Source organism: Ramlibacter algicola, from assembly GCF_016641735.1.
GTDB lineage: Bacteria > Pseudomonadota > Gammaproteobacteria > Burkholderiales > Burkholderiaceae_C > Ramlibacter > Ramlibacter algicola.
Genome location: NZ_JAEDAO010000001.1, coordinates 1,436,603 through 1,491,919, shown reverse-complemented (window position 1 = coordinate 1,491,919; position 55,317 = coordinate 1,436,603). Strand labels below are relative to the sequence as shown.

General features: G+C 70.5%; 54 protein-coding genes and 1 pseudogene (1 of these 55 running past the window's edge). 25 read left to right on the top strand and 30 right to left on the bottom strand.

All coding sequences use genetic code 11. The annotated features are described in order from the left end of the window. Together I8E28_RS07280 and I8E28_RS07275 are read right to left on the bottom strand one after the other, a co-directional pair. A protein-coding gene (locus I8E28_RS07280; RefSeq protein WP_200787327.1) for an NAD(P)H-dependent oxidoreductase subunit E crosses the window boundary here: on the bottom strand, positions 1-420 show its beginning. The gene continues 1,389 nt to the left of window position 1, outside the view; 420 of the gene's 1,809 nt are visible here — the first part of the coding sequence; its start codon is at positions 418-420; the stop codon falls past the left edge of the window. Between the two features lie 151 nt (positions 421-571). Next, positions 572-1,513, bottom strand: coding sequence for a LysR family transcriptional regulator (locus I8E28_RS07275; protein WP_200787326.1), 942 nt, complete (start codon positions 1,511-1,513; stop codon positions 572-574). Between the two features lie 177 nt (positions 1,514-1,690). Between I8E28_RS07275 and I8E28_RS07270 the strand changes: the two genes are divergently transcribed. Both I8E28_RS07270 and I8E28_RS07265 read left to right on the top strand, forming a co-directional pair. Continuing rightward, positions 1,691-2,077: a cupin domain-containing protein gene (locus I8E28_RS07270; RefSeq protein ID WP_200787325.1), complete on the top strand. Its 387-nt coding sequence runs from the start codon at positions 1,691-1,693 to the stop codon at positions 2,075-2,077. Positions 2,078-2,350: 273 nt separating this feature from the next. Continuing rightward, positions 2,351-3,469: a hypothetical protein gene (locus I8E28_RS07265; protein ID WP_200787324.1), complete on the top strand. Its 1,119-nt coding sequence runs from the start codon at positions 2,351-2,353 to the stop codon at positions 3,467-3,469. A 20-nt stretch (positions 3,470-3,489) separates the two neighbouring features. On the opposite strand, the gene acpA is transcribed toward I8E28_RS07265, so the two are convergent. The 5 genes from acpA to I8E28_RS07240 form a co-directional block, all read right to left on the bottom strand. Continuing rightward, on the bottom strand, positions 3,490-5,004 hold the full coding sequence (gene acpA / locus I8E28_RS07260; RefSeq protein WP_200787323.1) for an acid phosphatase: 1,515 nt from the start codon (positions 5,002-5,004) through the stop codon (positions 3,490-3,492). A 72-nt stretch (positions 5,005-5,076) separates the two neighbouring features. Beyond that, positions 5,077-6,120: an alpha/beta hydrolase gene (locus I8E28_RS07255; protein ID WP_200787322.1), complete on the bottom strand. Its 1,044-nt coding sequence runs from the start codon at positions 6,118-6,120 to the stop codon at positions 5,077-5,079. Positions 6,121-6,197: 77 nt separating this feature from the next. Next, entirely contained in the window at positions 6,198-6,476 is a 279-nt protein-coding gene (locus I8E28_RS07250) for a hypothetical protein (RefSeq protein ID WP_200787321.1), read from the bottom strand. An 11-nt stretch (positions 6,477-6,487) separates the two neighbouring features. Beyond that, the gene (locus I8E28_RS07245) at positions 6,488-8,002 is read right to left on the bottom strand and encodes a DUF4331 domain-containing protein (protein ID WP_200787320.1); all 1,515 of its coding nucleotides are present in this window, start codon (positions 8,000-8,002) and stop codon (positions 6,488-6,490) included. Between the two features lie 138 nt (positions 8,003-8,140). Then, on the bottom strand, positions 8,141-8,596 hold the full coding sequence (locus tag I8E28_RS07240; protein ID WP_200787319.1) for a GAF domain-containing protein: 456 nt from the start codon (positions 8,594-8,596) through the stop codon (positions 8,141-8,143). A 173-nt stretch (positions 8,597-8,769) separates the two neighbouring features. Between I8E28_RS07240 and I8E28_RS07235 the strand changes: the two genes are divergently transcribed. From I8E28_RS07235 to I8E28_RS07210, 6 genes are all read left to right on the top strand, one after another. Next, positions 8,770-9,582: a DUF4198 domain-containing protein gene (locus tag I8E28_RS07235; protein WP_200787318.1), complete on the top strand. Its 813-nt coding sequence runs from the start codon at positions 8,770-8,772 to the stop codon at positions 9,580-9,582. 175 nt (positions 9,583-9,757) lie between these two features. Next, positions 9,758-11,500, top strand: a complete 1,743-nt coding sequence (locus I8E28_RS07230) for an ABC transporter ATP-binding protein (RefSeq protein WP_200787317.1) — start codon at positions 9,758-9,760, stop codon at positions 11,498-11,500. Next, positions 11,490-13,328 (top strand): ABC transporter ATP-binding protein, encoded by a 1,839-nt coding sequence (locus I8E28_RS07225; protein WP_200787316.1) that lies wholly within the window; start codon positions 11,490-11,492, stop codon positions 13,326-13,328. Before I8E28_RS07230 ends, I8E28_RS07225 begins: the two co-directional genes overlap by 11 nt. 124 nt (positions 13,329-13,452) lie before the next feature. Further along, positions 13,453-14,214 (top strand): sensor histidine kinase, encoded by a 762-nt coding sequence (locus I8E28_RS07220; RefSeq protein ID WP_200787315.1) that lies wholly within the window; start codon positions 13,453-13,455, stop codon positions 14,212-14,214. Then, positions 14,211-15,632 (top strand): RAD55 family ATPase, encoded by a 1,422-nt coding sequence (locus I8E28_RS07215; RefSeq protein WP_200787314.1) that lies wholly within the window; start codon positions 14,211-14,213, stop codon positions 15,630-15,632. The genes I8E28_RS07220 and I8E28_RS07215 overlap by 4 nt, the downstream gene beginning before the upstream one ends. Beyond that, a complete protein-coding gene (locus I8E28_RS07210) occupies positions 15,629-16,051 on the top strand; it encodes a response regulator (protein ID WP_200787313.1) in 423 nt (140 codons plus the stop codon). Before I8E28_RS07215 ends, I8E28_RS07210 begins: the two co-directional genes overlap by 4 nt. Positions 16,052-16,057: 6 nt before the next feature. Here I8E28_RS07210 and I8E28_RS07205 read toward each other — a convergent pair whose 3' ends face one another. Beyond that, positions 16,058-17,284, bottom strand: coding sequence for an FAD-dependent oxidoreductase (locus I8E28_RS07205; RefSeq protein ID WP_200787312.1), 1,227 nt, complete (start codon positions 17,282-17,284; stop codon positions 16,058-16,060). A 113-nt stretch (positions 17,285-17,397) separates the two neighbouring features. On the opposite strand from I8E28_RS07205, the gene I8E28_RS07200 reads away from it, so the two are divergent. Together I8E28_RS07200 and I8E28_RS20840 are read left to right on the top strand one after the other, a co-directional pair. Continuing rightward, positions 17,398-18,234 (top strand): SDR family NAD(P)-dependent oxidoreductase, encoded by an 837-nt coding sequence (locus I8E28_RS07200; RefSeq protein WP_200787311.1) that lies wholly within the window; start codon positions 17,398-17,400, stop codon positions 18,232-18,234. A gap of 11 nt (positions 18,235-18,245) precedes the next feature. Next, positions 18,246-20,603: an alpha/beta hydrolase fold domain-containing protein gene (locus I8E28_RS20840; RefSeq protein ID WP_200787310.1), complete on the top strand. Its 2,358-nt coding sequence runs from the start codon at positions 18,246-18,248 to the stop codon at positions 20,601-20,603. On the opposite strand, the gene I8E28_RS07190 is transcribed toward I8E28_RS20840, so the two are convergent. Then, a complete protein-coding gene (locus tag I8E28_RS07190; protein WP_200787309.1) occupies positions 20,600-20,809 on the bottom strand; it encodes a hypothetical protein in 210 nt (69 codons plus the stop codon). The two genes, I8E28_RS20840 and I8E28_RS07190, sit on opposite strands and share 4 nt — an antisense overlap. Positions 20,810-20,933: 124 nt before the next feature. Here I8E28_RS07190 and I8E28_RS07185 point away from each other — a divergent pair, with 124 nt between their 5' ends. The 3 genes from I8E28_RS07185 (at position 20,934) to I8E28_RS07175 (ending at position 22,056) form a co-directional block, all read left to right on the top strand. Then, the gene (locus I8E28_RS07185) at positions 20,934-21,476 is read left to right on the top strand and encodes a hypothetical protein (RefSeq protein WP_200787308.1); all 543 of its coding nucleotides are present in this window, start codon (positions 20,934-20,936) and stop codon (positions 21,474-21,476) included. A 101-nt stretch (positions 21,477-21,577) separates the two neighbouring features. Beyond that, entirely contained in the window at positions 21,578-21,781 is a 204-nt protein-coding gene (locus tag I8E28_RS07180; RefSeq protein WP_200787307.1) for a hypothetical protein, read from the top strand. Beyond that, entirely contained in the window at positions 21,778-22,056 is a 279-nt protein-coding gene (locus I8E28_RS07175; RefSeq protein ID WP_200787306.1) for a hypothetical protein, read from the top strand. The genes I8E28_RS07180 and I8E28_RS07175 overlap by 4 nt, the downstream gene beginning before the upstream one ends. A gap of 398 nt (positions 22,057-22,454) precedes the next feature. Here the strand turns inward: I8E28_RS07175 and epsC are convergent, their stop codons facing one another. Beyond that, a complete protein-coding gene (gene epsC, locus I8E28_RS07170) occupies positions 22,455-23,354 on the bottom strand; it encodes a serine O-acetyltransferase EpsC (protein WP_200787305.1) in 900 nt (299 codons plus the stop codon). A gap of 134 nt (positions 23,355-23,488) precedes the next feature. On the opposite strand from epsC, the gene I8E28_RS07165 reads away from it, so the two are divergent. Next, a complete protein-coding gene (locus tag I8E28_RS07165; RefSeq protein ID WP_200787304.1) occupies positions 23,489-23,830 on the top strand; it encodes a hypothetical protein in 342 nt (113 codons plus the stop codon). Positions 23,831-23,983: 153 nt separating this feature from the next. Then, positions 23,984-24,427: a YtxH domain-containing protein gene (locus I8E28_RS07160; protein ID WP_200787303.1), complete on the top strand. Its 444-nt coding sequence runs from the start codon at positions 23,984-23,986 to the stop codon at positions 24,425-24,427. A 6-nt stretch (positions 24,428-24,433) separates the two neighbouring features. Here I8E28_RS07160 and I8E28_RS07155 read toward each other — a convergent pair whose 3' ends face one another. Then, positions 24,434-24,829, bottom strand: a complete 396-nt coding sequence (locus tag I8E28_RS07155; RefSeq protein WP_200787302.1) for a response regulator — start codon at positions 24,827-24,829, stop codon at positions 24,434-24,436. Further along, the gene (locus I8E28_RS07150; protein ID WP_200787301.1) at positions 24,826-27,150 is read right to left on the bottom strand and encodes a response regulator; all 2,325 of its coding nucleotides are present in this window, start codon (positions 27,148-27,150) and stop codon (positions 24,826-24,828) included. The genes I8E28_RS07155 and I8E28_RS07150 overlap by 4 nt, the downstream gene beginning before the upstream one ends. 147 nt (positions 27,151-27,297) lie before the next feature. Between I8E28_RS07150 and I8E28_RS07145 the strand changes: the two genes are divergently transcribed. From I8E28_RS07145 to I8E28_RS07135, 3 genes are read left to right on the top strand one after another with little or no spacing between them, the layout of a single operon-like run. Beyond that, positions 27,298-28,542, top strand: a complete 1,245-nt coding sequence (locus I8E28_RS07145) for an efflux RND transporter periplasmic adaptor subunit (protein ID WP_200787300.1) — start codon at positions 27,298-27,300, stop codon at positions 28,540-28,542. A gap of 15 nt (positions 28,543-28,557) precedes the next feature. Continuing rightward, positions 28,558-31,731: an efflux RND transporter permease subunit gene (locus I8E28_RS07140; protein WP_200787299.1), complete on the top strand. Its 3,174-nt coding sequence runs from the start codon at positions 28,558-28,560 to the stop codon at positions 31,729-31,731. Next, positions 31,728-33,143, top strand: a complete 1,416-nt coding sequence (locus I8E28_RS07135) for an efflux transporter outer membrane subunit (RefSeq protein WP_207794005.1) — start codon at positions 31,728-31,730, stop codon at positions 33,141-33,143. Before I8E28_RS07140 ends, I8E28_RS07135 begins: the two co-directional genes overlap by 4 nt. 309 nt (positions 33,144-33,452) lie before the next feature. On the opposite strand, the gene infA is transcribed toward I8E28_RS07135, so the two are convergent. From infA to I8E28_RS07075, 12 genes are all read right to left on the bottom strand, one after another. After that, positions 33,453-33,719: a translation initiation factor IF-1 gene (gene infA / locus I8E28_RS07130; protein ID WP_200787298.1), complete on the bottom strand. Its 267-nt coding sequence runs from the start codon at positions 33,717-33,719 to the stop codon at positions 33,453-33,455. A 64-nt stretch (positions 33,720-33,783) separates the two neighbouring features. Beyond that, complete coding sequence (locus I8E28_RS07125; RefSeq protein ID WP_200787297.1) at positions 33,784-34,740, bottom strand: aldo/keto reductase; 957 nt, start codon at positions 34,738-34,740, stop codon at positions 33,784-33,786. 20 nt (positions 34,741-34,760) lie between these two features. After that, positions 34,761-36,197, bottom strand: a complete 1,437-nt coding sequence (locus tag I8E28_RS07120) for a DUF3131 domain-containing protein (protein ID WP_200787296.1) — start codon at positions 36,195-36,197, stop codon at positions 34,761-34,763. Further along, complete coding sequence (locus I8E28_RS07115; protein ID WP_200787295.1) at positions 36,119-37,540, bottom strand: DUF3131 domain-containing protein; 1,422 nt, start codon at positions 37,538-37,540, stop codon at positions 36,119-36,121. The genes I8E28_RS07120 and I8E28_RS07115 overlap by 79 nt, the downstream gene beginning before the upstream one ends. A 5-nt stretch (positions 37,541-37,545) precedes the next feature. Next, complete coding sequence (locus I8E28_RS07110; protein ID WP_200787294.1) at positions 37,546-38,904, bottom strand: DUF3131 domain-containing protein; 1,359 nt, start codon at positions 38,902-38,904, stop codon at positions 37,546-37,548. Positions 38,905-38,921: 17 nt separating this feature from the next. Beyond that, on the bottom strand, positions 38,922-40,757 hold the full coding sequence (locus I8E28_RS07105; protein WP_200787293.1) for a glycosyltransferase: 1,836 nt from the start codon (positions 40,755-40,757) through the stop codon (positions 38,922-38,924). Between the two features lie 7 nt (positions 40,758-40,764). After that, positions 40,765-41,193, bottom strand: coding sequence for an ATP-binding protein (locus tag I8E28_RS07100; protein ID WP_200787292.1), 429 nt, complete (start codon positions 41,191-41,193; stop codon positions 40,765-40,767). 7 nt (positions 41,194-41,200) lie between these two features. Beyond that, positions 41,201-41,542 (bottom strand): STAS domain-containing protein, encoded by a 342-nt coding sequence (locus I8E28_RS07095; RefSeq protein ID WP_200787291.1) that lies wholly within the window; start codon positions 41,540-41,542, stop codon positions 41,201-41,203. A 57-nt stretch (positions 41,543-41,599) separates the two neighbouring features. Beyond that, a complete protein-coding gene (locus I8E28_RS07090) occupies positions 41,600-42,529 on the bottom strand; it encodes a hypothetical protein (RefSeq protein ID WP_200787290.1) in 930 nt (309 codons plus the stop codon). Further along, positions 42,529-43,416: a glycoside hydrolase family 16 protein gene (locus tag I8E28_RS07085; RefSeq protein WP_200787289.1), complete on the bottom strand. Its 888-nt coding sequence runs from the start codon at positions 43,414-43,416 to the stop codon at positions 42,529-42,531. The genes I8E28_RS07090 and I8E28_RS07085 overlap by 1 nt, the downstream gene beginning before the upstream one ends. Positions 43,417-43,419: 3 nt before the next feature. Then, complete coding sequence (locus I8E28_RS07080; protein WP_200787288.1) at positions 43,420-44,598, bottom strand: PP2C family protein-serine/threonine phosphatase; 1,179 nt, start codon at positions 44,596-44,598, stop codon at positions 43,420-43,422. Positions 44,599-44,601: 3 nt separating this feature from the next. Further along, positions 44,602-44,901 (bottom strand): Hpt domain-containing protein, encoded by a 300-nt coding sequence (locus I8E28_RS07075; RefSeq protein WP_200787287.1) that lies wholly within the window; start codon positions 44,899-44,901, stop codon positions 44,602-44,604. A gap of 140 nt (positions 44,902-45,041) precedes the next feature. Here I8E28_RS07075 and I8E28_RS07070 point away from each other — a divergent pair, with 140 nt between their 5' ends. Further along, positions 45,042-45,254: a DUF3606 domain-containing protein gene (locus tag I8E28_RS07070; protein ID WP_200787286.1), complete on the top strand. Its 213-nt coding sequence runs from the start codon at positions 45,042-45,044 to the stop codon at positions 45,252-45,254. Between the two features lie 99 nt (positions 45,255-45,353). On the opposite strand, the gene I8E28_RS07065 is transcribed toward I8E28_RS07070, so the two are convergent. Further along, the gene (locus I8E28_RS07065; protein WP_200787285.1) at positions 45,354-46,022 is read right to left on the bottom strand and encodes a response regulator; all 669 of its coding nucleotides are present in this window, start codon (positions 46,020-46,022) and stop codon (positions 45,354-45,356) included. Continuing rightward, positions 46,022-46,687, bottom strand: coding sequence for a sensor histidine kinase (locus tag I8E28_RS07060; RefSeq protein WP_200787284.1), 666 nt, complete (start codon positions 46,685-46,687; stop codon positions 46,022-46,024). The genes I8E28_RS07065 and I8E28_RS07060 overlap by 1 nt, the downstream gene beginning before the upstream one ends. Positions 46,688-46,896: 209 nt before the next feature. Between I8E28_RS07060 and I8E28_RS07055 the strand changes: the two genes are divergently transcribed. The 3 genes from I8E28_RS07055 (at position 46,897) to I8E28_RS07045 (ending at position 48,624) form a co-directional block, all read left to right on the top strand. After that, complete coding sequence (locus I8E28_RS07055; RefSeq protein ID WP_200787283.1) at positions 46,897-47,238, top strand: DUF4870 domain-containing protein; 342 nt, start codon at positions 46,897-46,899, stop codon at positions 47,236-47,238. Between the two features lie 76 nt (positions 47,239-47,314). Continuing rightward, positions 47,315-47,983 carry a DUF1345 domain-containing protein gene (locus I8E28_RS07050; protein WP_200787282.1) on the top strand — a complete coding sequence of 223 codons (669 nt, stop codon included), beginning with the start codon at positions 47,315-47,317 and terminating at the stop codon, positions 47,981-47,983. A gap of 32 nt (positions 47,984-48,015) precedes the next feature. Beyond that, a complete protein-coding gene (locus I8E28_RS07045) occupies positions 48,016-48,624 on the top strand; it encodes an HAD family hydrolase (RefSeq protein WP_200787281.1) in 609 nt (202 codons plus the stop codon). A gap of 9 nt (positions 48,625-48,633) precedes the next feature. On the opposite strand, the pseudogene I8E28_RS20645 reads toward I8E28_RS07045, so the two are convergent. After that, positions 48,634-48,861: pseudogene (locus I8E28_RS20645) on the bottom strand (YnfA family protein); the annotation flags it as partial. An 81-nt stretch (positions 48,862-48,942) separates the two neighbouring features. Here I8E28_RS20645 and I8E28_RS20640 point away from each other — a divergent pair. The 3 genes from I8E28_RS20640 to I8E28_RS07030 all read left to right on the top strand — a co-directional run bounded on the left by I8E28_RS20640 (position 48,943) and on the right by I8E28_RS07030 (position 52,314). Continuing rightward, positions 48,943-49,140 carry a hypothetical protein gene (locus tag I8E28_RS20640; RefSeq protein ID WP_239027198.1) on the top strand — a complete coding sequence of 66 codons (198 nt, stop codon included), beginning with the start codon at positions 48,943-48,945 and terminating at the stop codon, positions 49,138-49,140. 333 nt (positions 49,141-49,473) lie between these two features. After that, the gene (locus tag I8E28_RS07035) at positions 49,474-50,010 is read left to right on the top strand and encodes a MarR family winged helix-turn-helix transcriptional regulator (protein ID WP_200787279.1); all 537 of its coding nucleotides are present in this window, start codon (positions 49,474-49,476) and stop codon (positions 50,008-50,010) included. 153 nt (positions 50,011-50,163) lie between these two features. After that, positions 50,164-52,314 (top strand): prolyl oligopeptidase family serine peptidase, encoded by a 2,151-nt coding sequence (locus tag I8E28_RS07030; protein WP_200787278.1) that lies wholly within the window; start codon positions 50,164-50,166, stop codon positions 52,312-52,314. Positions 52,315-52,345: 31 nt separating this feature from the next. Here the strand turns inward: I8E28_RS07030 and I8E28_RS07025 are convergent, their stop codons facing one another. From I8E28_RS07025 to I8E28_RS07015, 3 genes are all read right to left on the bottom strand, one after another. Then, on the bottom strand, positions 52,346-52,789 hold the full coding sequence (locus I8E28_RS07025) for a YXWGXW repeat-containing protein (RefSeq protein ID WP_200787277.1): 444 nt from the start codon (positions 52,787-52,789) through the stop codon (positions 52,346-52,348). A gap of 94 nt (positions 52,790-52,883) precedes the next feature. After that, positions 52,884-53,126 carry a glutaredoxin family protein gene (locus I8E28_RS07020; RefSeq protein WP_200787276.1) on the bottom strand — a complete coding sequence of 81 codons (243 nt, stop codon included), beginning with the start codon at positions 53,124-53,126 and terminating at the stop codon, positions 52,884-52,886. 9 nt (positions 53,127-53,135) lie between these two features. Beyond that, positions 53,136-55,220: a prolyl oligopeptidase family serine peptidase gene (locus tag I8E28_RS07015; RefSeq protein WP_200787275.1), complete on the bottom strand. Its 2,085-nt coding sequence runs from the start codon at positions 55,218-55,220 to the stop codon at positions 53,136-53,138. Positions 55,221-55,317: the final 97 nt, after the last annotated feature.

Genomic DNA, 55,317 nt, shown 5'->3' with positions numbered 1-55,317 from the left:
GGCGGGCAGCTTCCGCAGCAGGTCCTGCGCGCCGGCCATCTCGCACGCCAGGCTGTCGCACACGCGCACGGTGAGCGCCGGCACGACGGCATCGCCGCGGACCACGTCGAAGTGGTGGTAGAAGGTCGCGACCTCGTACACCTCGGCCATCGGGATGTTCATCTCGCGCGCCAGCGCGACGAGGTGCGGTTCGCGCAGCGCGCCGAACCGGTCGTTGATCGCGTGCAGGTGCTCGATCAGCAGGTCGCGGCGGTGGCCGTCTGCGGGCTTGTCGCCGATGCAGGCGCGGACGTCGGCCAGCGCCTGCTCGTTGGGCTGGCGGCCCTTCAATTTGCTCTTGCGCCGGATGCGCTCGCGCAGCTGCTCGGCCGAGCCGAGCGCCACCTCCTGCACCTGCCGGCTGGGGACGGGATGGTTCATGGGCAGAGTGTTCGGTGCGCTCCTGACGCCGTCAAATCACATCGAGGCATCCCTTCATTCAACGATTGAATGACGCACCGCACCATCCGCGCCCCGATTGAATCGTTTCTTGACCGCGGTCAAGAAAAGCGGACTCCCAAACGAGTTCTTCCTAGCCGAGCAGCAGCCCCGAATTGGCCGCCACGACGCGCTGCCATTCGGGCGACTGGGCCAGCTCGAGCGCTGCCTCCAGCGCGCGCGACGGCCGCACGGACGCCTGGGCCATGAAGCCGATCGGGGTGCGGATGTCCGGCTCGACCAGCGGCACCGCTTCCAGCTCGCGGTAGCCGCGCACGGTGCCCACCAGCGCGCCGGGCATGACGGTGCAGACGTCGCCGGCGACGACGCTCAGCGCGAGCGCGATGATCGAGTTGGTCTCGATCGCCGGCTTCACCGGTGCACCCGCCGTCACGAACGCGCTGTCGATGATCGTGCGGTTGTGCATGTCCGGCGTGAGCATCGCCAGCGGCTCTAGCGCGGCGTCGCGCCACCGCATGGGCTCGCCGATGCGCAGCTCGCGCCCCGGCTTCTTCGCGCGGCGCAAGAGGAAGTAGTGCTCGGTGTATTGCGCCCAGGCCTTGAGTTGCGCGCCCTGCAGCTTCATGCGCTCGGTGTAGCCCAGCGCGAGGTCGAGCGACAGCCGCTCCAGCCCCGCCTCGAGTTCGCCCGAGCTCATGGACAGCACCGCCGGCACGATGCCCGCGTGGCGCGCCTGCAACTGGGCGGCAAAGCGCGCCAGCACCGGGATGGCCGTCGGCACCGCGCCGATGCGCAGCACGCCGCGCGGCTTGTCCGCCTCCGCCCCCAGTTCCTGCTGCAGCAGGCTGTGCTCGCGCAGCATCCGTTGCGCTGTCTGCAGCACGCGCTCGCCTTCCGGCGTGAGGCCCGCGTAGTTGCGCCCGCGCTTGACGATGACGACGCCGAACTCCTCCTCCAGCGCCTTCATCGCATTCGACAGCGCCGGCTGCGTGACGTGGCAGGCCTGCGCGGCGCGGCCGAAGTGGCCGTGCTCGCTCAGCGCGACGAGGTAGCGCAGGGACGCCAGCAGGTTCATGCGCCGATTATGGGCGGCAGCTCATCGAGCCCATGGCCCGGTTGCAAGGCTTCCGCGACGGGCCGCCATCAGGACCGGCCTACACGTGCCATGCTTGGGCAGTCCTAGGCTCCAGCCTTGGAAGCCCGCGCCGACGATCCCGCGGCGCGGCCTCGACCACCGAACCGGAGACCGCGAATGGCCCTGCCGCATGCCGACACCCTCGACATCATCAGCGTGCAGCCGCTGGGCGATGCCCTGCGCGAAGCGGTCAGCACCAGCCTGATCAAGACCGACCGGGTGCAGCTGCTGCATCTGGTGCTGCGTGCGCACCAGGAGCAGCCCGAGCACCACGTGTCCGACGAGTGCACGGTGCATTGCCTCGAGGGTGTTGTTGAACTCGTGATGCCGGGGGGCGTCCGCCAACTGAAGGCCGGCCAACTGGTGGTGCTGCCGGGCGGCGAGAAGCATTCGCTGCGCGCGCGCACCGACTGCGCCGTGCTGGTCACGCTGCTGCTCGACCGCGGGGATGCGGCGCATGGCGGTGGCACCGGGGCCCGCACGCTGCGGGACGGCAGCCGCTGAGCATGCCCCCGAAGCACAACAGCCCGTTGGGGCTAGCCGCCGAGCTTGGCGTCCTACAGGGAGGTGAACGCATCCGTTCCTAGCATGGCTCCACCATTCACTGGGACGGAGCCCATGAGCAACAGCAGTACCCGAGCCACCGGGGTCAACGTGGCACGCATCTTCACCCTCTCCGCCCTGTTGGCGGCCCTCACCGCCTGTGGCGGTGGCGGCGGCGGTGGTGGCGGATCCGCCGGTCCGGCGGCAACGGACCCCCTCCCGACGGGAACCACCGTGAGCGCCCAACCCCTTCCCACCACCACGTCGACGCAACCGCAGCGCGTGAATTCGGACAGCGCGGGCCAGCAGGTGCTGCGCGCGATCGGCCCGCTCGCGGGCGGCGGCACCACCGTCGCCTGGGTGTCGCAGGCGAATGGAACCAGCTCCGTGCAGGCGCAACGCTTCGCGGCCGATGGCAGCCGGATCGGCGCCGAGGCGCGGGTGCCGCTAGACGCGTCGGCCACGACCGTCGCCGTCGCCGTGCTGCCCGATGGCGGCTTCGCTACCGCCGTCGTGCGCACCGCGCCGTTGTCGGCCACCGAGCCGTGGATCACGCGCACCTCGGTGTCCGTGCAGCGTCACGACGCCTCCGGCGCAGCGCTCGGCCCGGCGCAGGAACTCGCGGCCGTGCAGCAGGACCGCACGGCGGGTGGCGCAATGCGCTACGTCGCGCAGCCGCAGGTCGTGGCATGGGCCGATGGCAGCTTCGTCGTCGGCTGGGCCGTCGTCACCGACGACACCACCGGCAAGATCCCCCAGTTCGCGGCGCAGCGCTTCGACGCGTCGGGCCAGCCCAGCGGGCCGGCACGCGACCTGGGTACCGGCGCGTCCGACACGACGCTGAAGCTCGCGACCTCGCCGGCTGGCGGCTGGTACGCCGGCACCGCGGGCCGCACGATGGGCCACACCTTCCTGCGCTACATGGGCTTCGACGGCGCCGTCGCGCCGCAGCTGCCCGCCGGCGCGACCGGCATCGCCGAAGGCAGCCTGCTGCTGCCGCTGGCCGACGGCGGCACCGCGCTGCTGTCGCCCACGCAGGTGTACGGCTCGATGCAGGTGTACGACCCCGCCGGCCAGCCGCGCGGCACCGCGGGCGGGCTGCGCACCATGCCGGTGGCGGGCGTCGCGCTGCGCGAAGGCGGCTTCGTGCTGCTGGAGTCGATCGCCGCCGGCACCGACCCGGTCGGCCAGCGGTACGACGGCACCGGCGCGCCCGTCGGCGCCACGTTCACCGTCGCCACGTCCGGACCCGCGCCGCAACTCGTCGCCCTCTCCGGCGGCGACCTGATGGCCGCCTGGACCCGCGAAGCGGGCGGCGACCAGGACGTCTACCTGCAGCTCGTGCAGCGCTGAACGCCAGTCCGTCTTCTTTCTCAGTCGACGAGCGCGTTCGAAAGATCGCCCATCTTGGCCCGCACGCCCGGCAGGGGCTCGAGACGGAATCGCTCGGTGACCATCTTCAGGATCGACGTCGTGTCGTACGGCGTCGAGTCGATGAAGCCCTTCTTCACCGTCGGGCCGACCAGGATGGTCGGGATGCGCGAGCCGGGCCCGAAGCGGTCGCCCCAGCCCGGCCCCGTCGGCGGCGCGACGTGGTCCCAGTAGCCGCCGTTCTCGTCGTAGGTGACCACGACCAGCATGTCCTTCCACTGCGGGCTCTTGCGCAGGCGCTCCAGCAGGCCCGCGATGTGCATGTCGCCGGTCATGATGTCGGTGTAGCTCGGGTGCTGCGTGTCCACGCCCGCGGGCTTGTAGAAGCTCACCTGCGGCAGCGTGCCGGCGTCGATCGCCTTCAGGAAGTCCTCGCCGTCCTTCAGGTGCTGCGCGCGGTCGGGCGTGCCGGGCGCGAAGCGCGTGTAGTAGTTGAACGGCTGGTGGTGCGGCTGGAAATTCGGCGACGACGGCGAGCGCGTGTAGATGACGCTGCGCTTGATGCTCGCCGGTTGCATGCCGTCGGCCAGCGCCTTGTCGTAGCCCCCCGCGTACCAGGCCCACGAGACGCCCTTGGCCGACAGCGTGTCGCCGACGGTGCGCGCCGTCTGCGGCGGCACCGGTTGGCTGCCGTGGCTGTCGGCCGGGGCGGCATGCGTCAGCGGCCCGTTGGCCGCCGGCGGGATGCCGCTCGGCTGCCAAGGCGGCTGCGAGGTGTTGACCGACCAGCCGTCGGGCGTGACCTGGCCGCCCCCGCTGCTGACCAACTGCACGGCGCCATCGCGCGCAGGCGGCGACCCGGGCTTCCTCGTGAGCTTGCCGTCCGCATCGAGCACGGCGCGCATGGAGGCCGGCGCGTTCTCGTGCCTCGGCGCGCAGGCGCAAATCAGGTACTGGTGGTTCAGGTACGAGCCGCCGAACGCGCCCATGAAGAAGTTGTCGGCGAGCGTGTACTCCTGCGCCCACTTCCACATGCGGAACTGGCTGCCGTCGTAGTGGCCCATCACCCAGCCGCCGACGTTGGACATCGCCGCGAACTGGTCGTTGCGGCCGCCGTGGATCTGCTCCTGGTTGTGGAAGAACGCGTGGATCGGGCTGGGCACGATCGTCGTCGGCGGCCGGTTCATCGGCGGCGCGTCGATGCGGAACGGCTTGTTCGGCATCCGCGGGAACGCCGGGTTCGGCTTGCCGTCGGGGCCGAAGATGACCAGCTCCGGCAGCACCGTGCCGTCGTGGTCGCGCTGCAGGTAGTTCTCCGGCTTCGCGTTGGCGATGCCGTTGGCGCCGGGGAACAGCCCGTACATGTTGTCGAAGCTGTGGTTCTCGGCGTAGATCACCACCACATGGTTGATCTTGTGCAGCTTGGCGCTGCCTGCGTCGCGCGACGGGCCGGTGGCGCAGCCGGCCAGGGCGAGTGCGACGGCGAGCGCGGCAAGGCGCGGGAGACTGGGGCGCATGGATCCTCCGGTGTCGAGGCCCGCAGCCTACCCGCGGCCCGCCGCGGAACGCACAGGGGCGACCCTAGGAAACTAGCCCCCCAGCGCGCCACGCAGCCGCTCGCCCGCGAAGGCCTGCGCCTGCCTGGCCTTCTCCAGAACCGCGGCGGCGCCGAAGAACTCATGCGCGACGCCTTCGTACTCGCGCCGTTCCACCGGCACGCCGGCCTTGCGCAATGCGTCTTCCAGTCGCGCGCCGTCGCTGCGCAACGGGTCGAGTCGCGCATTGACGATGGTCACCGGAGGCAGGCCGCGCAGGGGTGCGTCCACGAGGTTGATGCGAGGGTCCTGCAGGTCGTCCTCCGTCCGCGCGACCTGGTCGAAGAACCATTGCATCATGGCCCGGTTGAGCGGCTTGGCGATCGCGTTCTCCAGGTACGACTCGGTCGACAGACTGGGTTGCGCGATCGGATACACGGACAGCACGTGCTGCGGCAGCGGCAGCCCGGCATCGCGCGCGAGCATCGCGGTCGCGACGGACAGGTTGCCGCCCGCACTCTCGCCCGCGAGAGCGATGCGGCCCGGGTCGCCGCCGAGGCGTGCCGCGTTGTCCAGCACCCACCGGTACGCCGCCAGCGCGTCGTCCCACTGCGCGGGGAACTTGTGCTCCGGCGCCTGCCGGTAGTCGACGGAGACCACAATCGCGTCCGCCTGCGCGCACAGGCCGCGCGCGCCGCCGTCGTACACGTGGCGGTCGGCGATCACCCAGCCACCCCCGTGGAAGTAGAGGATGACGCCGAACGGGCCGTCGCCCGCGGGGCGGTACACGGTCGCAGGCAGCCGCCCGGCCGCACCGGCCACCTCGATCTCGTTGCTGGAGACGCCGGGCACCAGGGCCTGCATGTCCGTGGGCCGCCCGTGCTTGCGCAACATCGCCATCACCGCGTCGGCCGGCGTGGGCTGCCGGCGCGCCTCGGCCGCCGACAGCTTCTCGATGGCCTTGGGGTCCATCGCTTCATGGCAGGCGGCCAGCTCCTTCTGGTCGGCATCGGCACGCATGGCCGCCACGGCGTGGGAGAGGGTGTCGACCACCGGGTTGGGCCGCTTGTCGTCGGCATCGTCCTTGTACTTGCTCATGGCTGGAAACTCCTTGGGTTGATGAAGCGCGAAGGCACCCGCCAGGGTGCCTTCGCGTCGGGGTCACGCGCCGGCCGTCAGGCGGTCGGCTCCGTCGTGTCGCTGGTCGGCGCCGGCCCCGACGGCAGCGCGAGCGGTTCGGACGTCTCGTCGTTGCCCAGCTGGCGCAGGTACGCGACGAATGCGTCGACGCTGCCGAAGGCGGAGTCCGGCACCGCGTTCGACGCCGACGCGCCGGTCCCGCCGGAACCGGTCGTGCCGGTGCCGTCGGCGGCGACGCCGTCGCCATCGCCACCGCCACAGGCCGCCAGCACCACGGCGCCGGCGAGCAGGGCAAGCAAATTCCTGGTGTGCATGTGCGTGCTCCTCAGGGGAAGGTCGTGCCCGCCGCCGGCGCCGGGTTCAGGTTGCCGGGCAGCGGCGTGGTGAGGTACGGGAAGGCCGAGCCGTAGTTCGCGGCCGTCTTGCGCACGCCGTCCGTGAACGGCAGGGCTCCGGCGGGCGCGTCCGACGGCTTGCAGCCGACCTGCAGCGTGTCGCCCGCACCCGTCAGCACGCAGAGCGCGCCCATCGACACCCGCAGCGACAGGTCGACGACGTCGTCGGCGGGACGCCGGCCGTTGGGGAACCCGGAGTTGTCGCCGGCCGCCACGCCCAGCGGGTTCTGCGCGCCGGCCGCCGCCGGTGCGATGGAGGTGTTCAGCCGCAGCATCTCGCTGGGCGTCACGGTCGCCGGCTGGTTGACGCCCTTGATGCCCTTGAGGAACACGGTCACCAGGTCGGTGCGCGGGAAGTTGGTCGGCGCGACGGCGTTGGGGAACAGCGTCTGGATCAGCGCTGGCAACGTCGGGTTGGTGACGTAGTCGAGGAAGCTCGCATCGTCCTTGGGCTTGCTCGCATTGAAGCGGTCCTTGTCGTCCAGGCCGATCACCACTTCGTTGACCAGCGGCATGCCCACGCGCGACACCTGCGTCCACGCGCCGCCAGCGCGCAAGTTCTTGCCCAGCCCGCTGTCGGGCGAGCCGCTCAGGACGCGACCCTGGCGCAGGCTGGCCGTGGTCCAGGCGCCGATGACGGGGTCACTGCCCGCGGTCAGGCACGCGATCGGCACTTCCATCGCGATCGTGCTGACGTTCTTGCCTTCCAGGTCGTTGTTGTTGCCGCCCACCTCGGGCCCGAGCGGGTCCAGGTTGAGCAGGTCGAAGATCTTGCCGACCGCGATGTAGAACGGCTCCTTGCGCTGGCCCACGAACACGCGGCCCTGCCCGGAGCAGCCCGGGATCGCCACCGTGTAGATGTGTTGCGCGGCATAGCCTGCGTAGCCGCTGGCGCCGCCGAAGGTCTTGTCGCCGATGTTGTCGACCGGCTTGTCGAAGGTGCTGGTGCCACCGCTGGCGCCGACCGAGGCGCGCGTTCCCGAGCGGCGATCGCCCCGCACCAGGTCGACGGTGTACGTCTCGCGCACGTTGAGGGTGGCGGCGTTCACGCCGGTGATGGGTCCGCTGTCGATCAGCGGGATCTTGACCTGCTTGCCGCCCACCGCCAGGGCGGCGCCCTTTGACTCGTTCTGGAACCGGAACTGGAACGTCAGGTCCTCCTTCGCGTCGCCGTTGTTGTCCACGTGGATCTCGTACAGCGCGCTCGGGTCGAACATGTAGAAGTTCGGCCCCCCCTGCGGGTCCTGGAACGGCTGGTAGTTGGCGAGGATCGTGACGTAGTCCTGCCGCCCGGCCTCGTAGCTGCGGAACATGTACAGGTCGGTCGCGTCGACCTTGGGCATGGCCGTGAGGGCGGGGGCTTCGCGGTGGCTGGACGCAAGCGCGGTGCCTGCCGCCAGCGCGAGCAGCAGCAACGGCGCCAGCCGAACAGGATTCTTGGACATGGGCTCTCCTTCGGTGGATGGGCGCCGGGGAGATGCCCGGCGCCATCGGATGCTCGGGCGAGCGCCACCGCAAGGCCGTAGGACGCCCGGCGGGCGTCGATTCCAAAACGTAAGAACTGCGTGTGGATGCGCGCGGCGTCAGTCGAGGCAGTGGCGGAACAGGTCCGCGATGCACAGCAGGTATCCGGCCTCGTCGCCCTGCGCCGGCCACGCGGCCAGGTCGAAGTGGCACAGCGTGCCCAGCGGCGTGCCGGCGTCCGAGCGGATCGGCACGCCGCAGTACGAGATCACTGCGTTGGCGCGCATCCAGGGGTAGCGCGGGTCGCGGCGTCCGTCGGACACCAGCAGCGCATCGTTCATGCGGCCGGTGATGGCGCAGTAGGTCTCGCCCAGCGGCGCGTCGGCGCCGCGGGGCACGACAGGGCTCAGACGGTCGAAGAGCGCCACGTTGCACAGCAGTGCGCCGTCGAAGCGGTACACGCCCGTGAAGCGGAACGGCACGCGGGCGTTCAGGCTCGCCAGGACGCCATGCAGGTCTTCGCGGGCGATGGACCGCGTGGCCTCGAACGCGGCAGTGGGAAGCGGGTCGAGCATCAGCACCGGAAGTGGTTGTCGCAGCGCGGCCGGCTACCGGACGTCAGACGCCGTGCCGGCGCAGGCGTCGCGCCGTCCTGCGCCGAGCTTTGGCCGCGCAAGCGTCCCACAAGGCCGCGCAAGCAAGATACGCTCGCCGCGACCCCATGGATTCAGGTTCATCGATGCCTCGCATGACTGCTCACTTCACCCTGCGCCTGCTGTTCGCGGCCGCGATGCTGTCCAGCGCGGCCGTGCACGCGCACGACACCTGGCTGCACGTCGGTGCCGACCAACCGGGCAGCGGCTTGCTCGCGCTGGAGCTGGGCACCGGCTCGCGCTACCCGCGCTCCGAAGGCGTCGTGCCCGGCTCGCGCGTCGTCGCCTCCGGATGCGTCGACGACACGGGCGAGGCCCGCGCGCTGACGCCGCGGCGCGAACTGGAGCGGACGCTCGAGCTGCGCTCGCGCGTCGGTACCGCGCGTGCCGCCGCCTGCTGGATGGAGCTCCTGCCGGTCGACCTCACGCTCACGCCCGAGCTCGTGCGGCAATACCTCGACGACGTGCGCGCACCGCAAGCAGTGCGCGATGCATGGGCCGCGCAGCAGGCCGCGGGCGTGGGCTGGACCGAGGTCTATCGCAAGTACGTGCGCCTCGAATCGCCCGTGCCCGGCGCAGAACCTGCAGCGTCGCTCGCCGCCTTGCGCGCCGCGCGCTCCTATCCACTCGAGCTCGTGCCCGTCGGCGGCGACTCGCTGCGCACCAACGTGCCCGCGACCTTCCAGGCCCTGTCCAAGGGGCAGCCGGTGCCCGGGCTGGCGGTCGAATTCGTCAACGTGCGCAGTCCCTTCGGGATCTGGCGCGAGACCGACGCCCAGGGCCGCATCCAGCTGGCGTTGCCGCTCGCGGGCGAGTGGCTCCTGCGCAGCACCGCCTTCGACCTGCCGCATGCGCAGGGCGAGGCCTGGCACACGCGCTTCGCGACGCTCACCGTGACCGTGCGCTGATGCCGCGCGTGATGCGCGTCCGGCATCAATGGCCGCGCCATCGGCATCACCGGCCCCGCGCGACTCACTAGAATCCCGCCTCTCGCCCGCGCCCGGCCCCCTGACACCGCACGCGGGCGATTCGTTTTGCGCCTCCAGCGCTTCGTTTTGCGCCCAGCGCTTCGTTTTCGCGCCCATGTCCCTGTACCGCCTGATCGGCTCCTTCCTCGGCCGCCACTGGAGTGCCTATGCGTCCTCCGGTGCGATGCTGGCCGGCATCGCGCTGCTGACGGTGTGGATCCCGCGCCAGGTCGGGCACATGGTCGACGAGCTGGTGGCCAACCGCCTGGGCGGCTGGACGATGGTGCAGCAACTGCTGCTGCTCGTCGCGGCCGGCGCCGTCGTCTACTTCCTGCGCGTGGGCTGGCGGCTGCAGCTGTATGCGGCGGCCTACCGCCTGGGCGTCGAGCTGCGCCAGCGCCTTTACACGCGGCTGTCGCTGCAGGGCCCCGCGTTCTTCCAGACCAGCCGCACCGGCAACCTGATGGCGCTGGCCACCAACGACATCGACGCCGTCGAGATGGCGGCGGGCGAAGCGATGCTCGCCGGCTTCGACGGCACGTTGACCCTGGTGCTGGTGGTCGCGACCATGGCGCTGGGCGTCGACCCGCGGCTGGCCGCGTTCGCGCTGCTGCCCTTCCCGCTGATGGCGCTGTCGTTCTGGTGGATCTCGCGCCACGTGCACGAGGCGTCGCACCGCTCGCTCGAGCGCTTCGGCCACCTCAACGACCACGTGCAGGAAACGCTCTCGGGCGTGCGCACCGTGCGCGCGCTCGGGCTGCAGGCGCGCAGCACGGCGACGTTCTCGCAGCTCGCCTCCGGCGCGGCGGAAGCCAGCCTCGCCGCGCAGCGCTGGGAAGCGGCCTACGAACCCGCGGTGGGCTTCACGCTGAGCGCGGCGACGGTGCTGACGCTGGGCGTCGGCAGCTGGCTGGTGTGGCAGCAGGAACTGACGGTGGGCCAGCTCACCAGCTTCAGCATGTACCTGGGCCAGCTGATCTGGCCGATGTTCGCGGCCGGCTGGGTGCTGTCGCTGTTCCAGCGCGGCAACGCGGCGTGGGCGCGCCTGCGCCCGGTGCTGGATGCGCCGCTGTCGGTCGACGACCACGGCACGCAGCAGCACGTGGTGCCGGGCCCGCTGCAGGTCGAGCACGTCGCCTTCCACTACCCGGGCCAGCCGAAGCCGGCGCTGAAGGACGTCTCGCTGCGGATCGAGCCGGGCCAGACCGTCGGCCTCGTCGGCCCGACGGGCGCCGGCAAGTCGACGCTGCTGCGGCTGCTCCTGCGCCACCACGCGCCCGAAGCGGGCCGCATCGCCTGGAACGGCGTCGAGCTGCCCGGCTACACGCTGGGCGCGTTGCGCGACGCGATCGCCTGGGTGCCGCAGGAAGCGTTCCTGTTCTCCGCCACGGTGGCCGACAACATCGCGCTGGCGCGCCCCGACGCCACGCGCGAGCAGGTGATCGAAGCCGCGCAACTGGCGGCCGTGCACGAGGACATCCTGCGGCTGCCCCACGGCTACGACACGCCGGTCGGCGAGCGTGGCGTCACGCTGTCCGGCGGCCAGCGCCAGCGCGTGGCGATCGCGCGCGCCCTCCTCGCGGACGCGCCGCTGCTGCTGCTGGACGACGCGCTGTCGGCCGTCGACACCGAGACCGAGGCGCGCATCCTCGGCCACCTGCGCCAGGCGCGGGTGGGCCGCACCGTCGTCATCGCCGGCCACCGCCTGAGCGCGGTCGCCGATGCCGACCAGACGCTGGTGCTGCACGGCGGGCGCGTCGTCGAGCACGGCACCCATGCGCAGCTGCTGGCGCACGACGGCTGGTACGCGCGCCAGTGGCGCTACCAGCAACTGCAGGCGAGCCTCGATGCCAGCTGAATCCATCGCCGCCGAACGCGCCGCGCATGGCGCGCCCACCAGCCGCCGCGACCTGCTGGGCGAGTCGACACGCCTGCTGGTGCGCGCCGCGCGGCCGGACAAGCACCACTTCTGGTGGGCCGTGCTGTGGCTGGTCGCCGCCGCGGCACTGGAAGCGCTCGGCCCGCTGATCGGCAAGTTCCTGATCGACCACTACCTGCTGCCCAGGCATGCGGCGGTCGCGCAGATCGGCGCCCTGCTCGCCGGCGCACTGGTGGCGGGCATGCTCTCCAGCTGGCTGCGGTACCTGCAGTTGCTGCGGCTGGCCGGCCTGGCCATGCGCTCGGTGCAGCGCGTGCGCGAGGAGGTGTACGCGCACGTGCTTCGCCTGCCGATGGCGTTCTTCGACCGCGCCATCACCGGCCAGCTGGTCAGCCGCGTCACCAACGACACCGAAGCGGTGAAGACGCTGTACGTGCAGGTGCTGTTCGTCATGCTGGACAGCGTGATCGTGCTGGTCGGCGCTGCGATTGCGATGCTGTGGCTGGACTGGCGGCTGATGCTGGCGGTGCTGGTGCTCCTGCCCGCCGTGGTCGTCATCGTCGCCGTGTACCAGCGCCTGTCGGCGCCGGCCGTGACGCGCACGCGCGAGCTGCGCAGCGAACTGAACGCGCAGATGGCCGAATCGATCGCCGGCATGCCGGTGCTGCAGGCGGCCAATGCGACCGACCGCTTCCGCGGCCGCTTTGCCGGCCTCAACGAATCGCACTACGCATCGCGGCAGGTCGAGCTGCGGGCGAACGCCTGGCTGCTGCGCCCGATGCTGGACCTGCTCAATGTCGTCCTGCTCGCGGCCGTGATCGGCATGTTCGGCCTGCGCATCCAGGGCGGCGCGCTGGGCACCATCGAGGTCGGCGTGTTGTACGCGTTCGTCAGCTACATCGCGCGCGTGGTCGAGCCGCTGACCCAGATCACCATGCAGTTCTCCCAGCTGCAGCAGGCGATGGTGGGCGCCGCGCGCGTGCACACCCTGCTGAAGGAAGCCGAGACCCCCGAAGCACCGCCGCAAGCCGAAGTGCGCGAGGGCGGCATCCGCATCGAGCAGCTGACCTTCGCCTACCAGCCGGGCCGGCCGGTGCTGCACGACGTCGACCTCACGATCGCGCCGGGCAGCTTCTGGGGCATCGTCGGCCACACCGGCAGCGGCAAGAGCACGCTGCTGTCGCTGCTGCTGCGCTTCTACCCCGCGCCGGCGGGCAGCATCCGCATCGACGGCGCGCCACTCGACCAGATCGGCGAGGACCACCTGCGCGACCGCGTCGGCCTGGTGCCGCAGGAGCCGTTCCTGCTTGCCGCGACCGCGCGCGAGAACATCACGATGGGCCGCCCGATCTCCGAGGCGCAGGTCGAGGCCGCGGCCCGTGCCGCGCAGGCGCACGACTTCATCCTCGGCCTCGAGCGTGGCTACGACACGCCGCTGGGCGAAGGCGGCGCCCGCCTGTCGGTGGGGCAGAAGCAACTCATCGCCATCGCACGCGCGCTGGCGGGCGACCCGCGCATCCTGTTCCTCGACGAGGCGACGGCGAACATCGACTCCGAGACCGAACAGGTCGTGCAGCGCGCGCTGGCCAGCCTGCGCGGCAAGGTGACGATCGTCGCCATCGCCCACCGGCTGTCCACCGTGCGCGAGGCCGACACCATCGTCGTGCTGAACCATGGCCGCGTCGCCGAGCTCGGCACCCACGACGCGCTGATGCAGGTCGGCGGTGGCATCTACCGGCGGCTGTACGAATTGCAGCAGCTGGAAGACCAGGACGAGCCCGACGGCGCCGGCTCCGAGTCGGCCTGAACCAACTCATCCGCAAAGTCTTTGCACAACCATGGGCGGCGGCGTATCCTGCGCGTCCCGCCACTCGGTCCCCCGGCCGCCGAAGTTCATGCGCGCCGTCGCCCCGGACTCTTCCTTCCAGCCGTTGCCCCTGCCCACCGATCCGCTGCTGCGCCGGATCGCCGAGCTGGAGGACGCCGTGCGTGCGCGCGACGATTTCCTCGCCATCGCAGCCCATGAACTGCGCTCGCCGCTGAATGCGCTGTCGCTGCGCCTGGCCGTGCTGGAGCAGGTCGCCGAGCGCAGCGGTGCCACGGACCTGTGCGAGCAGATCCGCCGCACCCGCCGCAGCGCCGACCGGTATGCGCGGCGTGCGGTCGTCCTGCTGGACATCAGCCGGCTCAATGCCGAGACGGTGGAGCTCGTGCGCGAGGCGGTGGACATGCGGCGCCTGGTGGAGGACGTGGTCGAGTCCCACGCGGACGAGGCGGCGGCGCGCGGCACCACGCTGGCGGCGCAGGTCAGCGCCGACGCGACCGGCCTGTGGGACCCGCACATGGCCGAGCAGATCGTGTCCAACCTGGTCACCAATGCCATCAAGTACGGCGCCGGCACGCCGGTGACTGTGCGCGCCAGCGTCGACGGCTCGCAAGCCTGCTTCGAGGTCGTGGACCAGGGGCCCGGCATCAGCGCGGCGCAGCAGGCGCGGCTGTTCCAGAAATTCGAGCGGCTGGTGCGCGATGGTGGCAACCGCAGCGGCTATGGCCTGGGCCTGTGGATCGTGGCCCGGATGGTGGTGGCCCACAAAGGTACGATCGACATCGAGTCCGCCGAGGGCAAGGGAACGACGTTCCGTGTCTGCCTGCCGCTCGGACCGGCCGCCTTGCAGACGGAGCCTTCGCCTTGACCGGAACCCCCGACACCCCCTCCACCGACAACACCATTGCGCGCATGGCGACCGGCGTGCCCGGCCTGGACGCGATCACCGGCGGAGGCTTCCTGCGCTCGGGCGTCTACATCCTGCAGGGCTCGCCCGGGGCCGGGAAGACCATCCTTGCCAACCAGGTCGCCTACAACACCGCCGCGCGCGGTGGCAACGTCGTCTACGTGACGATGCTGGCCGAGTCGCACAGCCGCCTGCTCCAGCACCTGGGCGAGTTCTCGTTCTTCGATGCGGCGTGCCTGCCCGACCGGGTCTACTACGTGAGCGCCTTCAACGCGCTGCGCACGCGCGGCCTGGCCGGCGTGATCGAACTGCTGCGCGGCGAAATGCGCACGCGAAGCGCCGAGCTGGTCGTGCTCGACGGCCTCGTCATCGCCGCCGCGGCCGCGCAGTCGGACGAGGAACTGAAGGTCTTCATCAACGACATCCAGACCCATTCGCTGCTCGCCGGCTGCACCACCCTGCTGCTCGCCAGCGACGACCCGGACCGCCACGTGTCGGCCGAGCAGACCATGGTCGACGGCATCTTCCTGCTGCGCGAGAAGGCCTACGGCCCGCGCCGTGAACGCAACATCGAGGTCGTCAAGTTCCGCGGCAGCGCGACGCTGCGCGGCAACCACGTGTTCCAGATCGGCGACGCCGGCATCGTCATCCACCCGCGGCTGGAAGCAGCGCTGCGCGCCGGCCCCGACGGCTGCATCATGGCCGAGGGCGTCTCAACCGGCATCCAGGGCCTGGACGAGATGTTCGCCATCGGCGGCTTCGCCAGGGGCAGCGTCAACGTCGTCTGCGGGCAGTCCGGCAGTGGCAAGACCTCGATCGCCCTGCACTTCCTCGCGCAGGCCACGCGCGACGAGCAGTCCCTGTTCCTCGGCTTCTACGAGTCGCCCGAGTTCCTGCAGGCGATCGCGCGGATGGAAGGCATCCCGCGCGCCGACTCCCTGGGCCAGCCCCAGGTCGTCTGGCAATGGCGGCCCTTCGGCGAGAACATCCTCGACGTGCTGTCCACCGAGCTGCTGGAAGCGGTGCGCCGGTTGCGCCCCGCGCGTGTCGTGATCGACGGGCTGGGCGGCTTCGCCGCGACGGCCTCGTTCAAGGGACGCGGCGGCGCGTTCCTCACCACGCTGATGAACGAGTTGCGGCATTCGGGGGCGACGACGCTGATCACGGTGGAGACGGGCCAGCCCGGCGACACGCACATGGACACCGCCACCATGTCGGCGCTCGCCGACACCGTCGTCAACTGCCGGGTGGAGACGCAGACGCGAGTGCGCCGCTTCGTCTGGATCGGCAAGAGCCGCGTGACGCGCAGCGACTTGCGCATCCGCGAGATCGTGCTGGGTTCGAATGGTCTCGAAGTCAAGGACGAGGCCCAGTCTTGACCCTTCCCCAGCCCGCTTCGCCGGATCCGCGCCGACGCGTCCTGCTCGTCGACGACGAGATCTCCAGCACGGAGGTCCTGGCACTGATCCTTGCCGAAGCGGGGCTGCACGTCACCACCGCCGCGGATGCGCGCCTCGCGCTGGAGCGGCTGGACGAAGCGCGTCCCGACGTCGTCATCACCGACTTCATGATGCCCGGCATCAACGGCGGCGAACTGGTGCGCCAGATCCACGCGCGCGCCGCGCACCGCCACGTGCCGGTGCTGCTGATCAGCGGCGCACCGCAATCGGCCCTGCGGCCGTACGCGGTGGACTACAAGGCCTTCCTGCGCAAGCCCTTCAGCCTGGAGCAATTCCTGGGCGCCGTGCGCGCGCTGCTGCCGCCGGACACCAGCGAGCGCAACGCCCCGTCGCCCTGAGGATCTTCACGCCGCCGGATGCGGCGCGACCCGGACCCGCTCGGGCCGCACGCCGATCCCCACCAGCCGCGCCGGCAGCGATCGCAGCCGCGGAAAGCGCTGCAGCAGCTTCAACGGCAACGGCACGCCCGCGGGCGCATCGGTCCGAGCCAGCACTGGCGAAAGCACCGTGTCCTGGATCGCGACTTGCGCGCGCTGCGTCACGCGCGCCGGCCAGTGGCGGCGCTTCTCCACCGCAGCCAGGTGGTTCGCTTCCAGGCGGCCTCCGCGCAGCGGCTCCGCCAGCAGGTTCGCCGCCGCGACCGCGTCCTGGATCGCGAGGTTGATGCCCACGCCGCCGACCGGCGACATGGCATGGGCCGCATCGCCGATGACGAGCAGGCCGTCGCGGTGCCATTGCTCCAGGTCGGTGATCTGCACCGTGAGCAGCTTGATCGCGTCCCAGGTCTCCAGCGTCGCGACGTCCGGCGCGAAGAACGGCGCCACCGTGGCCAGCCGCTCGCGGAAGCGTTGCAGGCCTTCCGCTTGCAGTGTTTCGAATCCGCCCTTGGGGATGACGTACGCGCACTGCCAATACGACTGGCGGTTCAGCATGACCAGGATCGCGCCGGCCCGGATGATCCCGCCCGTGCGGCTGGGGTGGCGCTGCGGATCGCGTGGCAGGTGGAACCAGAGCACGTCGATCGGCGCGCCGACGTCGATCGCGTTCAGGCCCGCGCTGTCGCGGATCGTCGTGTGGCGGCCGTCGGCGGCCACGACCAGGTCGGCACGGATCTCGAAGGCGCCATCGTGGCCCTTGCCACGCACGCCCACCACCCGGCCGCCCTCCTCGAGCACGGACTCCGCCTTGGCACCCATGTGCAGCGTGAAGTTCGGGAACCGGCGCGCCTCGCCGGCGATGAAGTCGAGGAAGTCCCACTGCGGCACCAGCACCAGGAAGGGCCGCGGCGCGGGCAGGCGGCGGAAGTCGGCGATGGTGACGATCTCGCCGAAGACGTCGCCCGACAGCTCGGCGACCTCGTCGTGCGGCAATTCGAGGAAGCGCTCGAGGAGGCCCACGTCCTGCAGCACCGTGAGCGTGGACGGATGGATGGTGTCGCCGCGGAAGTCGCGCAGGAAGTCGTCGTGCTTCTCCAGCACCGCCACCCGCACGCCCGAGCGCGCGAGCAGGTAGCCCAGCACCAGGCCGGCGGGGCCGCCGCCGGCGACGACGCATTGCTGCCGCGAGTCCATGCCGCATCTTAGGATGCCTGCGCGGCTCAGGCTCCTAGTCCGGACGGCGCGCGCAGGCGACACCGCCCCGGTCGCGGCATCGCCTATGCTCCGGCCGCCACAGGAGCAAGCACATGGCGGATTGGCTGACGGGCGGCGTCGCGGCGATCACGGGCGCCGGCAGCGGCATCGGGGCGGCGCTCGCGCAGGACCTTGCGCGGCGTGGCATGCACCTGGCCCTGGCCGACCGCAACGCGCAAGGGCTGGAAGCGACGGCGGCGTCAGCGCGCAGCGCCGGCGTGATGGTGACGACCCACGCCTTCGACGTCACCGACCGCGCTGCCTGCGGGGCCTGGCCGCAGCAGGTGCTGGACGCCCACGGCAAGGTGACTGTCCTCGCCAACAACGCCGGCGTGGCGGTCGGCGGCACGTTCCAGCAGGTCGCGGCGGACGACTTCGAGTGGCTGCTGGACATCAACTTCCACGCGCCCGTGCGACTGACTCGCGCGTTCCTGCCGCTGCTGGCCCGCGAGCGCGCCGCGCAGGTCGTGAACGTCTCCAGCATCTTCGGGATCATTGCGCCGCCTGGCCAGACGGCGTACAGCTCGGCGAAGTTCGCGCTGCGCGGGTTTTCCGAATCGCTGCGCCATGAACTCGAACGCGACGGCTCGCCCGTGCGCGTGACCGTGGTGCATCCGGGCGGCGTGCGCACCGCCATCGCGTCCAGCGCGAAGGTGCCCGCGGGTGCGACGCAAGAAGAGCTCGCGCAGCACCAGAAGGCGTGGAAGGCCGTGTTGAAGATGGCGCCGGAGGACGCGGCGCGCACCATCGGCGACGCCATCGCCCGCCGTGCGCCGCGCGTGCTGGTGGGCAAGGACGCGAAGCAGGCCGCGTTCCTGCAGCGGCTGGCGCCGGTCACCTACTGGAAGTACATCGGCGCGAAGCTCGCGCGCGAGATCGAAAGAAGCTGAAGGAGCACGCAATGGCAAGCTGGCAAGCCCGCATGGCCGCCTGGATGGTGCGCAAGCGCATCCGTCGCGCACTCGGCGACCTCTCGGACGTCAAGCGCGTGCGCGCGGTCTTCGCGCACCCGCTGCCCGCACCACGCAACGCGACGTACACCCCCGCCACCGTTGGCGGCATTGCCGGCGAGTGGGTCACGGCGCCGGGCGTCGAGCCCAAGGCGACGCTGCTGTACCTGCATGGCGGCGGCTTCGTCGGCTGTTCGCCGGTGACGCATCGCCCGGTGACGGCGGGCTTCGCGCGCCACGGCTTCCGCGTGTTCGTGCCGGACTACCGGCTCGCGCCGGAGCATCCGTTCCCGGCGCCGCTCGACGATTGCGTGGCCGCCTGGCGTGGCTTGCAGCAGGAGCGGCCCGGCCCGATGGTGGTCGCAGGCGACAGCGCGGGCGGCAACCTCGCATTGGCGCTGATGCTGACCTTGCGCGATGCGGGCGAGCCGCTGCCCGCCGGCGCGGCGGTGTTCTCGCCGGCCACCGACATGGTGGAAGGGGCCAGCGCCTCCATCGCGGCCAATGCCGACCTCGACGCGATGTTCGACGGCCGTGGCATGCACCACTTCCGCAACGCGTACCTCGCCGGGCAGGACCCTGCCCACCCGCTCGCGTCGCCGGTGCGCGCCGACCTGCGCGGGCTGCCGCCGCTGCTGGTGCACGCGAGCACGGACGAGTGCCTGCGCGACGACAGCGTGCGGCTCGCGCAAGCGGCGCGCGCGGCGGGCGTGCGCGTGCAATTGCGCGTGTGGCCCAAGGTGCCGCACGTGTGGCAGCTGTTGCCCAACGTGCCGGAAGCGCGCGAATCGGTGCGCGAGGCCGCGGAGTTCCTGCACGCGCAACTCGCGGGCGCGCCGCCGCAGGCGGAGGACCTCGACGTCGTGATCGTCGGCGCGGGCCTGTCCGGCATTGGCGCGGCGGCGCACCTGCAGGAAGCGTTTCCCGCGCGGCGCTACGCGATCCTGGAAGCGCGCGAGGCGATCGGCGGCACCTGGGACCTGTTCCGCTATCCCGGCGTGCGATCCGATTCGGACATGTACACGCTGGGGTATTCGTTCAAGCCGTGGCGCGACGCCAAGGCGATTGCCGACGGTCCCGCGATCCGCGACTACGTGCGGGCCACGGCGGCCGAGCGCGGCATCGACGGCCAGGTGCGCTTCGGCCATCGCGTCGTCGGTGCGGAGTGGTCGTCTTCGAAAGCGCGATGGCTGCTCGATCTCGAGGTCGGTCCCGCGCGCGACCGGCGGCAGGTGACCTGCAAGCTCCTGTGGATGTGCGCGGGCTACTACAGCTACGCGCAGGGCTACCGGCCCGCGTTCCCGCAGGAGGAGCGCTTCCGCGGCCGCATCGTGCATCCGCAGCATTGGCCCGACGACCTCGACTACGCCGGGAAGCGGGTGGTGGTGATCGGCAGTGGCGCGACCGCCGTGACGCTGGTGCCCGACATGGCGCAGCGCGCCGCGCACGTGACGATGCTGCAGCGCTCGCCGACGTGGATCGTGACGCGGCCGGGCGTCGACCCGCTAGCCGAGCGCGCCAAGCGTGTGCTGCCGCCGATGCTGGCGTATCGCCTGGTGCGCACGAAGAACGTGCTGCTGCAGCAGGTGTTCTTCCGCATCGCGCGCAAGTGGCCCGAGGGCTTCGGCCGCCGCCTCGTCGACATGGCGCGCCAGCAACTGCCGGCGGGCTACGACCTCGCGCATTTCAAGCCGCGCTACAACCCTTGGGACCAGCGCGTGTGCCTGGTGCCGGACGGCGACCTGTTCCGCGCGATCCGCGACGGCAAAGCCTCGGTGGCGACGGGCACGATCGAGCTGTTCACCCAAACCGGCATCCGCCTGGCATCGGGCGAGGAGCTGCCGGCCGACGTGGTGGTCACCGCCACCGGACTGCAGCTGAACGTGCTCGGCGACGTGCAACTCGTGGTGGACGGGCAGCCGCGCGAACTGTCGAAGGCGCTGGTCTACAAGGGAATGATGTTCAGCGGCGTGCCCAACCTGGTGTCCACCTTCGGCTACACCAACGCGAGCTGGACGCTGAAGGCGGACCTCACGGCCGGATACACGATGCGGCTGCTGGCGCGCATGGACCGGCTCGGTGCGCCCATTGCGGTGCCGGTGCGCGACCCGTCGGTGGGCGAGCAGCCCTTCATCGATTTCTCGTCGGGCTACGTGCAGCGCGCGCTCGGCAAGCTGCCCAAGCAGGGCGATCGCAAACCCTGGAAGCTGTACCAGAACTACCTGCTGGACCTGCTGACGTTGCGCTATGCGCGGATCGAGGACGGCGCGCTGCGGTTCCTGCGCGCGGGCGAAACCGCCGGGAGCTAGTGGGGCCGCTCCATGAGCGCGCGGTCACGGTCCGCGCGGGCCGGCTGCAACTGCTCGTTGCGGAACACGCTGTGCTGCTTGCGGCCACCCACGTACCACTCGCAGTACGTGTGCGTGCGTCCGGCGATGACGACCTGCATCACCGCCCCGTCGCGGGCCTGTTGCACGCGCTCCCCCTCGTGCCATGGCGCCTGGTGTCTTTGCATGCCCCGATTGTCCCTGTCGAGCCACGGATGGGTGTAGGACGGGGCCGCACACCCGCACGCCGGCGGGGTCTTGTCGCGTTGATCGAGCCTTGACTCAGGCGTTTCGTGCCGCATGATGCAGGCCGTGCTCGACGTTCGCTGCCCGATCTGCCATTCGCTGGTCCATGCCGAGGCCAAGGAGTGCGAGGGCTGCCACGCGCGGCGCTCGCAACGCAAGGGCATGACGCCACGCGCCTTCACCGCCTACGCGCTCCTCTGGCTGGCCCTGACCGCCGTCATCGCGGCGCTGGCCTTGCGCATCGCCCTGGCCCCGTGGATCCCCGGCGGCACCGCACCGGAGTACGCGCTCGCCGTGCTGGGTGCTCGCGAGGCCGCCGAGCCGCCCGGCTGCCGGGTCACCGTGCGTGACCTGGACGGGCACCAGATCCAGACCATCGTCGCCGGCTCCTGCGATGCCGCCGAGGCGGCGGCGGGGCGTGCGCCGGCGCCCAAGCCGTCGGCACTGGAAATCGCCACCGTGTCGCAGCGCCGCATCGCGAGCGCGATGCACAGCGCGCTGGCGTTGGGCCTCGGCATCGCCCTCGCGATGCTGCTGCGTACCGGCCTGCGGCGTGCGTTCAGCCGCCGGGTGCCCAGCGTCGCCTGGGTGCTGCGCGCCCGCGCGTGACCCAGCCGTAACGGCTGAGTTACGCGTGTTGCACTCGCCATCTTGATCCTCCGCGCGACCCACGCGAAGCTGGGCCATTCGAGATCGAGGAGCGAGGTGGCATGCAGACAAGACGAGGCGACCGCGAGCCTGCGGGCAGTGCACCGAGCAGCCTGGTGCAGCGGCTGCTGGGCCGCCTGCGCGCGCGCCAGCGCAACCGCCCCGAGAAGCTGGCGCCTGCCGGCGCCCGCAGTGGCGAGGGCACGGAGAGCATCGCGCCCTATCTCGAGCAGACGCGCAGCACGCGCCCGGGACCGCTCGAATGAGCGAACCCCTCGAGGGCGTCGAGAAGATCATCGGGCCGGTGCACGGCTTCCACCTCGCCTGCTACACGGTGGCGACGCCGGACGGCCACTTCGGCTACGCGAAGGTGTGCGCGCAGCGCCCCGCCTCCGTCTGGGAAACCGGCGAGGTCTTCCGCAAGCTCGCCGTCGGTCCTTACGAGGACCCGCAGGACGCGTTGCTGGCCATCCTCGGCAAATGCCAGACCCGCCTGATGCACGCGAGCCGCGCGCATTCCTGGCGCCTCGCGCGGATCTGACCCACTCCGTCATCCCCGCGAAGGCGCGGACCCATCGCTTCCACTTCCTGTCATTCCGGCGAAAGCCGGAATCCATCGCTGCCCCTGCGTCGTCACGAACCCTGCCGAGTGCGGGTCCAGACAGAGCGTCTCTCGCCGAGCGGGGTGGGAAGAAGGCGCGGGCGAAGCGCGATCCGGCGAGCGCGTCAGGCGGTGCCTGCCGGGTCCGATTTTCGATGGTCGAGTGATGCGCGCGGGCGCGGGGCCTGGGCGCGACCAGCGGGAGCAAACCTCTTTGGCTGCCTACTGACGGCTCGCGCGAGCAGCACCAGGGTTGCACGAGCATGGATTCCGGCTTTCGCCGGAATGACAATGACAGAGGCGATTGCCGGAATGACAACCCCCCTCCGCGGCGGGCGTCAGGAAACGCCCTGCCCTTCGCTCGTCCGCGCCTGCGACACGCTCCCACCTGCGGGCACGTCGTGCGTGAGCCAGACGTTGCCGCCGATCACGGCGCCCTTGCCGATGGTGACGCGGCCAAGGACGGTGGCGCCGGCGTAGATGACGACGTCGTCCTCGAGGATCGGATGGCGCGGCTGGCCCTTGGCGAGGGTGCCGTCGTCGGCGACGGGGAAGCGCTTGGCGCCGAGCGTGACGTTCTGGTACAGCCGCACGCGCTCGCCGATGACCGCGGTTTCGCCGATCACGACGCCGGTGCCATGGTCGATGAAGAAGCGCGCGCCGATCGTCGCGCCGGGATGGATGTCGATGCCGGTGCGGCTGTGCGCGAGTTCCGCGACCAGCCGCGCCAGCAGCGGCAGGCCCTGCCGGTACAGCTGGTGCGCGATGCGGTGGTGGATCATCGCCAGCACGCCGGGATAGCAGAGCAGCACCTCGTCCACGCTGCGCGCGGCGGGGTCGCCCTGGTACGCGGCCAGCACGTCGGTGTCGAGCAGGCGGCGGATGCTGGTCAGCGCGAGCGCGAACTCGCGCGCGTGCGACACGGCGCGATCGTGTGCCTCGGCGATGGGCATCGGCGCGTCGCGCGATGCGTGGCGAAGCTCGAGCAGCACCTGGTCCTGCAGCGCCTGCAGCGCGGCCGCCAGCGTGTGGCCGACGTAGAAGTCCTCGGTGTCGTGGCGCAGCTGGGCCGGGCCCAGGCGCATCGGAAACAGCGCGCCCTTCAGCTGCTCGACGATCGTCTCGACGGTGCGCGGCGACGGCAGCTCGCGCGTGCCCTCGGTGCCGCGCGGGTGCGCGGCACGCCAGTCGTCCCGGGCGGCGCGCAGGCCGGCGACGACGTCGTGCAGGTCGGTCATGGCGTGGTCAGGTGATGCAGGGTGAGTCCGACCGCACCATACCGCAGTTCGCGCACACGCCGCCGGAAGCGTCCGACAGCCATCTTCGCGTTAGCTGCATCGAATGGGGACATCCACCCGAAAGGAGAACCTCCATGAAGCACAGCCTCATCGCCCTGGGGTGCGCGCTGGCCCTGGCCGGCGGCCCCGCGCTGGCGCAGCAGGACGCCGGCAAGACCTCGACGACGCAAGGCTCGTCGGGCAACGGCGGCTTCGTCGAGAAGACGAAGGAAGCCTTCCACAAGCTCGGCGAATCCGTGAAGAGCGGCTTCCACAAGGCCGAGAACAAGGCCGACGACACGAAGGCCGACCCCAAGGACACGCGCGCGATGGGCGCCGCCGGTGCAGGTGATGCGGATCGCCAGCAGCGCATGGACGACGCGTACGGCAACTACAAGTCCGGCAAGCCCGGCGCCACGAGCACGCCGTCGAAGTGACATTCGCGGCGGCGCCAGCCGCGCTGCATGTCATCCCGGCGAAGGCCGGGATCCCGCGACCGCCGACCTGCTTCTTCAGCAGCGTCCGACAGCGCGCCGGTGCGCGCCTGCGTGCAATGGAGGCATTCCAACGAAAGCCAGGAAGGACCTCCCATGCACCGCCCCCTCATCGCGATCGCTTGCGCGCTCGCACTGTCCACCCCCGTGCTGGCCCAGCAAGGCACCGGCAGCACCGCATCCACGGAGCCGCCGCGCCACGGCACGCCCGAGCCGCAGGGCGACTCGTTCTTCGAGCGCGTGAAGAACGCCTTCAAGTCGCTCGGCGAAAAAGCCAAGCCCGCCGCCGAGACGGCGGCCGGCAAGGGCCGCGAGATCAAGGACAACGCCGTGCAGGCCGGTGGCCAGCTCAAGGAAAAGGCCGCGCCCACGATCGACACCGCCAAGGAGAAGGCGTCCGAGGGGCTGGACAAGGCCAAGGACGTCGCGACCGACGTGAAGGACGACACGAAGGAAACCGCCAAGGCCGCGCGCCACGGCGACACCAGCGTGATGGGCGCGCCGGGCAGCCAGCCGCCGGCCAGCAGCCCGCAACGCTGACCGGCCTCAGGCGGACGCTCGCTGCGCCCACAGGTCCTGGACCTGCCGGGCGAGCGTCATCGGATCGAACGGCTTGGTGATCACGCCGATCGCGCCGAGCGCGCGGTATTGCTCGACCTCGCTCGCCTGCACCTTCGCGGTCATGAACACCACGGGCACCGACGCGGTCGCCGGCAATTCGCGCAGCCGCGCCAGCGTCGTCGGCCCGTCCATGCCCGGCATCATCACGTCCAGCAGCAACAGCTGCGGCGCGAACGCGGGCGCGGCCTGCACCGCCTCGGCGCCCGACGCGCAGGCGCGCACCTGCAAGCCGCCCACCGTCTCCAGCGCGAGCAGCGCGATCGTGCGGATGTCGCCGTCGTCCTCCACGTACAGCACCTTCTGCAGCCGCTCCGCGCTCATGCATCCTCCGTGTGCCCGGGCTCGACGCCCATCAGGCGCTGCAGCAGCGCCACCAGTTGCGCGCTCGACGTACGCGACTTGACCAGCGCGTCGTTCACTTGCGCGGCGACGTCGGCCGTCACCTCGTCGGCCGAGAAGATCAAGACCGGCGTGGCCGCATTGCGGGCCGGCAGCGACGCGAGCAACTGCGAGCCGTGGCCGTCGGGCAGCCCCATGTCCAGCAGGATCAGGTCGAAGTCGCGTGCCTCCAGTTGCTCGCGCGCTTGCGCGAGCGTCGGCGCGTGCACGGTGTCGGCGGACCCGCCCACCATCACGCGCACGACCTGCGCCAGGTCGGCGTCGTCCTCGACGTGCAGCACCTGCGGCCGGCGCGATTCGCCGCTGCGCAAAGCGAGCCGCACCGCACCGAGCAGGCGCGCTTCGTCGATCGGCTTGGCGAGCCAGTCCAGCGCGCCGAACGCCGACGCGCCGGTGCCGTCCGGCGCGTCGCGCGCGGACAGCACCACCACCGGCAGGCTGGCGGTCTGCGGCCGCGCGCGCAGCCACCGCAGCAGCGAGAAGCCGTCCTCGTCGGGCAAGCCCAGGTCCAGCGTCAGCGCGCGGTAGCGGTGCTCGGCCAGGCGTGCGCGCGCTTCGGCGGCGCTGCGCGCGATGTCGGTGGCCATGCCGGCGCGTTCGAGCAGCATGCACACGAGCCGCGCGACGTCGAGGTCGTCCTCGCACACGAGCACGTGGCCCGGGCGCCCCTGCGCGCGTGGCGGCTCGCCCACCAGGGGCAGTTCGACGAAGAACTCGGTGCCGCCGCCGGCGCGGTCCTCGAAGCCGATGCTGCCGCCCAGCCGCTCCACGATCGCCTTGGAGATCGCCAGCCCCAGGCCGGTCCCTTGCCGCGCCCTCGCATCGGAGGCATCGGCCTGGCCGAAGCGCGAGAACAGGCGCTGGCGGAAGTCCGCCGGGATGCCGCGGCCGCGGTCGCCGATGCCGATGCGGGCGCGGCGCGCGTCCGCCACCGACAAGGTCACGTCGACGCAGCCGCCCGCAGGCGAAAACTTCGCCGCATTCGACAGCAGGTTCACCACGACTTGCGTCAGGCGATCCGCGTCGACCACCACGCGCAAGTCGCTTCCGGGTTCGTGCAGCGCGTAGCGCACGCCCATGCTGGCCGCGAACGCCTCGGTGGCCGCGATCGCGCCCTTGACCAGCGGCAGCAGCGGCTGCGGCACCAGCTCGAAGCGCACGTTGCCCGACTCGATCTTCTCGATGTCCAGCATGTCGTTGACCAGGCGCACCAGCCGGTCGCAGTTGCTGGCGGCGATGTCCAGCAGCGCCTTGGCCGGCGGCGCGATCTCGCCCACCGCGCCGCCGAGGACCAGCCCCAGCGAGCCGCGCACCGACGTGAGCGGCGTGCGCAGTTCATGCGACACGGTGGAGATGAACTCGTTCTTCATCCGCTCGACCTGCTTGCGGTCGGAGATGTCGCGCAGCATCAGCGTGTAGCCACTGCCGGCGGCCGTGCCCATGCGCGTGACGGTCACTTCGGCGGGAAAGGTGCTGCCGTCGTCGCGGCGGCAGGTGATCTCCTGCCGCAGGCCGGAGAGGCTGCGAGCGGCGCCATTGCGCATGACGGCCAGCAGGTCCTCGCGCGAATCGCCGGCCATCCAGGCCGACACGTGCCGGCCGATGCCGCCGTCGCCGCCGAACAGCCGCCGGGCGGCGGGGTTGGACGTCTCGACCCGGCCGTCGGGCGTGAGCGAGACGATCGCATCGCCGGCGTTGTCCACGATCGCCTGCAGACGCTCCTCGCGGTCGTGCGCCACCTCGGTGGCCTGGCGCACGCTGTACAGGTTCAGCTCGAGCTCCGCCCACGACGCCAGGTCGGCGAGCGCCGCGACGTCGTCGGCGGAAAACGTGCGCGGCGCGCGGTCGATCAGGCACAACGTGCCCACGCGGTGGCCGTTGCCGCCATGCAGCGGCATGCCGGCGTAGAACCGCACGTGCGGCGCCCCGGTCACGAGCGGGTTGTCGGCGAAACGCTGGTCGGCCTGGGCGTCCGGGATGATGAACGCGCCTTCCTGCAGCACCGCATGGCCGCAGAAGGACACGTTGCGCGGCGTCTCGGCCTCGTCGAGGCCCTGCCGCGACTTGAACCACTGGCGGTCGGCGCCGATCAGCGAGACCAGCGCGATCGGCACGCCGAACTGCCGGCGCGCGGTGCGCGTGATGCGGTCGAAGCGGTCCTCGCGCGGGGTGTCCAGCACCCGCAGGCGGCGCAGGTCGTCCAGGCGCTGTGCTTCGTCGTCGGGGATGGGGGCGGCCAGCATGCGTCGAGGCTTGCCGATCGCATTGCACGAGCCGGCCGAGTCATTGTGTCATGCGCCTGCGCAGCGCCGGGGCATCGCGCAAGCTTTGCCGCCGAGACACACGCGATTCGTATACTGCGGCGCTTTCCCACCTGCTTCCCGTACCCAATGGCCGAACTGCGCCCGCGCCTAGCCTTTGCCCTGCCCGTCCTCCTGACACTCGTCCTCGCCGCCTGCGGCAAGGACGACAAAGCCGCCGCTGCCGGCGGTGCACCAGGCGGGGGCATGCCGCCCCCTGAAGTGGGCGTGGTCACCGTACGTCCGGGCGACGTCGGTCTCGTGACGGAGCTGCCAGGCCGGCTCGAAGCGTCGCGCGTGGCGCAGGTGCGTGCGCGTGCCGCCGGCATCGTGCAGCAGCGGCTCTTCCGCGAAGGCAGCGACGTCAAGGCGGGCCAGCCGCTGTTCCGCATCGATCCGTCGACGCTGCAGGCGGCCGAGGCCACCGCCAAGGCCACGCTGGCGCGCGCGCAGGCGAACCTGGGCCAGGCCAAGGCGCTGGCCGAACGTTACAAGCCGCTGGTGGAAGCCAACGCCATCAGCAAGCAGGAATACGCCAACGCCGTCGCCTCCGCGCAGGCGGCCGAAGCCGAAGTCGCCGCCGCGCAGGCCGGGGTGAAGACGGCGCAGATCAACCTCAATTACGCCCTCGTCACCGCGCCGATCTCCGGCCGCATCGGCCGCGCGCTGGTGACCGAAGGCGCGCTGGTGGGCCAAGGCGAGGCGACGCCACTGGCGCTGATCCAGCAGGTCCATCCGCTGTACGTGAACATCAGCCAGTCGTCCACCGAAGTGCTCAACCTGCGCCGCGCGGTGGCCGAAGGCCGCCTGAAGCGCGCTGGCGACGGCGCGACCGCGAAGGTGATCCTGGAAGACAACAGCGAGTACCCGCAACCGGCGCGCGTGCTGTTCTCCGACCTGCAGGTCGACCCGACCAGCGGGCAGGTGCAACTGCGCGCCGAAGTGCCGAACCCGCAAGGCTTCCTGCTGCCCGGCATGTACGTGCGCGTGCGGCTCGAGCAGGCCAAGGCCAGCAACGCCATCCTGCTGCCGCAGCAGTCCGTGACCCGGTCCAACCAGGGCGACACGGTCCTGGTGGTGGACGCGCAGGGCAAGGTCGCGCCGCGCCAGGTGAAGGTCAACGGCGAGCAGGAAGGCAGCTGGATCGTCACGGAAGGCCTGAAGGCCGGCGAGCAGGTCGTCGTCGACGGCACCATGAAGCTGCAGATGCTGCCGCCCGGCACGCCGGTCAAGCCCGTGCCGTGGAACAACGGCGCGCCCGCCGCGGCCGGTGCCAAGCCCGCGTCCGCTCCCGCCTCCGGCGCCAAGCCGGCCGGCTCCGCCGCCAAGTCCTGACGGGGTCCGCGCCGCATGTCGAAGTTCTTCATCGACCGGCCCATCTTCGCGTGGGTCATCGCCCTGTTCCTGCTGGTGGTCGGCGCCGTGTCGATCACCAAGCTGCCGATCGCGCAGTACCCGCCGGTGGCGCCGCCCACCATCGTGGTCACCGCGGTCTACCCCGGCGCGTCCGCCAGCACGCTCGAGGAGAGCGTGATCTCCGTCATCGAGCAGGAGATCAACGGCTCGCCCGGCCTGCTCTACATGGAATCCGTGACGCAGGCCAACGGCGCGGGCTCCATCACCCTCAGCTTCGAGCCGGGCACCAACCCCGACCTGGCGCAGGTGGACGTGCAGAACCGGCTGTCGCGTGCCACGCCGCGCCTGCCGCAGGCCGTGACGCAGCAGGGCGTGCGCGTCGAGAAGGCGCGCGGCAACTTCCTGCTGTTCACCATCCTGTCGTCGGACGACCCCAACGTCACGCCGGTGGACCTGGGCGACTACGCGTCGCGCAACGTGCTGCCGGAAATCCAGCGCATTCCCGGCGTCGGCCAGGCGCAGCTGTTCGGCACCGAAGCCGCCATGCGCATCTGGATCGACCCGGAAAAGCTGGTCGGCCTGAACCTGTCACCCGCCGACGTCAACGCCGCCATCCGCTCGCAGAACGCGCAGGTGTCCGCCGGCACCATCGGCGACCTGCCCATCGTGCGCGGCCAGCAGATCTCGGCCACCGTCGTGGTGCGCGGCCAGCTGTCCACGCCCGAGCAGTTCGGCAACATCGTGCTGCGCGCCAACACCGACGGCTCCGTCGTGCGGCTCAAGGACGTCGCCCGGGTCGAACTCAACGCGCAGTCCTTCGCCAGTTCGGCCCGCCTCAACGGCAAGCCGTCCACCGGCATCGGCGTGCAGCTGTCCCCCACGGGCAACGCGCTGCAGACCGCCGATGCCGTGCGCAAGCGCATGGGCGAGCTGGCCCAGTTCTTCCCCGCCGGGATGAAGTGGGACATCCCGTACGACAGCTCCCGCTTCGTGCGCATCTCGATCAAGCAGGTGGTCGAGACGCTGGTCGAGGCCGTGGTGCTGGTGTTCCTGGTGATGTTCCTGTTCCTGCAGAACTGGCGCTACACCCTGATCCCGACGCTCGTCGTGCCGGTCGCCCTGCTGGGCACGTTCGGCGCGCTGCTGGCGCTGGGCTTCTCGATCAACGTGCTGACCATGTTCGGCATGGTGCTGGTGATCGGCATCGTGGTGGACGATGCGATCGTGGTGGTCGAGAACGTCGAGCGCATCATGAGCGAGGAAGGCCTGCCGCCGCGTGAAGCGACCCGCAAGGCGATGTCGCAGATCCAGGGCGCCATCATCGGCGTGACGGTGGTGCTGATCTCGGTGTTCGTGCCGCTGGCGTTCTTCGCCGGCTCCACCGGCAACATCTACCGCCAGTTCTCCGCCGTGATGGTGGCGTCGATCGGCTTTTCCGCCTTCATGGCGCTGTCGCTCACGCCGGCGCTGTGCGCGACGCTGCTCAAGCAGGTCGAGGCCGGCCACCACGTCGAGAAGGGCGGCTTCTTCGGCGCGTTCAACCGGGTGTTCCGCACCGGTGCCAAGCGCTACGAAGGCCTGGTGGCGCGCCTGCTGCGCCGGGCCGCCCGCTGGCTGATCCTGTATGCGGTCATCGGCGGCGTGGCCGCGTTCCTGTACACGCGCCTGCCGACCTCGTTCCTGCCGCAGGAAGACCAGGGCTACCTGATCGTCAACGTGCAGCTGCCGCCGGGGGCGACGCTGGAACGCACGACCAAGGTGATGGAACAGGTCGAAGGCTTCATCCTCAACCAGCCCGAAGTGCAGAGCATGGTCGGGGTGCTGGGCTTCTCGTTCTCCGGCCAGGGCCAGAACGCGGGCCTGGCGTTCGTCACGCTCAAGCCGTGGGACGAGCGCAAGGGCGAGGAGCACTCGGCGCAGGCCATCGCCGGCCGCGCGTTCGGCGGCCTGTCCGCCGTGCGCGATGCGTTCATCTTCCCGCTGTCGCCACCGCCGATCCCCGAACTGGGGACTGCGTCGGGCTTCGCCTTCCGCCTGCAGGACCGCGGCGGCAACGGGCACGAGGCACTGGTGGCCGCGCGCAACCAGCTGCTGGGCATGGCGGGCCAGAGCAAGGTGCTGACCCAGGTGCGCCCCGAGGGGCTCGAGGACGCGCCGCAGCTGCAGGTCGACATCGATCGCGACCGCGCGCAGGCGCAGGGCGTCAGCTTCGACGCGATCAACGCGACGCTCGCCACCGCGCTCGGCTCGGCCTACGTCAACGACTTCCCGAACAAGGGGCGCCTGCAACGCGTGGTCGTGCAGGCCGACGCGCCGGCGCGCATGCAGCCGGACGACCTGCTGCGGCTGAACGTGCTGAACGCCCAGGGCAAGCCGGTGCCGCTGTCGGCGTTCGCCAGCACGCACTGGGTGAGCGGCGCCATGCAGACGGTGCGCTACAACGGCTACCCCGCCATGCGCATCTCGGGCTCGGCCGCGCCGGGCTACAGCAGCGGCGCGGCGCTGTCCGAAATGGAGGCGCTGGCCGCCAAGCTGCCCCCGGGGTTCGCGTTCGAGTGGACCGGCCAGTCGCGCGAGGAAAAGCTCGCCGGCTCGCAGGCGCTGGTCCTGTACGGCTTCGCCATCCTTGCCGTGTTCCTCGCGCTCGCCGCGCTGTACGAGAGCTGGTCGATCCCGCTGGCGGTGATCCTGGTGGTGCCGCTGGGCGTGCTGGGCGTGCTGCTGGCGACGCTGCTGCGTGGCTACTCGAACGACGTCTACTTCCAGGTGGGCCTGATCACCATCATCGGCATCGCGGCCAAGAACGCCATCCTGATCATCGAGTTCGCCAAGGACCTGCAGGCCCAGGGCAAGCCGGTGGTCGAGGCGGCGCTGGAAGCCGCGCACCTGCGGTTCCGCCCGATCATCATGACCTCGATGGCGTTCGGCCTCGGCGTCCTGCCGCTGGCCATCGCCAGTGGTGCCGGCTCCGCCAGCCAGCGGGCCATCGGCAGCGGCGTGCTCGGCGGCATGCTCACCGGCACCGCGCTCGCGGTGTTCTTCGTGCCGATCTTCTTCGTCGTGGTGCGCACCATCTTCAAGGGCAGCGACCGCCAGCGGAAGCTGTACACGCACGAATTCGGGCAGCACGAACTTCCCCCCGGCGCGACGAGGGGGGACCAGGTATGACGACGATCCGCAAGACCGCGCTCGCCGCCGCCGTGCTGGCGCTGGCGGGCTGCTCCTTCATCCCCGAGTACCAGCGCCCCGACGCGCCCGTGCCCGGTGCCTTTCCGTACGCGTCCGCCACCGAAGGCACGCCGGCCGCGGCGCTGGACTGGCAGGCGTTCTTCGCCGATGCGCGCCTCAAACAGCTCATTGGGGCGGCGCTGGCCAACAACCGCGACCTGCGCGTCGCGTTGCTGAACGTCGAACAGGCGCGCGCGCAGTACGACATCCGCCGTGCCGACCTGTATCCCACCGTCGGCGTGGGCGTGAACGCCAGCCGCGCGCCCAACCCCAGCAACGGCGAACAGTCCACGAGCTTCCAGGCCGGCTTCTCGGTCAGCGCGTGGGAGATCGACCTGTGGGGCCGGCTGCGCGCGCTGAGCGAAGCGGCCGTCGACCAGTTCCTGGCCACCGACGAAGGCCGCAAGGCGGCGCAGGTCACGCTCGTGAGCTCGGTCGCGAACGCGTGGCTGTCGCTGGTCGCGGACGAAGAACTGCTCGCGCTGACGCGCCAGACGCTGCAGACGCGCGAGGAATCGCTGCGGCTGGTCAAGCTGCGGTTCGACAACGGCGTGTCGTCCGAGCTGGACTTCCGCCTGGCCGAATCACTGGCCTACGCCGCGCGCGTGTCGCTCGCGCAGCAGGAGCGCCAGCGCGCGCTCGACCTCAACACGCTGGGCCTGCTCACGGGCCAGACGCTGCCGGTGGACTACGGCACCGGCACGACCATGGCGGCGATCACGCTGCCCGACGTGCCTGCCGGCCTGCCGTCCGACGTGCTGGTTGCGCGGCCCGACGTGCGCCAGGCCGAGAACCTGCTGCAGGCCGCCAACGCCAACATCGGCGCCGCCCGCGCCGCGTTCCTGCCGCGCATCTCGCTCACCGCGAGCGTCGGCCGCGCCAGCACGCAGCTGAGCGGCCTGTTCGACGGCGGCGGCAAGTGGGCGTACACGGTGGCGCCGTCGCTGCTGCTGCCGATCTTCGACTTCGGCCGCAACGAAGCAGGCCTGCAGTCGGCGCGCGTGCAGCGCGACATCGCCATCGCGCAGTACGAGCGCTCGATCCAGCAGGCGTTCAAGGAAGTGGCCGACGCCCTCGCCGGCCGCGCGACGCTGACGACGCAACTGGCCGCGCAAGATCGCGTGGCCGAAGCCGAGTCGGTGCGCATGCGCCTCTCGCAACTGCGCTACGACGCCGGCGTCGCCAGCTCGCTCGACCTGCTCGATGCGCAGCGCTCGTTCTTCACCGCCCGCCAGGCCCAGATCCAGACCCGCCTGGCGGGCCTGCAGAACCAGGTACTGCTGTACCGGGCGCTGGGCGGTGGGTGGACGGAGACGGCTGCGGGTGCGCCGGCTTCGGCGCCGGCGAAGTAACGCGGACTCCCGAACGCAGAGGCCGCAGAGCAAGCGCAGAGGACGCAGAAGGACTCAGAGGGTGCCGCGCCAGCAGGGTGGCGCCACGCCCTCGCCTCCTTTGTCATTCCGGCGGCAGCCGGAATCCAGTTGCGAGCCTGCCTCGCAGCCAGCTTGCGCCAACTTCGGTTGCTGAACCACCATGGATTCCGGCTTTCGCCGGAATGACAGAGGGGGGGCGCAGACACACTTTGGGCCAGGATCCGGCTTCGCCGGGCCTGGCCCAACTGTTAGAGAACCACGGACGAATCGTGCAGCGGTTGGCCGTGACTAGCGGCGCTGCCCGCCTATCGCGGGGTTGCCTTCGCTGCCGCGCGGCGGCAGGTGGCGGAACATGATGCGGCCCTTGTTCAGGTCGTAGGGCGAGAGTTCGAGGGTGACGTAATCGCCCGCGATGATGCGGATGTGGTTCTTGCGCATCTTGCCGCCGCTGTAAGCCACGAGCTCGTGCCCGTTTTCCAGCTTGACGCGATACCGGGAGTCGGGGAGCACTTCCTCGACGCGACCACGCATTTCGATCAGTTCTTCCTTGGCCATGGGAATCCTCGAACGGCCTCAATTTTAAGCATGAGCCGGATGGGACGCCCACTGGGCGGTCGGGCTACGCCTCCGAACTGGCGCGCTCCAGCAACGCCAGGGTGTCCCCATCCAGCCGCAACTGCGAGGCCCGGACCAGGTCCTGCAGCTGCTCCAGGGACGTCGCGCTGGCGATCGGCGCCACCACGGTGGGGCGCGACATCACCCAGGCGACCGCCACCTGGCCGGGCGTGGCGCCCATGCGCTTGGCGGCCTCATCCAGCGCGCCCAGGATTTTCAGCCCGCGGTCGTTGAGGTACTTCTTGGTCGTGTTCGCGCCGCGCGCGCTCTTGGCGGCGTCCGCTTCGCTGCGGTACTTGCCGGTCAGGAACCCGGCCGCCAGGGCGTAGAAGTTGATGACGCCGACCTGCTCGCGCTCGCACAGCGGCTGCAGGTCCTGCTCGAAAACGGCGCGGTCGTACAGGTTGTAGAGCGGCTGCAGCGTCTCGTAGCGCGGCAGGCCCAGGCGCTGGCTGGTCTCCAGTGCTTCCGCCAAGCGCGCGGCGCTGTAGTTGGACGCGCCGATCGCCCGCACCTTGCCCTGCTTGATGAGCGACGCGAACGCCTCCAGCGTCTCGTCCAGCGGCGTCGCCTCGTCGTCCTTGTGCGCCTGGTAGAGGTCGATGCGGTCCGTCTGCAGGCGCCGCAGCGAATCCTCGACCGCCTGCTTGATGTACGCCGCCTTCAGGCCGACCTTGCCGTCGCCCATGTCCATGCCGACCTTGGTGGCCAGCACGACCTTGTCGCGCTTGCCGGACTGCTTGAACCACTTGCCGATGACCGTCTCGCTCTCCCCTCCGGTGTGCCCCGGCACCCAGCGCGAGTAGACGTCCGCCGTGTCCACGAAGTTGAAGCCCGCGTCGAGCCAGGCATCGAGGAGCGAGAAGGAGGTCTTCTCGTCGGCCGTCCAGCCAAACACGTTGCCGCCAAAGCAGAGCGGCGAAACCTGGAGGGGCGAGCGGCCAAGCGGTTTGAGTTGCATGCGCTCATTGTGCGACGTGTTCAGCCCGGTTTGCAGGCCGCGCGCTCGGCAGGCCAGCAGCGGCCCTGGCGGTTGAAGCGGTCCTGGGTCGCCACGTCGAAGAAGCCCGCGCGCTGCACCTTCGGCAGCAGTGGGCCGCCCGTGGCCTTGAACAGGAGCATCTCCAGCACCTGCGCGTTCGTCGTGAGCGAGATCGTGGTGTTCGGCGCGCCGCCCTGCTCGAAGCGGCCCTCGTACCAGCCGCGGTCGACGTCGTACAGGTGCCGCACGTTCTCCAGCAGCGCCGCCGTGTACTCGCCGGGCCACAACGCCCACAGGCCGAACGCCGCCTTGGTCGACACCTGGGCCAGCTTCTCGTGCTCCTTGCCGTCGGTACCGATGGTGTTCCACGGATAGCCCGACGCGTACACCGAATCGAGCACCACGTACGGCGCCTCCGTTAGCTGGTAGGCAGTGCGCGCGGTGAGCTGCTTTTCGCGTCGCCAGCGCCCCTCCTGCACCTGGTGGACCTGCTGCGCCAGCTCGCGCAGCGGCGCCATGCGATCGCCCCACCCAAGCTCCACGCCGGTCAGCACGTACGGCATCGTCAGCACCGGCGCCTGCGCCCCGCTCGTTCGCGGGTCGCGGGCGTCGTAGCGCAGCGCGAGGCCTTCCATGTTCACCGCCGCCAGCGCGGGCAACGCGGACGACGCGCGCGTGTCGAAGCCCCAGGCCGCATAGCCTGCAGCGGCGAGTTGCTCATCGCCGAGGCGGCCTTCGGGGTACGTGTAGAGATGGCCAGCCCCGTCGACACCGCTGCCCGTGAGCTTGCCGCAGTCGTCGATCGCCTTGCAGAAGGTCCAGCGCACGACGACCTTGTCGACGTACTCCTGGAAGCGCGCATGGCGCTGGCCGACGATGCGCAGCCAGAGGAGCAGCCGGCCGACATCGGTGGCGGACCAGCCGATGTCCGCCGGCCGCCCGTCGAAGCCGATCATCTTGCGGGTCGCGGCGCTGTACGCCTTGTTCGGCAGCTGGCCCTGCGACAGGTCCATCGTCGCCAGGAAGCCGAGCAGCCGCGACGACCGCAGGTCGAACTCGTGGGCGTCGATGACTTTCAGTTCGTGCGCGGCGAGGATCGCCGCCAGCGCGTCACCCGCGTTGGCGGCCGTGAAAGCGACCGAGCGATCGAGGCCGCCCACGAGCCCGGTCTCGAAGTCCGTGTTGTTCTCGACGTAGCGCCACGCGGTGCGCGCCCACTGGAATTCCTGCGCCGACAACCCCGCGACCGGGCTCGCCTGCAGCTTCGGCGCTCCCGGCGCAGATGCAGGCCGACCGACGACACCGCAACCGGCCAGCAGCGACGACAAGGGCGCGGCCGCGAGCAGCGTGCGCCGCTTCAGCACGGCGACCCCGACGCGCCGGCCCGCGTGCACGGCGCAGGACCGTTGCCGCGCGGTGCCTGCGCGCGTTCCCATGCGCCTTCGCGGGGCGGGCCCCACTTGAGCAGCTTGCCCTGCTGCTTGAACAGCAGGGTGGCCAGCATGATCCCGTTGTTGTTCGCGGTGAAGGCGCGGATCGGGCCCTTGCCGTTCTCCAGGATGCCTTCCATGAAGCCGCGCGCCGGATCCGCCTGCCTGGCGATCTCCTCGAACAGGCGATCGGTGTACGGCGACTGCCACAGCACCCACATGCCCAGCGCCGCCTTCAGCGACACGGCCGCGAACTGCGGCGTGTACTGGCCCGATTCGGTGATCGTGTTCCACGCGTAGCCGTCGGTGAACACGGTGTCGTAGACGAAGTACGGCTCGGCGTCGAGCTGGTGCTCCGACCGCGCGGTGAGGATGCCCGTGGCCTTCCAGCGGTTCTCCTGCGCCTGGTACACGCGGTTGGCGAAGTCCGCCATCCATGCGTTGCTGTGGCGGCGGTCGTCGGTGTCGCGGTCGGACACCAGGTCCCAATTGAACTCGATGCCGTCCAGCGCGTAGCTCTCGGTGACGACGTAGTTGTGCTGGTAGAACTTGCGCGGGTCGCGCGCGTCGTACGGCACCTCGACGCAGTAGATCGGGACCGTCGCATACGGCTCGGGCTTCGATGCGATCTCGGTGGACACGCCCCACAGCTGGAAGCCCTTGGCCGCGTACTCCTCGTAGCCCAGGCGGCCTTCCTGCACGTACTGCACGTCACGGTCCTTGCCGACCGTGGCGCCGAACATCATCCCGGTGTTGTCGACCACGTGCGTCCACTTCCAGCGCAGCACGAAGCGGTCGATGCCGTCCGCGTGCTGCGGATAGCGTTCCTTGACGATCTTTAGCCACACCAGCAGCCGCCCGAGGTCCAGCGCCGAATAGCCGATCTCGCCGGGCCGGTTGGCGTAGTCGGCCTTCTCCAGCGTCTTCGTGTTGTAGACCTTGTTCGGGAGCTCGTCGCGGAAGAACTGCAGCTTGTTCAGCGCGTCGACCGCGCGCGCCAGGCGCTCGTCGCCCTGCTGCGGCGTGACCAGGCCCAGCTCGCGCGCCGCGACGATGGCAGCCAGGTACGAGCCCGTGTCCCACATCGTCGTCGACGGGTAGTTGTCGACCGCGTTGGCCAGCCCGGTGGACTGCGTGTTGTTCTCGAAGTACTTCCAGGCGGTGCGTGCCATGCCGCGCTCGCGCTCGCTGAGCGCGCCGAGGCGCCGTTGGTAGCGCGCGGCCGGCAGGTCGGTGGACTTGCAGTCGGGCGCGCCGAGGGCCGGCGGGGCCGCGGGCGGGCGGGCTTCCTGCGAAAAGGCTGCCATCGGCAGCAGGGCCAGCGCGAAGGCGAGCAGGCGTCGTTGCATGACGGTCAGCGGTAGTGCAGCAGCGGCCCGCGCGCCATGTAGGCGAGGCTTTCGAGCACCACTGCGTTGGTGTTGGCGTTGACGGCCGTGTTGGGCTGGCCGCCTTCCTCGTAGCGGCCGGCGAGCCAGCCGCGCTGCGGCTCGCTCAGGTCGGCGGTGGCTTCGACCAGCTTCTGCGTGTACGGCGTGCGCAGCAGCGCATGCCAGGCGAACGCCGCCTTCGTCGACAGCGTGCGCAGCTTGGGATACGGCTCGCCCTTCTCGTTGACCGGCATCCATGCCTGACCGCCCGACCACACGCTGTCGTACAGGAAGTACGGCGCCCGATCGAGGTGATCCTCGGTCACCGCGGTCAGCGTGCCGGTCATCTTGAACCGCTCTTCCTGCGCGCGGTACACGCGCCAGGCCATTTCGCGGCCGGTGCGGGTCCAGCCGAATTCCAGCCCCTGCAGCATCCAGGGCTCGCTGACAACGAAGTTGGGCGCGCCGAACTTCTTCGGATCGCGATCGTCGGCCGGCACGCGGATGCCCTGCACGTCGACCAGTTGCAGGTGCGCCGTCGGGTCGGCCGCGACGTCGACGTCCAGCCCCATCAGCGCCAGCGTGCGCGCCGCGTACTGCTCGTAGCCCAGGCGACCTTCCTGCAACAGCTGGAAACCGCCGTCGCCCTTGGCCTGCATGCCATGCAGTTGGCCGCCCTTGGCGAGCTGCGACGTGGTCCAGCGCGCGATGACGCGCCGCGCCGCTTCGGTGTGCTTCGGGTGGTGCCACGCGATGACGTTCAGCGGCACCAGCAGGCGGCCGATGTCGATCGCCGACCAGCCGATGCCCTGCGGCGCGGGCTGGTTGCGGTAGTCGGTCATCGCCAGCGAGCGCACGTCGTACGACTTGTTGGGCAGCTGGTCGGCGAACAGCGGCAGCTTGCCCAGCGAGTCCAGCGCGCGGGCCATGCGCTCGTCGAAAGCCGCCTGCGTCACCAGGCCCAGCTCGCGCGCCGACAGCAGCGCGAGCAGCGACGACGACGCGTCCCACATCGTCGTCGACGGGAAGCTTTCCACCGATGCGGTGAGGCCGGTCTTCGGGTCCGTGTTGCGCTCGAAGTAGGTCCACGCCGTACGCGCCCACTGGCGTTCCTGCGCGGTGAGTTCGCGCGGGGCGGGCAGCTGCTGCGGCAGGTCGGCACTGGGCGTCAGCGTCACGCGCTTGCCCGCGGGTGCCGACGCGGCGGGCTGCTTACGGGCGATCAGCTCCTTGCCGCTCTCGTGCTCGATCCACCACACCGCGCCGAAAGCGACCACGATGGCCGCCATCCACACGATCGAACTGCGGGCCTTGACCCAGTTGCTGTCCTTGTCGTCGTCCATCGCTTGCTTCGTCTTCGTCACGCCGGTTGCGGCGTGGCATCGCCGGCTTCCTCTTCGTCGTCGGGTTGCCACAGCGCCGCGCGCACCAGCGGCAGCATCGCGAACACGTTGTTCAGCCCCCAGGCCACGTTGACCACCAGGTTGGGCAGCTCGGCGTCGTGGTGCTGCACGACCACGCGCCACGCCGCATACAGCAGACCCACCAGCGTCAACACGATGACGGCCAGTTGCGGCACCACCAGGCGCAGGTAATTGCCGGCCTGGCGTTCCTTGGGCGTGACGTGGAACTTGATCTTCTCGCCCCGCAGCACCGTCCACAGCGCGCGGAAGTTGATGGGGAAGAAGGACAGGTACGAAGACTTGCCGTCCCAGCTGTTGACGCCCCAGGTGCCGACCAGGAACGCGAGCTCGGTCATCAGGATGAACGGCAGCGCGTGCAGGTAGAACGCGCCCGAATACGCCGACAGGGGTGCGATGCCGGTGAACAGGTAGATGATCGGCGCAAGCAGGAATACGACGTTCCACAGGCAGCCCAGGTACGACCAGAAGGTGGTCAGGTACATCAGCCGTTGCGGCAGCCGCATGCCGCCCTTGAACAGCGGGTTGTCGCGCAGCGCGATGTCCAGCGTGCCGCCCGCGTACTTGAAGCGCTGGATCATCCAGGACAGCAGGTCCTGCGGCGACAGCATCTTGCTTTCCACCTGCGGATGCAGCACCGATTTCCAGTGCCGCACGGGGTCGTTGTGCAGCACGATCGAGGTGTAGATGTCCTCGGAGACGTGGAACTTGTAGGGCGTGAGCTCCTGCTCGACCGCGGCCTGCGTGCGCAGGGCGGTACCGAGGTCGCGCCGCAGTTCCTCGTCCTCCACCTGGAGCTCGAACTTCGTTGCTTCCTTGTCCACCGCCAGCGCGAAGCTGCGCAGCGCCGCCTGCATCACCGCCTCGCGGCGGTGGATCGAGCCGGCCCCGCAGCAGAACGCCGCGTGGCACCAGTTGCGCCGCCGCAGGATGACGTCGTAGAACATCTGCGGGTCGTTGACGAAGGGGTCACGGCCGATGCGCACCTTGCCGGCCAGCCGTTCCACGACACGCCCCAGGCCGCGCCCGGCGTCCCCGAGACGGCGACCCAGCCACTGCGGCAGCCGCTCGCCTTCCGGCAAGTCGTAGAACCACTGCGGCGTCTGCACCCACGCGACGTCGGGATCGCGGAAGTAGCCCAGCGTGTGCTCGATGAAGGTCGGGAACAGCCGCGTGTCCGCGTCGCAGATGACGATGAAATCGCCGCTGGTCAGCTCCATCGCGTTGCGCAGGTTGCCGGCCTTGAAGCCGATGTTGCTGCTGCGCGAGATGTAGTGCACGCCCTCCTCGTCGGCCACCTGCTTCATCACCGGCCGGCGCCCGTCGTCGAGCACGTGCACGCGCAGGTCCACGGGGTGCGGGTACGCGAGGCGCTTGGCGTCGCGGATCGACAGCCGCACCAGTTCCTCGTCCTCGTTGTAGGTGGTGATGAAGACGTCGACCGCCACCGGCCGCTCACCCCACTCGCCCGGTTCCGCCGACGTCTCGCCCACCGTGCGCGGCGGCGCGCGCATCGGCACGTCGCGGGTGCGCCAGAGGTTGAACGTGAACAGCACCAGGCCGACGTACGCCAGCGTCTCGGCGATCACGAGCGGGATCGCGAACCACAGCGCGTCGTGGTTCAGCGAAGCGGTCCAGCGCCAGCGGATGTAGTTGGCGCCCAGCACCAGCGCGACGATCGCGAGAAATTGCCAGGCGAGCTCGCGCGCGGGCGAGTGCGCCAGCGGCGGCGGCGGCCGGCGGTGGTCGAAGCGGTCGAAATAGAACTGGGGCATCGGAAATTCAGAGCCGGCGTACGAGGTGCAGGCGATTCGTTCCATCGCGGCTGCCGTAGCGGACCTCGTGGAAGGCGGACTTGATCAGGGCCAGGCCCATGCCGCCCTCCGGCAGGCCGGCAAGATCCGTGGGATCGAACTGGAACGTGGTGTTCGCGTCGGCGTTGCGCAGCCGCTCGCGCGGGATCGGGCGGCCCTGGTCCCACAGGTCGATCTCGACGGCGGCGTCGCGCTCGCGCACGCGCAGCCGGATCTCGTGCCCCGGCTGGCCGGCATAACCGTGCTGCACGACGTTGGTCAGCGCCTCGGCAATCGCGAGCTCGATGGCATCGGCTTCCGAGCCGGAGAGCCAGTCCGGGAGCAGCGCGCGCAACTGCTGCGTCGCTTGGGCGACCGCCTCCAGCGTGGAGGGCACCCGCAGCTCGGCTTCTTGCATGGAAGCCTCAGGCTCCGGCGCGGGCCAGCGCCGTGGCACGGTCGGCGTCGATGGCGAACACCTTGTCCATGCGCGTGAGGTGGAACAGGCTCAGCACCGGGCCGCGCGCGTTGCACACGGCGAGCGTGCCCTGCGCGCCAAGCGCTTTCAGGATCGAGACCAGCGCGCCGAGGCCGCTGGAGTCGAGGAACTCGACGCTGCCCAGATCGAGCACGAGGCGCTTCTCGCCCGCTTGCACGAGTTGCACCACCTGCTGCTTGAAGGCGGGCGCGACGGAGGCGTCGAGGCGCTTCACGCGGGGGACGACGACGGGAACGGAGGCGCCGCGGTCGATGTCGATGAGGTCCAAGCTGTCAGTCTCCTGTGGCGGGTGCGCGCGCGGCGCTGCAACTGTAGGCGAATCGCGTCACCAGGTGGCTCCCCAGCTGATGTTGATGCTGCCGCTGCGGACCTGGCCTTCGCCCAGCCCCCGCGCGCGGCCCGGCCAGCGATTGCCCGAGTAGTTGGCGTACTGGATGGTGAACGCGTGCGGGTCGCCCGGCGCGGTCCAGCCGAAGCCGTAGGTGTAGTCGGGATCCCAGGGCTGCTGCTGGCCCGTGTCGGGCCAGGCGAAGCCGGTGAAGTGCGCGAACCAGCCCTCGGGCCGGTCGTAGCGGCAGCCCAGCGCGAACGACACCTTGCCGCTGGCGATGCCACCCGACTGCTGCGTGAAGCGCGGCACGTAGTTGCCGTCGGCATGGCAGGTCGCGTGGTCGCCGTCACCGGCGAGCAGCAGCGGCTGCAGCGGCTCGGGCAGGCCGAAGCGGTAGATGGCGCTCCACTGCCCCTGGTCGAAGTTCCAGCGGCGCTCGCCGCGGGCGCCATCGGGCGACCAGCGGGTGCCGGTGTAGTTGGCGTAGATGAACGCCCAGTGCCCCAATTGGCCGTCGTCGTAGCCGAAGGCATAGGTGAAGTCGGGATCCCACGAACGCTGGCGGTCCCGGTGCAGGTAAGAGAACGCGGCGCCTTGCACGAACCACGCGCGATTCGATTCGAACGGTCGCCACCGCAGCAGCGCCTGCGCCGTCGCCGAGCCGGCACGTGAGCCTTGCGTGCCCGCGCCGGCCGGCGCGCCGCTGCGCAGCGGCAGATCCAGGCTCAGGCGCAGCGAGAACTCGGGCTCCTTCCACGGTACCGCGCCCGGCTGGTTCGGGCCCAACGGCGTGAACGCCGGGTCGACTTCGGCCGGCGGCTCGACGAAGGTGCCGCCGCGCTGCATGCGATCGGGCAGGCCTTGCACGTCCTGCGCGTGGACGAGGCCGCACGCGAGCAGCAGCGTGATGAGGGCAACTCGCATCAACGTGCCCATCGCATCGCCGGCACTGGCCGCTCGACGGGCCGCGGTAGTTCGTCCGCTTTCGGCGGCGCGACGGCCATGCTGCCCGCGACCCAGCGCCACACCCGCACCGAGCGGATGTCGAAATTCGCGGGCAGCGGTGCATCGATCGGGCCGCCCCAGGTGCCGCCCAGCGCGAGGTTGATGCGCAGGCGCATCGGCTGGCGCAGGGGGTCGGCGCCGCTGGGCAGCTTCGCTTCGTCGGGATCGAAGCGGAACCAGGGCTGGCCATCGAGCGAGACGACGATCGCCTGCGGCGTCCATTCCAGCGTGTGCGTGTGCCAGTTGCCTTCGAATCCCGGCACCACGCGGCTGTCGTTGCGGTGCTTGCGCGTGCGCGGCTCGCGGCCCCAGTGCACGCCGGCGAACACGGTGTCCGGGTGCTTGCCCACGGCTTCGAACACGTCGATCTCGCCGTAGACGCCCTCGCCTTCGTGCACCAGCCAGATGGCGGGCCACACGCCCGGTCCGGATGGCGTGCGCGCCACCACTTCGACGCGGCCGAACTGCATCGGCTCGCGCGCCATGAGCGACGCGGACGTGTACGTGCTGGCCTTGCGCGACGTGCGCCAGTCGCGCGATCCGGCGCGCCACTGCGCGTTCGGCACGGACTCGCGCCGCGCCTGCAGCCGCAGCACGCCGCCTTCGACGGCCACGTTGCGGTCGCTGTAGTACTGGTCTTCCTGGTTGCGCAGCCAGCCGGTCTCGAGGCGCCAGAACGCCGCGTCCAGCGCGCCGGCACGCGCGAAGTCCTCGTCGTGAGCGAGCTGCCAGTCAGCCATGGCGGACCCGGCGGCGGAGATCGCGACCAGCACCGCCAGGCGCCGGCAGGCCGAACGCACCCGCATGCGTCAACCGACCTCCACGACCAGCAGCGTCACGTCGTCGTCGAAGTCGCCCGGGTGCCAGGCGTGCAGCGCCGCGCCGACGGCGGCGCAGGTTTGCGTGGGCGACGCGGCGCGTTCGCGCGCCAGCACTTGCTGCAGGCGCTGGTCGCCGAACGCCGCGCCCGAGGCATCGACGCATTCCGTGATGCCGTCCGAGTACAGCACCAGCCGGGTGCCGGGCCGGACCTGCAGTTCCTGCGCCTCCCAGCCCGGGGCGGGGAGGATGCCGACCGGCACGCTGCCTTCGCCGACAGGAGTGAACGTCGTGTCGCCCGGCTGCGCGAGCAACGGCGGCGGATGCCCGGCGCCCACCAGCGCGAGCCGGCCGCTGACGCGATCGAGCAAGCCGTACACCAGCGTGAGGTACATCCCCGTCTCGTTGGTGCGCAGGAAGCGGTCGTTGTAGCGCTGCACGATGTCCAGCGCCGCCTGCCCCAGCGAGGCATCGGGCGCGATGGCGCGGACCACTTCGTTGGACGCGGCGCGCAGCTGGTGTTGCGTCGCGACGGCCATCATCGCGGCCGCCACGCCGTGGCCCGAGATGTCGGCGAGGTAGAAGCCCACCAGCCGGTCGCCCAGCGCGAACGAGTCGTACAGGTCGCCGCCGACGAAGCTGGACGCCTCGAACCAGCCTTCGCAGCGCACGCGGCCGAAGGCCTGCGGCGGCGGAAGTTGCGAGCGCTGCAGCGCCCGCGCGAGGTCGAGGTCGCGGCTGAGTTGCCCGTAGGCGCGCGAGAGTTCCTCGTTGCGCGCGGCGAGTCCTTCTTCGAGTGCCAGCACGCGTTCGGCCGCGCGCAACCGGGCGCCGAGTTCGGCGACCTGCAGCGGCTTGGTGATGAAGTCGTCGACGCCCGCTTCCATCGCGGCGACCAGCGCGCTCTCGTGGCCGGAGCCGGTGAGCATGATGCAGTAGACGTAGGCGCGCGAGGGCATCACGCGGATGGCGCGGCACAAGGCCAGGCCGTCCATGCGCGGCATCAGGCGGTCGGTGACCACCAGGTTGTAGTCGCCGCCGCGCAGGTGGCCGAGCGCGTCCTCGCCGTCGGTGCTTTCCTGCACCGCGCAGCCCCGGGATTCGAAGAAGGCGGCCAGCACCGCCCGGATCATCGGGTCGTCGTCGACGACCAGGACGCGCAACTCCAAGCCTCAGGCCTCCCCGCTCGCGGGCAGCGCGTCCAGGGCCGCTTGGGCGGTGTCGAAATCGGCCGCGGTGCGCGCGGGGCGCTCCATCAGCGCCTCGAGGCCGTGCTCGAGGGCCTTGGCTTGCGTGGACAGCTGCGGCAGCCCGAAGGTGCCGGCCGCCCCGGCCAGCGTGTGCACGCGCCGGTGCAGGTCCTCGATCGCGCCGGCGTCGGCGGGGGCGGCGCGGCAGGCGTCCAGGGCCGCGCGCAACTCGTGCAGGCGGTCCGGCAAATGCGCCCGCCAGTCCGCCCGCAGCGCGGCCAAGCGTACTTCGAAGGTGGGAGCCGGCGCGGCCATATGTAGTCGAAGGTACCACGCGCCGACACCCTGCGGTCGTCCCGTCGCATGCCCGGCAGCACTGCCGTCCTACACCAGCGCCCGGCCGGGCTGCCTACGATCCCGGCATGCCGGAAACCGCCACCACACCGAACCCCGAGAAGGTCGATCACGTCGACGTCAGCTGGGACTACGCCGTGTGCGCGTGGGCCCGGCACTTCAACGCCAGCGAGAAACAGGTGAAGGAAGCCGTCGCCGCCGTCGGCGACCGCGCGGATCGCGTGCGGGCGCACATCGAGGCGAAGCGGCAGGCGCGTTCGGAGCGGCCGTCGGGGAACTGAAACCCGTCGTCCCCTCGGAGGCGGGGGCCCACCGCTTCCCGACCAGCGGTCCATCGAAAAGCGGTGGATTCCCGCCTTCGCGGGAATGACGGCATGTCGTCAGCGCACGAGCCCGCGGCGAGCAGCTTCCAGCGTCGCTTCGGCGCGCGAAGAAACGTCCAGCTTGCGGTAGATGTGCTTGATGTGCTCGGCGATCGTGTGGCGGGACAGGCCGAGTTGCTGCGCGATTTCGGGCAAGGTGTAGCCCTTGGCGACGCGCTGCAGCACCACCGTTTCCTTCTCGCTCAGCCGCACCGGGCTGGGCGGAAGCGTCTGCGGCTCGGCCTTCGGGGGCGGCAGGGGCGCGCCGGCCTGGCCGAACAGGGACAGCACGCGCCGCGCGATCGGCGGTGACAGGGGCGGCTCGCCGTCGGCGATGCGCAGCAGCTGCGCGACCAACGCCTCGCGGGCCTGTTCCTTGAGCAGGTAGCCGAACGCGCCGGCCTGCAGCGCCGGGAACAGGTGGTCGTCGTCGTCGTAGATCGTGACCACGACGGCCAGGCAATCGGGCTGCTCGCGCCGCAGCGCCCGCACGATGTCGATGCCGTTGCCGTCCGGCAGGCCCAGGTCGACCAGCGCGAGGTCGAAGCGCTTCGACGCCGCCTGCGCGAGCCCCTCCTCCGCGCGGGCGGCGGTGGTGACTTCCAGTTCGGGGAACGCGGACCGCGCGACGTCCGCGAGCCACTCGCGCACGTCGGGCAGGTCCTCGACGATGAGTGCCTGCCGCATCACGCCGCCTGCGCTTCCGGTTGCGGCATCGGCACGTCGACCAGCAGCCGCAGGCCGCCCAGCGGGCCGGTGTCCAGCCCGTGCGAGCCGCCCAGCTGCCGGGCCCGGCGCTCGACCTGGGCCAGGCCCAGGCCCGACCGTGCGGCGGCAGGCGACGCGAGCCCGCGGCCGTCGTCGGACACCTCCAGGCGAAGGGCTGCGGCCAGGAAGCGGATGCGTACGGAGCAGCGCCTGGCGCCGCTGTGGCGGACGACGTTGGCGACCGCCTCGCGCAGGATGCGCGTCAGCTGCACCTGGCTGCGGGCGGGCAGCTGCGCCCCTTCGGGCGGTTCGGCGACGTCCCACTCGACTTCGATGCCGGCGGCGGCCAGCGCCTCGACGCATTCGGCGCGCCAGTCGGCCAGCACCTCCTGCGGCGTCGCGGCCGGGGCAGTGAGGCCGCGCACCGACAGCCGCATGTCCTGCAGTGCCTTGCGCGCGAGGCTGGCGATGCGGTCGGGCGCGGTGCCGGACTGGCCCGCCTGCACCAGCGCCATCAGCGAGGGGCCGAGGTCGTCGCTCAGGTCCGAGGCCAGGCGCCGCTGCTCGTCCAGCCGCTGCTGCAGTTCGGTGTTGCGGTGCTCGGCGCGCTCCAGGGCGCGCAGCAGGAAGGGACGGACGGTCACGGTAGAGGCACTGTACCCGCGCGCGGGGCGCCGCCATCCCCCCCGGATCGGGGGTCTGCGGGACGGCGCGGCCGGCCGGCCCGCCGGCCCCGTCCGCCTTCGCGTGCATTTACAAGCCCGCCGCCCGCATCAATAATGAACTCATCCTTCGCGCGCCCGCGCCGGGGACGAGCAACAACCAAGACCACCACCCGAGGAGAGAGGACCCCATGGACAACGCCAGCGTCGCACCCAGCGCATCCCCCGACCGCACCTTCGCCATCCTGGCCCACATCGGTGGCCTGTTCACCAGCTGGATCGCGCCGCTGGTGATCTACCTGATCAAGAAGTCCGAGGCCGGCGCGGAGTTCGCGACCGACAACGCCAAGGAAGCCCTGAACTTCCAGATCACGGTGTTCATCGTCTACATGGTCCTGACCTTCTCGTTCATCGGCCTGTTCCTGATCTTCATCCCCATGGTGTTCAACCTGGTGTGCAGCATCATGGCCGCCATCAAGGCCAGCAACGGCGAGAGCTTCCGCTACCCGCTGACGCTGCGGCTGGTCAAGTAAGCACGCGGCCCCACTGGCCCGGACAGGCCCCCGCAGGCACCGCCGCGGGGGCCTTTCCTTTGCTACCCTGCGCCGCATGAGTTCGCTCGTCGCGCGCTTCCGCCAGGTGGGCCTGCACCGGCCCCGTCTCATCGCCGCCACCGTGGCCGGCGCGATCTCGTTCTTCCTGCTGCCCAAGGACTGGACGTTCACGGCGCGCGTCCTGGTGGCGTGGAACCTGGGCGTCTGGCCGTACCTCGCGGCGTTCGCCTGGCTGACGATGCGCACCAGCGCCGAAGGCGTGCGCGGCATCGCGAAGCAGGAAGACGCCAGCAGCGTCGGCCTGATGGTGGTGATGTGCGGCGCCGCCATCCTGAGCCTGGCGGCGATCGTCGCCGAACTGGGACGGGCGAACGACTCGCCGGACAGCGCCCCGTTCATCTACGCCATCACCGCGCTGACGGTCGTGGGGTCGTGGCTGCTGATCGGCGCGCTCTACACGTTCCACTACGCGCACCTGTACTACTCGTCGCCCGCGCACCGGCTGCCGCTGGAGTTTCCCGAAGGCCTGAAGTCGCCGTCCTATGTGGACTTCATGTACTTCGCGCTCACAATCAGCGTGGCCGTGCAGACCTCCGACGTGTCCGTGCGCACGACGGCGATGCGCGCCACGGTCATGGTGCAGTCGGTGCTGTGCTTCTTCTTCAACCTCGCGATCCTGGGCCTGTCGATCAACATGGCGGCGGGATTCGCGGGCGGGCGATGAGCGCGACGACCGTCGTCCTGGACCTGGACGGCGTGATCCTGCAGACGACGCTGGTCAAGGCCGCAGCCATGCTCTCGCTGTTCGACGTCGACAGAGCGACGAAGCAGCGCATCGAAACCTACATCCTGGCCAACGGCGGTGTCCGCCGGGACCACAAGATCGCGCACATCCTCCGGACGTTCCTCGGCGTGGCGGACCCCGGTCCCGCGTTGCCCCGCTATCTCGCAAAGTACGCCGGCACGCTCGATGCTGCGCTGGCGCGCGCCCCGCTCGTCCCCGGCGTGGAACGCTTCCTCGCGTCTGCCGGGTTCACGTTCCACGTGAGTTCTTCGGCCCCCGACGATGAAGTCCGGCAGCAGTTGCGCTCGCGCGGGCTTCTTTCGTGCTTCGCATCCATCTCCGGCGCGTCGACACCGAAGGCGGACGCGCTCATGCAGGTCCGGGCCACCACGTCCGGCGAACTCCCGGTGTTCTTCGGCGATGCCCTCGGCGACTGGGCGGCGGCACGCGCAGCAGCCGTTCCCTTCGTCGGGCTGGTGCACGAGCGGGACAACTTCGAAGACCTGCACGTCGTCAAGCTGCGCGACTTCTCCTCGCCCACCATCGTGCACGATTGCATCGCGACCGCACGCCTGCGTTGATGCCGTCGCTCACGACGGCTGGCGCGGCGCGAACATGATGATGGCCATGCCCACGAGCGACACCGCCACGCCGACCCAGTCGGTCCAGGTCGGGCGCACGCCGTCGACCACGCGCAGCCACACGATCGCCACGCCGATGTAGACCCCGCCGTAGGCGGCGTAGACGCGGCCGGCCGCGGTCGGATGCAGCGACAGCAGCCACGCGAAGAGCGCGAGGCTCAAGGCGCCCGGCACGACGCATTGCTTGACCCTCAAGCCACTTGAGGTCCTAGTGTCCGGTCCGTGGGCGATCGGCCCATGCCATCGGAAGAGATTGACATGAAGTCCTGGAAGCTCGTTCTTGGTGCCGGCGCGGCGTGTGCCGCCTGTTGCGCCGTCCCCGTCGTCGGCGGCCTGGCCGCCTTCGGCCTGGGGGCAGGCACATTCGCGGCCATCGGCGCCGCGCTGGCTGCCTGTCCCGAAGCGTGGGTTCCGTTCGCGGCAGTGGCGGTCGCCGCAGGCCGTTGCTGCTCCTGACGCTGGGTCGCTGGCGACTCCGTCAGCGCGTTGAGTCGCCATGCACGACCGTTGCGGCGACGGACGAGTTTCAAGCCGTCCAGCGGCCACAACCCTTCACGGGTTTTCCCCCAGAAACTCGCAACCGCGCGGGGTGTCCAACAGCACGAGCGTGGGCAAACCCTGATGGAATCCATTTGGGGCAATGCTTACGCTGGCGGTGCACGAGTGAGGTGGCGAGCCTCGCACGTGCTCCTTGATGAGTGAGTGAGAGTCTCGAGCGTTCATCTGGTTGGGGCCCCTTCAGGGGCCCCTCTTTTTTGGGAGGCTGGCGCGGGCGCTACCATTCGGACCATGCCTTCCAAGCGCGCAGCGCCCGCCAGCCTGGACGAGCCCGCCCTCCGCGTCCTGCGGCAGTTCCGGCTCGTGTTCAACACCATCAAGACCCACTTCCGCGAGGTCGAAAAGCGAGCCGGCATCGCCGGGGCGCAGGTCTGGGCGCTCAGCGTCGTGCGCGAACAGCCGGGCATCGGGGTCAGCGGCCTCGCGCGAGAGATGGACATCCACCAGTCCACGGCCAGCAACCTGGTGAAGCCGCTGCTGGAACAGGGCCTGCTGGTCTCCGACCGCGGCGACGACAAGCGCGCCGTGCACCTGCGCATCACGCCCGGCGGCACCCGCGTGCTGCGCAAGGCGCCGATGCCGCTGAGTGGCGTGCTGCCGCGCGCGCTGGCGCAGCTGGACACGCGCACGCTGGCGCGGCTGGAGCGGGATCTCGATGCCGTGGTGTCGGTGCTGGACAAGCCGATTGCGCGCGATGCGCGGTTGCCGCTGGGGCGGTCGGCGGAAGAGGAAGCCGCGGCGCCGGTGCGGCGCAAGCGCGCGGCCTGACATCCACGTCGTCCCCGCGTCAGGCGGGGACCCATCGCTTTCATCGAAGCTCGCGAAGACGGAAGCGATCGATTCCCGCCTTCGCGGGAAATGACGAGGGCGCGCGGGAATGACGGAGGGGTCCCTACAATCCGCGCTCCTTCCGGAGCCACGATGTCCTCGATCCTGCGCGCGCCGCTTGCGGCGGCCCTCCTCGCCCTTCTCACGAGCGCACACGCCGCACCCGCGCCCGTGCGCGACACGCCAGAGACGATCCATGGCGTGACGGTGCACGACCCGTACCGCTACTTCGAGAACGTCAAGGATCCCGAAGTCCTGAAGTGGATGCGTGACCAGGGCGCGCAGGCGCGCCAGGTGCTCGACGCGATCCCCGGCCGCGACGCGCTCGGCAAGCGCGTCGCGCAGCTGTCCGAAGCGTCCGGCGACAGCTACACCAACATCGTCCGCATGCCGGGCGACCGGCTCTACTCCCTGAAGCGCGCCCGCGGCGAGCGCCAGGCCAAGCTGGTGGTGCGCCAGGGCGGCAAGGAGCGGCTGCTGGTCGACCCCGAGGTCGAGGCCAGGCGCACGGGCGTGCCGCATGCGATCAACTACTTCCGGCCGTCCTGGGACGGCGCCTACGTCGCCTACGGCATGTCGGCCGGCGGCTCCGAGGACGCGTCGCTGTACATCCACGACGTCAAGGCCGGCAAGGCCGTGGGCCAGCCGATCCCGCGCGTGCGCGAGGCCAACGTGTCGTGGCTGCCGGACAGCCGCTCGTTCACCTACAACCAGCTGCGCGCGCTCGATCCCGAGACACCGGAGACGGAGGCCTACCAGGACTCCAACGTGATGTGGCAGCGCGTCGGCGCACCCGCGGCGCAGGCCCGCGCGGTGTTCGGGCCCACCGTCAACAAGCAACTGGGCCTGGTGCGCCTGGACGTCGGCGCGATCGTGTTCGAGCCGGGCAGCCGCTGGATGGTGGTGCGCACCACCGACACCACCGCGCCCGAAGGCTCGCTGTTCGTCGCGCAGGTGAGCGACCTCGCCAAGGGCGGCGACGTGCCTTGGAAGCGCATCGCCTCGCCGTCCGACGCCATCGTCGACATCGAGTTGGCGGGCGACCAGCTCTACTTCCAGACCCACAAGGACGCGCCGCTGTTCAAGGTCATGAAGCTGGACCTGCGGCAGCCGCAGCTGGCGCGCGCCGTCGAAGTTGCGCGTCCTCCCGCGGGGGCGGTGCTCGAAGGCTTCAACGTCGGCCGCGCGGGCGTGCTGGGCTCCGTGCGCGAAGGCACGGCGATCGGCCTGCGCCTGTACACCGCCGGTGACACGGCCGGCCGCGCCGTGCCGCTGCCCTTCCACGGCGCCGCCGGCGTGCACGCGGACCCTGCGCACGCCTACGACGACTGGCTGTACACGCTCACCGGCTGGACCGAGCCCGCGCGCGATTTCCGCCTGCACGGCATGAAGTCCACCGACACCGGCCTGCGCCAACCGAAGAAGGTTCCGGGGGCGCCGGAGATCGTCGTGACCGAAGTGCAAGTGCGCAGCCACGACGGCGTCGAGGTGCCGCTGACGCTGGTGCACAAGAAGGGCCTGAAGCGCGACGGCAGCAACCCGACGCTGCTGTTCGGCTACGGCGCCTACGGCTTCTCCTTCACCGCTGCGTACCGGCCCACCAGCATCGCGTGGCTGGAACGCGGCGGCATCCTGGCCTATGCCAACGTGCGCGGCAGCGGCGTGCACGGCGAGCCGTGGCACCTGGCCGGCTTCAAGCAGACCAAGCGCAACACGTGGAAGGACGGCATCGCGTGCGCGCAGTGGCTGGTCGCGCAGCGCTATGCGTCACCGGCGACGATGGGCGCGCTGGGCGGCAGCGCCGGCGGCATCTTCGTCGGCCGCATGGTGACCGAGGCGCCGCAGCTGTTCGCGGCGGCGATCTTCGAAGTGGGCGTGATGGATGCGGTGCGCGCCGAAGAAAGCGCGAACGGCGTGACGAACATTTCCGAGTTCGGCAGCTGGCGCAATCCGCAGGAGTTCCCGGCGCTGCTGGAGATGAGCACGTACCACCAGGTCAAGGACGGCACGCCCTATCCCGCCGTGATGCTGGTGCACGGCGTGAACGACCCGCGCGTCGACGTCTGGCACAGCGCCAAGGCCGCCGCGCGCCTGCAAGCCGCCACCACGAGCGGCAAGCCGATCCTGCTGCGCCTGGACGAGCAAGCCGGCCACGGCATGGGCAGCACGCGCACGCAGCGCGACGCGCTGACGGCGGACGTGTATGCGTTCCTGCTGTGGCAGATGGGAAAGATGAAGCGCTAGTCGCCATTCCCGCGGAGGCGGGAATGACGGGTCACTTCTTCGCCGCCGCCGCGCCCATGGACTTGGTGGGCTCGTCCTTCTTGGCGGACGAATCCTTGTCGTCGTCCGTCTTGTCGTGCTTCCTGGCCTGGCCTTCGGGCACGAATTCGCCGCCGGTCAGCTCCCACTTGCCGTCGGAACGCTGCTTCCAGGCATGCTGCTCGTACTCCATGCCTTCCTTCTTCAGGACCCATTCGCCGCCCTTCCACTGGTAGCGGCCGTCCTTCCATTCGTAGTAGCCCTTGGACCAGACGTAGTCCTTGTTCGGCGCGGGCACCTGCTCCCACGAGCCGGACGGCGGCGGCACGTCGGTGACGACGGCTTCGGGCTCGGCCTTCTTCTTGGCCGCGGCGGCTTTTTCCTTCTTGGTGGCGGCGCCGACCGGCATGGCAACGGCCACGCACAAAGCGGCGGCGGCAAGGAAACGGATGTGCATCAGCTGACTCCTTGAGGTCATGCCGCGACTGTGGGCGGACAGCGCGGCCATGAGCGTGGGAGGGGCCCGGCACAGGGTGCCGGACGGGTCCGACTCAGCGGCTGATCTGCTGCAGCGCAGCTTGCACGCCGGCGAGACCGCCGACGCGCTGGCCATTGATGAAGACCTGCGGCATCTGGCGCACCGACGGCCCGCACCTGGCATAGAACGCGAGCCGCTCGGCCTCGTCGTCGATCTTCACTTCCTCGTAGGCGAGCGACCGCGACTTGAGCAGGCTCTTCACGCTGTCGCACTGCGGGCAGGCGGATTTCGAATAGACGGTGATCTGCAGGTCCATGGCGAAAGTCTACCGTCCACCCAGCTGCATCCAGAGGTACGCGTATTCCAGCGCATCGATGTGCGCCTCCTGCTTCGCATCCGCCGCGCCGCCGTGCCCGCCTTCGATGTTCTCGTAGTACAGCAGGTCGTGACCCATCGACAGCAGCTTCGCGGCCATCTTGCGCGCGTGGCCCGGATGCACGCGGTCGTCGCGCGTGCTGGTCGTGAACAGCACGCGCGGGTACTGCACGCCCCGCTTGACGTTCTGGTACGGCGAGTACTTCGAAATGAACGCCCACTGCTTCGGGTCGTCCGGGTCGCCGTACTCCGCCATCCAGCTCGCCCCGGCCAGCAGCTTGTGGAAGCGGCGCATGTCCAGCAGCGGCACCTGGCACACGATGGCGCCGAACAGGTCCGGCCGCTGCGTGAGCATCGCGCCCATGAGCAAACCGCCATTGCTGCCACCCATGGTGCCCAGTTGCTTCGGCGTCGTGATGCGCTGCGCGACGAGGTCTTCGGCCACCGCGATGAAGTCGTCGTAGCTGCGCTGCTTGTGCTCGAGGATGGCGGCCTGGTGCCACTCGGGCCCGTACTCGCCGCCGCCGCGGATGTTGGCGATCACCAGCACGCCGCCGCGTTCCAACCACTGGCCGCCGCGCAGCGACTGGTACGACGGCTGCATGTTCACCTGGAAGCCGCCGTAGCCATACAGCAGCGTCGGCAACGGCGTGCCCGCCTGCGCACCGCGCGGCCACACGACGAAGTAAGGCACGCGCGTTCCGTCCTTGCTGGTGGCGAAGCGCTGCTCCGCGCGCATCCCGGCGCTGTCGAAGCGCGCAGGCGCCTGTCGCAGCAATGTCGGCGCGCCATCACCCGCCTTCGCCAGCAGCACGCGATCGGGCGTGAGGAAGTCCTCGTAGCCGATGAAGTACAGGTCGGCCAGCGGGTCCACGTCGAGCCCCTCCTCCTTCAGCGGCGCGACCCACGCGGTGGCGGCGCGCGGCAGGTCCAGCGTGCGGCCTTGCCAGCGGCCCGACGCGTCGCGGTGCCATTCCTCGATGCGGCTGCTGACGTCGTCCAGGATGTTGAGCAGCACGTGCGAGCGCGTGAAGCTGTAGCCGCCGCGCTCCAGGCTGCGCGAGGGCGTCGGCGTGAACAGCACGTCGAACTTGCGCTCGCCACGCAGGTAGGCGTCGAAGCTGGTGGCCAGCAGCGTGCCGGCCTTGTAGGTGGCGCCGCCGACCGTCCAGTCGCTGCGCGGCTGCAGCAGCAGCACGTCGCCCTCGGTGTCGAGGTCGCAGTCCTCGGGTTTGTCGATGCGCTGCAGCCGGCCGTCGGCCAGCAGCAGGTGCGACTCGTCGCGGTAGAAGTCGATCGAGCGCGACACGAACGCGCGGTGCGCGCCGCCGGGCAGGTGCTCGACGTGCACCGACGCGCTGACGTCGGACTTCTTTCCTTCGTACACCGTCGTCGCCGACGCCAGCGGCGTGCCGCGCTTCCAGCGTTTGACGATGCGCGGATAACCCGAGTCGGTCATGGAGCCCGGGCCGAAGTCGGTGGCGACATACAGCGTGTCGCGATCGAGCCAGGCCACGTCCGACTTCGCTTCCTCCAGCTGGAAGCCGCCATCGACGAAACGCTTGGCCACGAGGTCGAACTCACGCACCACATGCGCGTCCGAGCCGCCGCGCGACAGCGAGATGAGCGCCCGATCGATCTCCGCCTCCGTCCGCGCCGGCACCGCGGCCGCGCCCGCCCACACCCAGCTCACGCCCTCGGCCTTGCCCAGCGCGTCGACGTCCAGCACGACGTCCCACGTCGGCTGCGGATTGCGGTAGTCGTCCAGCGACGTGCGCCGCCACAGCCCGCGTGGATGCTCGTCGTCGGTCCAGAAGTTGTAGACGTACGCACCGCGGCGAACGATGTAGGGAATGCGGTCCTTGGCTTCGAGGATCGACAGCAGGCGCTTCTCGGACTCCGCGAAGCCGGGCCGCTTCATCAGGATCGCTTCGGTCACGGCATTGCGTTCGCGCACCCAAGTCAAGGCGCGCTCGCCTTCGACGTCTTCGAGCCAGAGGAAGGGGTCGTTCTCAGTCGAATTGGAATCGGTCATTGGGATGGGTTGGAGCGGAGAGCACGCGACCACGGAGAGCGCGGCCAGCTGGGCCAGGGTGGCGCGGCGGGTGGGCATGGGAGGGGAGCATTGTGAC

Excerpts from the sequence above, each read along its gene's own strand:
- I8E28_RS07275 (WP_200787326.1), bottom strand. The coding sequence starts at position 1,513 with ATGAACCTGCTGGCGTCCCTGCGCTACCTCGTCGCGCTGAGCGAGCAC.
- I8E28_RS07270 (WP_200787325.1), top strand. The coding sequence starts at position 1,691 with ATGGCCCTGCCGCATGCCGACACCCTCGACATCATCAGCGTGCAGCCG.
- acpA (WP_200787323.1), bottom strand. The coding sequence starts at position 5,004 with ATGCGCCCCAGTCTCCCGCGCCTTGCCGCGCTCGCCGTCGCACTCGCC.
- I8E28_RS07255 (WP_200787322.1), bottom strand. The coding sequence starts at position 6,120 with ATGAGCAAGTACAAGGACGATGCCGACGACAAGCGGCCCAACCCGGTG.
- I8E28_RS07250 (WP_200787321.1), bottom strand. The coding sequence starts at position 6,476 with ATGCACACCAGGAATTTGCTTGCCCTGCTCGCCGGCGCCGTGGTGCTG.
- I8E28_RS07245 (WP_200787320.1), bottom strand. The coding sequence starts at position 8,002 with ATGTCCAAGAATCCTGTTCGGCTGGCGCCGTTGCTGCTGCTCGCGCTG.
- I8E28_RS07240 (WP_200787319.1), bottom strand. The coding sequence starts at position 8,596 with ATGCTCGACCCGCTTCCCACTGCCGCGTTCGAGGCCACGCGGTCCATC.
- I8E28_RS07235 (WP_200787318.1), top strand. The coding sequence starts at position 8,770 with ATGACTGCTCACTTCACCCTGCGCCTGCTGTTCGCGGCCGCGATGCTG.
- I8E28_RS07230 (WP_200787317.1), top strand. The coding sequence starts at position 9,758 with ATGTCCCTGTACCGCCTGATCGGCTCCTTCCTCGGCCGCCACTGGAGT.
- I8E28_RS07225 (WP_200787316.1), top strand. The coding sequence starts at position 11,490 with ATGCCAGCTGAATCCATCGCCGCCGAACGCGCCGCGCATGGCGCGCCC.
- I8E28_RS07205 (WP_200787312.1), bottom strand. The coding sequence starts at position 17,284 with ATGGACTCGCGGCAGCAATGCGTCGTCGCCGGCGGCGGCCCCGCCGGC.
- I8E28_RS07200 (WP_200787311.1), top strand. The coding sequence starts at position 17,398 with ATGGCGGATTGGCTGACGGGCGGCGTCGCGGCGATCACGGGCGCCGGC.
- I8E28_RS20840 (WP_200787310.1), top strand. The coding sequence starts at position 18,246 with ATGGCAAGCTGGCAAGCCCGCATGGCCGCCTGGATGGTGCGCAAGCGC.
- I8E28_RS07190 (WP_200787309.1), bottom strand. The coding sequence starts at position 20,809 with ATGCAAAGACACCAGGCGCCATGGCACGAGGGGGAGCGCGTGCAACAG.
- I8E28_RS07180 (WP_200787307.1), top strand. The coding sequence starts at position 21,578 with ATGCAGACAAGACGAGGCGACCGCGAGCCTGCGGGCAGTGCACCGAGC.
- I8E28_RS07175 (WP_200787306.1), top strand. The coding sequence starts at position 21,778 with ATGAGCGAACCCCTCGAGGGCGTCGAGAAGATCATCGGGCCGGTGCAC.
- epsC (WP_200787305.1), bottom strand. The coding sequence starts at position 23,354 with ATGACCGACCTGCACGACGTCGTCGCCGGCCTGCGCGCCGCCCGGGAC.
- I8E28_RS07165 (WP_200787304.1), top strand. The coding sequence starts at position 23,489 with ATGAAGCACAGCCTCATCGCCCTGGGGTGCGCGCTGGCCCTGGCCGGC.
- I8E28_RS07160 (WP_200787303.1), top strand. The coding sequence starts at position 23,984 with ATGCACCGCCCCCTCATCGCGATCGCTTGCGCGCTCGCACTGTCCACC.
- I8E28_RS07155 (WP_200787302.1), bottom strand. The coding sequence starts at position 24,829 with ATGAGCGCGGAGCGGCTGCAGAAGGTGCTGTACGTGGAGGACGACGGC.
- I8E28_RS07150 (WP_200787301.1), bottom strand. The coding sequence starts at position 27,150 with ATGCTGGCCGCCCCCATCCCCGACGACGAAGCACAGCGCCTGGACGAC.
- I8E28_RS07145 (WP_200787300.1), top strand. The coding sequence starts at position 27,298 with ATGGCCGAACTGCGCCCGCGCCTAGCCTTTGCCCTGCCCGTCCTCCTG.
- I8E28_RS07140 (WP_200787299.1), top strand. The coding sequence starts at position 28,558 with ATGTCGAAGTTCTTCATCGACCGGCCCATCTTCGCGTGGGTCATCGCC.
- I8E28_RS07135 (WP_207794005.1), top strand. The coding sequence starts at position 31,728 with ATGACGACGATCCGCAAGACCGCGCTCGCCGCCGCCGTGCTGGCGCTG.
- infA (WP_200787298.1), bottom strand. The coding sequence starts at position 33,719 with ATGGCCAAGGAAGAACTGATCGAAATGCGTGGTCGCGTCGAGGAAGTG.
- I8E28_RS07125 (WP_200787297.1), bottom strand. The coding sequence starts at position 34,740 with ATGCAACTCAAACCGCTTGGCCGCTCGCCCCTCCAGGTTTCGCCGCTC.
- I8E28_RS07120 (WP_200787296.1), bottom strand. The coding sequence starts at position 36,197 with ATGGGAACGCGCGCAGGCACCGCGCGGCAACGGTCCTGCGCCGTGCAC.
- I8E28_RS07115 (WP_200787295.1), bottom strand. The coding sequence starts at position 37,540 with ATGCAACGACGCCTGCTCGCCTTCGCGCTGGCCCTGCTGCCGATGGCA.
- I8E28_RS07110 (WP_200787294.1), bottom strand. The coding sequence starts at position 38,904 with ATGGACGACGACAAGGACAGCAACTGGGTCAAGGCCCGCAGTTCGATC.
- I8E28_RS07105 (WP_200787293.1), bottom strand. The coding sequence starts at position 40,757 with ATGCCCCAGTTCTATTTCGACCGCTTCGACCACCGCCGGCCGCCGCCG.
- I8E28_RS07100 (WP_200787292.1), bottom strand. The coding sequence starts at position 41,193 with ATGCAAGAAGCCGAGCTGCGGGTGCCCTCCACGCTGGAGGCGGTCGCC.
- I8E28_RS07090 (WP_200787290.1), bottom strand. The coding sequence starts at position 42,529 with ATGCGAGTTGCCCTCATCACGCTGCTGCTCGCGTGCGGCCTCGTCCAC.
- I8E28_RS07085 (WP_200787289.1), bottom strand. The coding sequence starts at position 43,416 with ATGCGGGTGCGTTCGGCCTGCCGGCGCCTGGCGGTGCTGGTCGCGATC.
- I8E28_RS07070 (WP_200787286.1), top strand. The coding sequence starts at position 45,042 with ATGCCGGAAACCGCCACCACACCGAACCCCGAGAAGGTCGATCACGTC.
- I8E28_RS07065 (WP_200787285.1), bottom strand. The coding sequence starts at position 46,022 with ATGCGGCAGGCACTCATCGTCGAGGACCTGCCCGACGTGCGCGAGTGG.
- I8E28_RS07055 (WP_200787283.1), top strand. The coding sequence starts at position 46,897 with ATGGACAACGCCAGCGTCGCACCCAGCGCATCCCCCGACCGCACCTTC.
- I8E28_RS07050 (WP_200787282.1), top strand. The coding sequence starts at position 47,315 with ATGAGTTCGCTCGTCGCGCGCTTCCGCCAGGTGGGCCTGCACCGGCCC.
- I8E28_RS20640 (WP_239027198.1), top strand. The coding sequence starts at position 48,943 with ATGAAGTCCTGGAAGCTCGTTCTTGGTGCCGGCGCGGCGTGTGCCGCC.
- I8E28_RS07035 (WP_200787279.1), top strand. The coding sequence starts at position 49,474 with ATGCCTTCCAAGCGCGCAGCGCCCGCCAGCCTGGACGAGCCCGCCCTC.
- I8E28_RS07030 (WP_200787278.1), top strand. The coding sequence starts at position 50,164 with ATGTCCTCGATCCTGCGCGCGCCGCTTGCGGCGGCCCTCCTCGCCCTT.
- I8E28_RS07025 (WP_200787277.1), bottom strand. The coding sequence starts at position 52,789 with ATGCACATCCGTTTCCTTGCCGCCGCCGCTTTGTGCGTGGCCGTTGCC.
- I8E28_RS07020 (WP_200787276.1), bottom strand. The coding sequence starts at position 53,126 with ATGGACCTGCAGATCACCGTCTATTCGAAATCCGCCTGCCCGCAGTGC.
- I8E28_RS07015 (WP_200787275.1), bottom strand. The coding sequence starts at position 55,220 with ATGACCGATTCCAATTCGACTGAGAACGACCCCTTCCTCTGGCTCGAA.